Below are 57106 nucleotides of genomic sequence, written 5' to 3' on the forward strand. Positions count from 1 at the left end.
CGGCATCACCGAGCACGTCATCGCACCCGTGCTGGCGCAGCTCGACCTCGACACCACCGACTTCCGCCTGCTGGTGAACCCGACGGGCACGTTCGTCGTGGGCGGTCCGCAGGGCGACGCCGGGCTGACCGGCCGCAAGATCATCGTCGACACCTACGGGGGGATCGCCCGTCACGGCGGCGGGGCGTTCTCCGGCAAGGACCCGTCGAAGGTGGACCGGTCCGCCGCCTACGCGATGCGGTGGGTGGCCAAGAACGTCGTCGCCGCCGGGCTCGCGCGCCGGTGCGAGGTCCAGGTTGCCTACGCCATCGGCAAGGCCAACCCCGTGGGCCTGTACGTCGAGACGTTCGGCACCGAGACGGTGCCCCTGGAGCGGCTCACCAGCGCGATCCGCGACGTCTTCGACCTGCGCCCGGCCGCGATCGTGCGCGACCTCGACCTGCTGCGGCCGATCTACCGCAAGACCGCCGCCTACGGGCACTTCGGCCGCGAGCTGCCGGAGTTCACCTGGGAGCGCACCGACCGCGTCGCGGACCTCCAGTCCGCGGTGGGCTGACGCCTGCCGCAGCCGTTCCCGGTCCTGCGTGGGCAGCGGATGCTCTGATGGGCGCGTGGGCGTGAGCGCGGGCGGTGAGCAGCTGATGCTCGAGGGCCTGCCGCAGCCGAAGCGGCCTGCGCGCCCTGCGGTCGGCGGTGCCCCGCTCGCCGAGCACCTGCCGATCGCCCGGGTGTGCGTCGACCTGGTCCCGCACCACCTCGACCGCGTGTTCGAGTACGCGGTGCCGGCGGCGCTCGCCGACACCGCGGTGCCGGGCACCCGCGTCAAGGTGCGGTTCGGCGGCCAGGACGTCAACGGCTACGTGCTGGAGCGGGTCGAGGAGGCCGAGCACGACGGCGCACTCCAGCCCGTGCGCAAGGTCGTGTCCGCCGAGCCCGTGCTCACGCCCCAGGTCGCCCGCCTGGCGCGCGCGGTCGCGGACCGCTGGGCCGGCACGCTCAACGACGTGCTGCGGCTCGCCGTCCCCGCACGGCACGCCCGCGTCGAGGCGGAGGTCCCCCCTGCGGCGGACCCGCTGCCCGTTCCGTCGCCGTCGGCCACCGCCTGGGCGGCCTACCGCGGCGGGTCGGCGTTCGTCCAGCACGTCACCGCGGGGGGCGCGCCGCGCGCCGTGTGGTCAGCCCTGCCCGCCGCTGCGGGGGAGCGGTGGCCGGACGCGATCGCGCAGGCGGTCGCTGCCTGCGTGCTGGGCGGTCGGGGTGCCCTCGTCGTGGTCCCTGACGCCCGGGACATCGACCGCGTGCTCGCCGCGCTCGACGACGCCGGCATCCCGCGCTGGGCGCCCGGGTCCACGGGCGGCGCCGTGCGGCTCGCCGCCGACGACGGCCCCGCCCTCCGGTACAGGTCGTTCCTCGCGGCGCTGCGGGGTCAGGCGTCGGTGGTCGTCGGCACGCGGGCGTCGGCGTTCGCCCCGGTGGCAGACCTCGGGCTCGCGGTGGTCTGGGACGACGGGGACCCGCTGCACGCCGAGCCTCGAGCGCCGTACCCGCACGTCCGCGAGGTGCTGGCGCTGCGCTCCGAGCTGGAGCACTGCGCCCTGCTCGTCGCTGCGCACGGGCGCTCCGTCGAGGCGCAGGCCCTCGTCGAGGCGGGCTGGGCGCACGAGGTGGCCGCGGACCGCCCGACGACGCGCGCGCGTGCCGCGCGGGTGCTGGCCCTGACGTCCGTCGAGCTCGCCCGCGAGGGGCCGGCGGCCGCGGCGAGGCTCCCCGCGCCGGCCTGGCGCACGCTGCGGGACCGGCTCGCGCACGGCCCGGTCCTGGTGCAGGTGCCGCGCGCGGGGTACGTGCCCGCGGTCGCGTGCGGGCGCTGCCGCGCGGCGGCGCGCTGTGGCGTCTGCCACGGCCCGCTCGGGCTGACCACCGCCGACGGCGTCCCCACGTGCGGCTGGTGCGGGCGGCTGGCCACCGACTGGCGCTGCACCGAGTGCGGTGCGGGCGCGCTGCGCTCGGTCCGCGTCGGCTCGGAACGCACAGCAGAGGAGCTCGGGCGCGCGTTCCCCGGGGTGCCGATCCGCGTCTCGGGTGCCCGTGCCGCCGGCGGCGTGCTGGCGACCGTCAAGGACGTGCCCGCCGTCGTGGTGGCGACCCCGGGCGCCGAGCCCGTGGCCCCCGGCGGGTACGCCGCTGCGCTGCTGCTGGACGCCGCCGTGAGCACGGCCGGGGCCTCGCTGCGGACCGGCGAGGACGCGCTGCGCCGGTGGCTGACCGCCGCCGCGCTGGTGCGTCCGGCAGGCGAGGGAGGCATCGTCGTCCTGGTCGGCGACGCCGAGGAGCGCGTCACGCAGGCCCTCGTGCGCTGGGACCCTGCCGGGTACGCGTCGCGCGAGCTCGCCGAGCGTGCGGAGCTCGCACTCCCGCCCGCGGTGCGGATCGCCGCGGTCACCGGCCCCCGCGACGCCGTCGACACGCTGCTCGGCCGGCTCGACCTCCCGGACGCCGAGATCCTCGGGCCCGTCCCGGTCGGCGCAGCCGAGCCGGGTGCGCTCGAGCCCGACGTGCGCGCCCTGGTGCGTGTACCGCGTCCCGGCGGTGCGGTTCTCGCGCGGGCACTGGCCGCGTCGCTCGCGGTGCGCAGTGCCCGCCGCGAGGGCGGCACGGTGCGCGTCCAGCTGGACCCGGCAGAGCTCGGATGATCGACACCGTCGTGCTGGACCTCGGCAACGTGCTGGTGCGCTGGGACCCGCGTCGCGCGTTCGCCGGTCGGTTGCCCGCTCGCGACACCGAGGCGTTCCTCGTCGACTTCGACTTCATGGCCTTCAACCACCAGCAGGACGCCGGTCGGTCCTGGGCCGACGCGCGGGTCGCCCTCGCCGCGAGCGCGCCCGAGCACCTGCCCGCGCTGGACCTGTACGTCGAGCACATCGCCGACTCGCTCGTCGGACCCGTGCCGGGGTCCGCGGAGCTCGTGCGCGACCTCCGCGCGAGCGGCGTCCGGCTCCTCGGGCTCACCAACTGGTCGGCCGAGACGTTCCACCTGGCCGAGACCGCGGCGCCCGCGATCGGGCTGCTCGAGGACGTGCTGGTCTCGGGCGAGGTCGCCGTCGCGAAGCCCGACCCACGGATCTTCGCCCTGCTGACGCAGCGGTTCGGCCTGCGTCCGGAGCGCACCGTGTTCGCCGACGACTCGGCCGCGAACGTCGCCGCCGGTTCGGCGGCCGGCTACGACGCCGTCCTGTTCACCACGGCGGACGCCCTCCGGGCCGACCTGGTGGCGCGCGGGGTCGACCTGCCGCGCACCTAGGATCGACGCCATGCGACTGCTCTTCGCCGGAACCCCCGCGGCCGCGGTGCCGTCGCTCGAGGCGCTCCTCGCGTCCCGTCACGAGGTCGTCGCGGTGCTCACCCGTCCCGACGCGCGGTCCGGTCGTGGGCGGTCCTCGACGCAGAGCGAGGTCAAGGCGAGAGCGCTGGAGGCCGGGCTGGAGGTGCTCACGCCGCAGCGCCCCCGGGACGAGGAGTTCCAGGCGCGGCTGGCGGAGCTCGAGGTCGATGCGGCACCCGTGGTCGCCTACGGCGCCCTCATCCCGCCGGCGCTCCTGGACGTCCCCGTCCACGGATGGGTCAACCTGCACTTCTCGGTGCTGCCCGCCTGGCGCGGGGCTGCGCCGGTGCAGCACGCGATCATCGCCGGGGACGAGGTCACCGGCGCCACGACCTTCCGCCTCGAGGCGGGCTTGGACACGGGCCCGGTGTTCGGGTTCCTCACCGAGACGATCCGCCCGCGCGACACGTCCGGCGACCTGCTCGGACGCCTCGCGGTGGCCGGCGCCGGCCTGCTGGTGCAGACGCTCGACGCGCTCGAGGACGGGATCCTCAGTCCTGTCGTCCAGGCGACCGACGGCGTCAGCCACGCCCCGAAGATCGAGGTCGAGGACGCACGCGTGCGCTGGTCGCACCCCGCGCACGCGGTCGACCGCCGGATCCGCGGCTGCACCCCGGCGCCGGGCGCGTGGACCACGCTGCCCGACGGCTCGCGGCTGGGGGTCGCGCCCGTGCTGCCCATGCCGGACGTCACCGACCTGGCCCCGGGGCAGCTGCTCGTGGGGAAGAAGGACGTCCTCGTCGGGACGGGCGGCAGCGCCGTTCGGCTGTCCCAGGTGACCCCGCAGGGCAAGCGAGCGATGGACGCGGCCGACTGGGCCCGCGGCGCGCGCCTGGCGTCGGACACCGTGCTGGGCGGTGCGGCGTGAGCCCCGCGGACGACCGGCGCGACCCGAGCGGTCGTCAGCGGGGTGCGGCACGCGCGCAGGGGCGGACCCAGCGGACCGCGGCCGCACCGTCGCAGCGCCGCCGGGGGAGCGACCCCGCGCGGACCGCGGCCTACGACGTGCTCCGGGCGGTGGACGGCTCCGACTCCTACGCCAACCTCGTCCTGCCGCCGCTCCTGCGGGACCGCCGGATCACCGGGCGCGACGCGGCCTTCGCCACGGAGCTCGCCTACGGCACCCTGCGGCTGCGCGGCCGCTACGACGCGGTCATCGCGCAGGCGGCCTCCCGCGAGGTCGGCACCATCGACGCGCCCGCGCTGGACGTCCTGCGCCTCGGTGTCCACCAGCTGCTCGGCATGCGGGTCCCCGCGCACGCAGCGGTCTCCGAGACCGTCGGTCTCGCCCGCGAACAGCTGGGCACGGGTCCGTCGCAGTTCGTCAACGCCGTCCTGCGGACCGTCGGCCGCTCGACACCGGAGGAGTGGGAGCAGCGGATCGCGGACGCGGCCGGTGCCGACGAGCTGGCGCGGCTGGCGGTCGTGGAGAGTCACCCGCTGTGGGTGGTGCGCGCGCTGCGCGAGGCGCTGGTGGGCAACGGGCGGTCGGCCGACGAGATCGGCGCGCTGCTCGCCGCCGACAACGCGGCCCCGCGGGTGACCATCGTCGCGCGGCCGGGACTGGCCGGCACCGAGGAGGTCGTCGCCGACGCCGGCGAGGGCGTCGGGACGACCGGTGTGCTCGCGCCCACCGCCGTGATCCTCTCGGGCGGCGACCCGGCCGCACTTCCGAGCGTGCGCGACGGTCGCGCGGGGGTGCAGGACGAAGGCAGCCAGCTGGTCGCGCTCGCCCTCACGGAGGCGCCGCTCGACGGCCCCGACGAACGCTGGCTCGACCTGTGTGCCGGACCCGGCGGCAAGGCTGCGCTGCTCGCCGCCGTCGCGGGGGAGCGCGGGGCCCGGATCGTCGCCAACGAGATCCAGCCGCACCGCGCGCGTCTGGTCGAGCAGGCGCTGCGCGCGGTGCCCGCCGACGCGGTCGAGGACGTGCGGACCGGCGACGGCCGGACGGTCGGCACGGACGAGCCCGGCGCGTACGACCGCGTGATGGTCGATGCGCCCTGCACCGGGCTCGGAGCGCTGCGTCGGCGCCCGGAGGCCCGCTGGCGCCGCACGCCCGGGGACCTGGCCGGACTGAGCGCGCTGCAGCGTGACCTCCTCGTCTCGGCGCTGCGCGCGGTGCGCCCCGGCGGGGTCGTCGCGTACGTGACCTGCTCGCCGCACCTCGTCGAGACCCAGCTCGTGGTCAAGGACGCGGTGCGCGCCGCGGGACGCGAGGGCGTCGAGGTGTCGGTGGTCGACGCACCCGCCGTCGTCCGCGGCATCGCGCCCGGTGGCGCGGTGGAGCTCGACGACACGCGGACCGACGTCCAGCTCTGGCCGCACGTGCACGGCACGGACGCGATGCACCTCACCCTCCTCCGCCGCACGCGCTGAGAGGCCCTCTACGCTGGCCGGGTGCCTGCACTGATCAACCCGAGCATCCTGTCCGCCGACTTCGCCAACCTCGAGCGCGACCTCCAGGCGATCGCGACGGCCGACTTCGTGCACGTGGACGTCATGGACAACCACTTCGTGCCCAACCTGACGCTCGGTCTGCCGGTGGTGACCAGGATCGCCGAGGTAGCACCGGTTCCGCTCGACGTGCACCTGATGATCGAGGACGCCGACCGGTGGGCCCCCGAGTACGCCGCTGCGGGAGCCGCCTCGGTGACGTTCCACGCGGAGGCGACGCAGGCGCCCGTGCGGCTGGCCCGCGAGCTGCGGTCCCGCGGGGTCCGTGCGGGGATCGCGCTGCGTCCGGCCTCTCCCGTCGAGCCGCTGCTCGACCTGCTGGCCGAGTTCGACATGCTGCTCGTGATGACGGTCGAGCCGGGGTTCGGCGGGCAGTCGTTCATCGAGGGGATGCTGCCCAAGATCCGGCGCGCCCGCGCCGCGCTGGACGCGTCCGGGGGCGACACGTGGATCCAGGTCGACGGCGGGGTCGCCCGCGACACGATCGGCCGGATCGCGGCCGCCGGGGCGAACGTGTTCGTCGCCGGCTCGGCGGTGTACGGCGCGGCCGACATCGCGGCCGAGATCGCCGCCCTGCGGTCCCTGGCGGACGCGGGCGCCTGACCGGCGGGAATGCCCGGCGGGAATGTGCCGTGTGGCATGATCGTTGGCGCAGTACGAACACATACACGTGCTCCGGGGTCGGTGTAATTCCGAGCCGGCGGTGACAGTCCGCGACCCGCACGGTCCGCAAGGATCGGGCGGTTGACCTGGTGGAACTCCAGGACCGACGGTGAAAGTCCGGATGGGAGGATCACGTGGCGGCGCGCTCGCGCCGTGGTTGCGGGACCCGTCCTGCCGCCCTCACCCCGGAGCCCAGCGCGTCCGGAGGTGAGCATGTCCAGCGTCGAGACCGGTGTGCGCGCACCCTCCGAGGCCGACGCGATGCGCCGCGCCCTCGAGCTCGGGCGACGCGGACCAGCCACGGGCCCGAACCCGCGGGTGGGCGCCGTCCTGCTGGACCCGTCCGGTGACGTGCTCGGCGAGGGCTGGCACCGCGGCGCAGGGACGCCGCACGCGGAGGTCGCCGCGCTGACGGACGCTGCCGAGCGCGGCGCCGACGTCCGGGGCGCGACCGCCGTCGTCACGCTCGAGCCGTGCAACCACACCGGTCGCACCGGCCCGTGCTCCGAGGCGCTCCTCGCCGCGGGAGTGGCCCGGGTCGTCGTGTCCGTCCCCGACCCGAACCCCGTCGCGGCCGGCGGTGCCGAGCGGTTGCGCGCGGCGGGCGTCGACGTCGAGACCGGCCTGCTGGCCGACGAGGGCCGCGAGCTGCTCGGCGCCTGGCTGCCGTCGGTCGAGCGCGGGCGCCCGTTCGTCACGCTGAAGATCGCGACCTCACTCGACGGGCGCGTCGCGGCCGCCGACGGCTCGAGCCGCTGGATCACCTCCGACGTGTCCCGGCACCACGCTCACGACCTGCGCGCCGAGGTCGACGCCATCGTCGTCGGCACGGGCACCGCACTCGTCGACGACCCGTCGCTGACCGCGCGCAACGCGGCGGGCGAGCTGCACGGGCACCAGCCGCTGCGCGTGGTCGTCGGCCACCGTGAGATCCCCGCCGGTGCGCGGTTGCGCGGACCCGGCGGGGAGCTGCTCCAGGTGCGGACGCACGACCCCGCCGACGTCCTGGCCCTGCTCACCGAGCGCGAGGTCCGACACGTGCTCGTCGAGGGCGGGCCCACGCTCGCCGCGGCGTTCCTGCAGGCAGGGCTCGTCGACGAGGTGCACGCCTACATCGCCCCCGTCCTGCTCGGCTCCGGCCCGTCGGCCGTGGCCGACCTGGGCGTCACCAGCATCGGCGACGCCGTCCGCCTCACCACCCGATCCGTCCTTCCGCTCGGCCCCGACGTCTTCGTCGTCGCGACCGTCGACCCGCACAGCCCCACGGAGGAGCACTGATGTTCACCGGAATCGTCGAGGAGATCGGCACGGTCGAAGCGATCGAGCACGGACCCGAGGGGTCGGACGCGCGCCTGCGGGTCCGGGGCCCGCTGGTCGTCTCCGATGCCCACCTGGGCGACTCGATCAGTGTCTCCGGTGTGTGCCTGACGGTCACGGAGCTGCCCGGCGACGGCACGTTCTTCGCGGACGTCATGCCCGAGACCCTGCGCCGCAGCGCGCTGGAGGACGTCGGCGTGTCCAGCCCGGTCAACCTCGAGCGCGCGCTGCCGGTCGGCGGCCGGTACGGCGGGCACGTCGTGCAGGGGCACGTGGACGGCGTCGGCACGATCCTGTCCCGGTCGCCCGGGCCGCGCTGGGACGACGTCGAGATCGGCCTCGCGCCGGAGCTCGCGCGGTACGTCGCGGAGAAGGGGTCGATTGCGGTCTCCGGGATCTCGCTGACGGTCACCCATGTCACGGACGAGTCGTTCGGCGTCTCCCTCATCCCCACCACGCTCGAGGCGACGACCCTCGGCACCCTGGCGCCCGGCGCACGGGTCAACCTGGAGGTCGACGTGCTGGCCAAGTACACCGAACGGCTGCTCTCGACGGCCGGGATCCTGCGATGACCGCCCCCGCCGGAGTGCGCCTCGGCACCGTCGAGCAGGCCCTGGAGGCCCTGCGCGCCGGTCGGCCGGTGCTCGTCGCCGACTCGCCCGACCGGGAGAACGAGGCCGACGTCATCCTGGCCGCCCAGTCGGCGACGCCCGAGTGGATCGCCTGGACCATCCGGCACTCGTCCGGCTACCTCTGCGCCCCCATGCCGGCGTCGAGGGCGGACGCGCTGGACCTGCCGCTGATGGTCCCGCACAGCCAGGACCCCCGACGGACCGCGTACACGGTGACCGTCGACGCGGCCACGGGTGTGACCACGGGCATCTCGGCGTCGGACCGGGCCCGGACGCTCCGGGTGCTGGCCGACCCGGCGTCCGGCCGCGAGGACCTCATCCGTCCCGGTCACGTGCTGCCGCTGCGCGCGGTCCCCGGGGGCGTCCTGCACCGCGCCGGTCACACCGAGGCAGCCGTCGACCTGTGCCGGCTCGCCGGCCTGGAGCCGGTCGGGGCGATCGCCGAGCTGGTGAACGACGACGGGTCGATGACCCGGCTGCCCGTGGCGTCGGCGCTGGCGGAGGCCGAGGGTCTCGTGCTGCTGACCATCGAGGACATCGTCGCCTGGCGCACGCAGCACGGGGACGACGTGACGGCCGAGGTGGCCGTCGCTGCGCCGCCCAAGGAGCGCGTGCACGCCACGCACACCGCCTACCTGCCGACCAAGCACGGCGACTTCCGCATCCACGGCTACCGGGACCTGCGCACGGGCGCCGAGCACGTCGCCCTCGTCCCGACCGCCGGCCTCGCCGACGCGCCCGTCGTCCGCGTGCACTCCGAGTGCCTCACGGGTGACGCGTTCGGGTCGGCCCGCTGCGACTGCGGTCCGCAGCTCGACGCGGCCCTCGAGCTCGCGGCCGAGCAGGGCGGCGCCGTGATCTACCTGCGCGGGCACGAGGGTCGCGGGATCGGCCTGCTGGCCAAGGTCGCGGCCTACGCGCTGCAGGACCAGGGTCGGGACACCGTGGAGGCGAACCTCGACCTCGGGTGGCCGGCCGACCGGCGTGAGTACGGCGCCGCGGCCGCGATCCTCACCGACCTCGGGGTGCAGCGGGTGAGCCTGCTGACCAACAACCCGGCGAAGGTGGCCGGGCTGCGCGCGCACGGGATCGACGTCGCGGAGATCCGCAGCCTCGAGGTGGGGCGCACCCCGCAGAACGAGGCGTACCTGCGCACCAAGGCGACGTCGATGGGGCACCTGCTCCACCTGCCGCCCGGGACGGAGCGAGAGCCCATCGCGGTCTCGCCCGTCCACGCGACGCCGGCCACCCCCGGCGCCGACCACGAGGACCACGCGTTCGAGAGCCTGGAGGACCTGGCATGAGCGGTGCTGGAGCACCCACCCTGACCGTCGACGGGACCGGCCTGAAGGTGGTCGTCGTCGCCGCCAGCTGGCACACCGTCGTCATGGACGGCCTGCTCGCGGGGGCGCAGCGCGCGCTGGCCGCGGCGCACGTCGAGGACGTGACGATCGTCCGCGTGCCGGGCACGTTCGAGCTTCCGGTCGCCGCGCAGGTGGCCGCCGAGAACGGTGCCGACGCGGTGGTCGCGCTCGGCGTCGTGATCCGGGGCGGCACCCCGCACTTCGAGTACGTCTGCCAGGGCGCGACCCTCGGCCTCACGGACGTCGGCATCCGGACCGGCGTGCCCGTCGGGTTCGGCGTGCTCACCTGCGACAACGAGGAGCAGGCGCTCGACCGCGCCGGTCTTGAGGGCTCGCACGAGGACAAGGGCGCCGAGGCCGCGGAGGCCGCCGTCGCGACCGTGGTCGCCCTGCGCGCCCTGCGCGGCACGACGTCTAGAGTGCCCGCGTGAAGACCTTCGACACCCTGTTCGCCGAGCTCTCGGACAAGGCCGCCACCCGCCCCGCCGGCTCCGGCACGGTCGCGGAGCTGGACACCGGCGTGCACGGCATCGGCAAGAAGGTCGTCGAGGAGGCCGCCGAGGTCTGGATGGCCGCGGAGCACGAGTCGGACGAGCGGACGGCCGAGGAGATCTCGCAGCTCCTCTACCACCTGCAGGTGTTGATGATCGCGCGCGGGCTCACGCTCGCCGACGTCTACACCCACCTCTGAGGAGAACGACCGTGCTGAGGATCGCCGTCCCGAACAAGGGCTCCCTGTCGGAGCCCTCCGTCGAGATGCTCAAGGAGGCCGGGTACCGGCAGCGTCGCGACTCCCGCGAGCTGGTGCTGCCCGACCCGGACAACGACGTCGAGTTCTTCTTCCTGCGCCCCCGGGACATCGCCGTCTACGTCGGCGCGGGCACGGTCGACGTCGGCATCACCGGCCGCGACCTCATGCTCGACTCCGAGTCCGAGGCGGTCGAGCACCTGCCGCTCGGGTTCGCGCGCTCGACGTTCCGGTTCGCCGGGACGGCGGGGGAGTGGACCGACGTCGCGCAGGTCGGCGGACGCCGGGTGGCCACGTCCTACCCCGTGCTGGTCCGCTCGTACCTGCGGTCCCTGGGCATCGAGCCCGCGGGCGTGGTGCGGCTGGACGGAGCGGTCGAGTCCGCGATCAAGCTGGGCGTGGCCGACGTGATCGCCGACGTCGTCGAGACGGGGACCACCCTGCGTGCCGCCGGCCTCGAGATCTTCGCCGACCCGATCCTGCGCTCGGAGGCCGTGCTGGTGCGCCGTGCGGACGTCGACGAGCCCGCCGGTCTCGACGTGCTGACCCGACGCATCCAGGGCGTGCTCACCGCCCGGGAGTACGTGCTCATGGACTACGACGTGCCGCTCGCGCTGGTCGACCAGGCCGTCGCGATCACCCCCGGCCTGGAATCGCCGACGGTGTCGCCCCTGCACAACCGCGACTGGGCGGCCGTGCGGGCGATGGTCCGGCGCGACCAGACCAACCGGGTCATGGACTCCCTGTACGACATCGGTGCGCGCGCGATCCTCGTGACGTCGATCCACGCGTGCCGGCTCTGAGCGGTGAGCGGGGCGCAGGCGTGGATGCGCTGACCTCCCCGTTCCGGCCCCGCTTCGCGCGGGTGGTCACTCTCGCCCTGGCGGTGCTCGTGATCGGGTCGACCGTCGCGATCATGCTGGCCATGTCCGTGCTCTCCACGGGAGACCGCATCGGCTTCGCGCTGGTCGGCGGGCTCATCGTGTGGTTCCTCTGGCGGCAGGCCTCGGTCGTGGCGCGGGTGTCCGACGACGGGCTGGTGGTCCGGAACCTCGTGTTCACGCGGCGGCTCGAGTGGGCGGAGATCGTCTCGGTGCGCTTCGGCTCAGGTCGACCGTGGGTCCAGCTGGACCTGTCCGACGGCGACACGCTCGCGGTCATGGGGATCCAGCGCGCGGACGGCGCGTTCGCGGACGCGGAGGCCCGCCGGCTGGCCACGCTCGTGGCCATGCACACGGCGACCGCCCGGGACGACTGAGCAGACCCGGTCAGAGGCCGACGGCGTACACGCCCGCCGCTGCGGCGGCGAGGAACGCGGCGGGGTCCTGGTCGAGCGAGCGCCCCATGGTCGACAGCCGCACGGGCGTGGCCGCGAGCGCCGCGAGCAGAGCCGCGCCCGTCGGCACCTCGACGAGCCGGTGCCGCTCCGCCAGGGCGGCGGCCTGCTCGCGGACCCGTGCGCCGAGGTCCCCGTCGAGCAGCGGCACGACGACGTCCGCCGACGCGAGCGACACCCGGCCGTAGGCGGTCAGCGAGTGGTGCGACACGCCCAGGTGCCGCTCGCGCTGGTCCGCGCCCGACACGCGCAGCGACGCGACCGGTCGCCCGCGCAGCACGGCGGCCGCGTTCACCGCCTCGCCGGCGGCCACCCCGGAGAACCCCCAGCGCGTGCCGGTCCCCAGGTTGCCCGGCCCCTGCGCCACGACGACGACGTCGGCGCCGACGACGTGCCGCGCCGCGAGCAGCCCGGTGTGCACCGTGACCGCTTCCAGGTCGCCCCCGAACGACTGCCCGGTGGTCACGCACGCCTCGATCCAGCCTGCGGACCGCAGCCCGGCCACCGTCCGCGAGAACCACGCGGGCAGGGCACCGCCGTCGGTCATGACGTACGCGACCCGCGGGGCAGGGCGCCCGGCCACGTCCGCGGCGAACCGTGCGCCGGCGACGATGGCGGGCAGGGCGGAGTGCAGGTCGGCGACGACGACCGGGAGGCCGTCGAGGTCGTCGGCGTCACGCAGCACGTCGTGGTGCGGCGACTCCTGGTCGTCCACTCCGAGCACCATGGCCTGCAACGGCGTGTAGCGGGCCTTGACCAGGTGGCCCGGTCCCTCGGGAGGGTCGGTGGGCGTGCGGTCGGGCAGGGCGATCACGAGGGCGTACCCGCCGGTGCCCAGCCCGCGGGCCAGCGCCGAGACGTTGAGCAGCACGCGGTCGCCGATCTCCGGGCTCCCCACCAGCGAGGGGAAGGCCAGCGCGCGGACCGTGTCACCGGCCGTCGCGGTGCCCACCGGGGCCTCCAGCTCGACCGTCACCTCGGCGGCGCCGGGCCACGTGGCCCCGAGCGACACCACGACACCCGCACGCCACGTGATCACCCGCCCACGCTACCGGCCACTACGGTGGTGCCCGATGGCCGCTCAGATCGCCCCCGCCGAGCGCCTGCTCAACCTCGTCATCGCCCTGGTCAACACCGCGGGCCGGATGACGAAGGAGCAGGTGCGCACCAGCGTCGCCGGATATCAGGAGGCCCCGTCGGACGACGCCTTCGAGCGGATGTTCGAGCGGGACAAGGACACCCTGCGCGACCTCGGGATCCCGATCCTCACGGTCACCGACGCCGGCCACGGCGACGACATCGGCTACCGCGTGGACCTGGACGCCTATGCGCTGCCGCCCCTGGACCTCACGGCCGCCGAGCTGGGCGTGCTCGCGATGGCCGCACAGGTGTGGCAGGACCAGGCGGTCCGCGCGGACACCACACGCGCGCTGACCAAGCTGCGCGCCGTCGGGGAGGCGCCGGAGTCCAGCGACCTCGTCGCCGGGCTCGCCCCGCGCGTCCGGGCGGGTGGCGGCGCGTTCGGGCCGCTGGTGGACGCCGTGCAGGCCCGCCAGGCGGTCCGGTTCACCTACCGCGCCGCGACGACCGGCGAGGTCCGCGAGCGCTCCGTCGAGCCGTGGAAGCTGCTCGCGCGGCGCGGCGGGTGGGTGCTCGTGGGCCGTGACCGGGACCGCGGAGCCAGCCGGTCGTTCCGGCTGAGCCGGATCGAGGGGACGGTGCGGACGGTCGGCGAGCCCGGCGCGTTCCAGCCGCCGAGCGCCGAGGAGCTCGCGCACGCCCTGGAGACGTGGGGGAGCGGTCCCGAGCGGATCGCGACCCTGGCGATCCTGCCCGAGCGCGCGAGTGCCCCCCGGGCCCGCGCGGTCCCCGCTCCGGCGGACGGCCCGGACTGGTCTGCGGACCCCGCACTCGCGCACCGTGATCTCGTGCACGTCCCGTTCCGCGCGGAGTGGGAGCTGGCCGAGGAGCTGGTCGGGTACGGCGACGCCGTCGTCGTGCTCGCCCCAGCCGGGCTGCGTAGCTCGGTCCTGCACCTGCTGCGCACGGCGGCCACGCTCGACCAGGGGGTGTCCTCCGATGGCTGAGCGCGCCAGCGACCGGCTCCTGCGGATGCTCGGCATGATCACGTACCTGGACCGCCACGAGGGCGTCCCGGTCGACGCGATCGCCGAGCAGTTCGGCGTGACCGCCCGGCAGGTGATGGACGACATCGACACCCTGTGGGTCACCGGCACGCCCGGCTACTACCCGCACGACCTGATCGACTTCGACGCCGCGTCCTACGAGCAGGGCGTCGTGCGGCTCACGGAGTCGCGCGGGATGACCCGTCCGCTGCGGCTGGGTGCCCGGGAGGCGGTCGCGCTGGTCGCGGCGCTGCGCGCTCTGGACGCCGCCCTCGGCTCGGCGCTGGAGCCCGAGCAGGCGGCGGTGCTGCGGTCCGCCCTGGCCAAGCTCACCGCGGCGACGGGTGACGCGGCCGCCGCCGTGGACGTGCAGCTCTCGGTCGATGCCGCCCCCGACGTCGCAGCAGCGGTCGCGACCGCGCTGCGCCACGGCCGTCGGCTCCACCTGCGGTACGTGAACGCGTCCGACGTCAGCACGGAACGCGACGTCGACCCGATCCGGCTGGTCACCGACGACGAGCGCTCCTACCTGCTGGGGTGGTGCCTGCTCGTCGACGGCGAGCGCCTGTTCCGCATCGATCGCGTGCTGGCCGCCGAGGTGCTCGACACCGACGCGGAGGACCACCAGGTCCGGCCCGGTGCCGAGGTCTTCTCGCCGGGAACGGACGGGGAGCTGGTCACCCTCCACCTGACGAGCCAGGCCCGGTGGGTCGCGGAGACGACCCCCGTGGAGGCCGTGCGCAACCTGGACGACGGGTCGTTCGAGGTGGACCTGCGCGTGGTCCAGCACGCCTGGCTGCGCCACCTCGTGCTCCAGGTGGCGGACGACGTGCTCGAGGTGCGACCGGCGCGCATCGCGCAGGAGGTCGCCGCGTCCGCGCGCGCCGCCCTGCGCGCGTACGGGGAGGTGGGCTGACGTGCTGTGGTTCACGGTCTGGACCGTGCTCGTCCTGGCGACGCTCGGCGGCGCGTTCCTGCTCGGCCGCCGGCTGTGGCGGTCGGCGGTCGCGCTCGGACGCGAGCTGTCCCGCGCGGCCGACGTCGCCGCCCAGCTGGCCGACCGTGTGGACGAGCTGCAGGCTGCCGCGGAGACGCGGGAGACAGGTCCGACGCTGTTCGCCGACCGGGACGTCCTGCGCGCCCGGCTCGCCGAGGTGCGTGCCGGCGCGGCGGACCGGCGGGTGGAGCGCGAGCAACGACGTGCGGCGACGCGACTGCGGTGGCGCGCGTACTGGACGTGAGCCGTCTGCGCCCGATCCCCAGGTGGCACGGGTAGGATCACCCGGTCATCGACATCCGACGGAGGACTCGACGTGTTCCGAAACATCAGCGCCTGGCACGTGCTCGTCGTGCTGCTCGTGGTCGTCTTGCTGTTCGGCGCGAAGCGGCTGCCCGACCTGGCCAAGAGCGTGGGCCAGTCGATGAAGATCTTCAAGAACGAGGTCAAGGACCTGCGGGACGACGACGCCCCGGTCACCACGACGACGACCACGACCGCGACGCCTCCCGTGGCACCGAGCGGCGTGACGCCCGTCGGCGCACCGCCGGCGGTCCCCCCAACGGTCGAGCCCCACTACGTGACCCCGGTCCGGCCCGCCGCGGAGCCCACCGAGGGCAACACCCCGCCGAAGGCCTGAACCTCACATGAGCGCTCGCCGCGGGGCTGAACCCGGCGGCCGGATGCCGCTGCGTGCCCATCTGGTCGAGCTGCGCCGCCGCGTCTTCCTCGCTGCCCTCGGTGTGGTGGTCGGTGCGGTCATCGGCTGGTTCCTCTACGACCCCGTCTTCACCGCCCTCCAGCAGCCGATCGTGCGGGTCGCCGAGGAGCGCGACAGCCTCATCGCGCTCAACTTCTCGGGGATCGCCACGTCGTTCGACATGCGCGTCAAGGTGTCGTTCTTCCTGGGCGTGATCCTGTCCAGCCCGTGGTGGCTGTACCAGTTCTGGGCGTTCGTGACGCCCGGTCTGACGCGCAAGGAGCGGGGCTACGCGTTCGGGTTCGTCGGCGTGGCGGTGCCGCTGTTCCTCGCGGGAGCGTTCATGGCGTGGTGGGTGCTGCCCAACGCGGTGCGCCTGCTCACCGAGTTCACGCCGACCGGCGCCACCAACCTCATCGACGCGCAGACGTACCTCGGCTTCGTCATGCGGATCATGCTCGCGTTCGGGATCGCGTTCCTGCTGCCCGTCGTGATGGTCGCGCTGAACTTCGCGGGGATCGGCACCGCGGCCACGTGGCGCAAGAGCTGGCGGTGGGCGGTGCTCCTCTCGTTCGTGTTCGCCGCGATCGTCACCCCGACTCCCGACGCGATCACGATGCTCGCCGTCGCCATCCCGATGAGCGGCCTGTACTTCGTGGCGCTCGGTGTGTGCGTGCTGCACGACCGCCGCGTCGACCGGCAGCGCGTGGCCGCGGGGCTCCCGCGCCTCGACGGGACGATCGCCGACGAGCCGGGCACCGCGTGATCCACCTCGGCCTCGTCGTCAACCCGACCGCCGGCAGGGGCCGGGGCACGCTGGCGGGCCGTCGGGCGCACGAGATCCTGCGGTCGCGCGGGCACAAGGTCGAGGACCTGTCCGCCTCGACGCTGGCCCAGGCGACGGACCGGGCTCGCGCGGCGGCGGTGCAGGGCCTGGACGCGCTCGTCGTGGTCGGCGGTGACGGGATGGTGCACCTCGGCGTGAACGTCGTGGCGGGCACGGGGCTCCCGCTCGGCATCGTGGCGGCCGGGACGGGCAACGACGTCGCCCGGTCCCTCGCGCTGCCGCGCGGAGACGTCGAGGCCTCGGTGGAGGCGATCGAGCACGGGCTGCTGGACGGCCCGCGCCGGGTCGACGCGGTGCGCGTCGGGTCTCCCGACCACGCGGCGCACGAGTGGTACCTCGGCGTGCTCTCCTGCGGTTTCGACGCGGCGATCAACGCGCGGGCCAACGAGATGACCTGGCCCAAGGGGTCGGCGCGCTACGTGCGGGCGCTGGGGGCCGAGCTCGGCCGGTTCCGGCCCTACGGGTACCGCGTGACGCTCGACGGCTCCGTGTGGGAGTCCGCCGGAACTCTCGTCGCCGTCGCCAACACGTCGTGGTTCGGTGGTGGGTTCAAGATCGCCCCCGACGCCGAGGTCGACGACGGGCTGCTCGACGTCGTGGTCGCCGGCCCGTTCACCCGGACCGGGGTGCTGAAGATCTTCCCGGGCATCCCGCAGGGCAAGCACGTCACCCACCCCTCGGTGGACGTCTACCGGAGCAGGTCCGTGCTCATCGAGCCCCTGACGGATCTGGGGCCGACGCCGCCGGTCGCCTTCGCGGACGGCGAGCGCATCGGTCCGCTGCCCCTGCGGGTGACGGTCGACCCCGGGGCGTTGTCCGTCCTCTGCTGAGTGCGCGCCGCACGGTCGGCGCACCGACGGTGTGCCTAGGGTGTGCACGTGGTGCCCCGATCCCGTAGGTCCGCCCCGTCGTCCTCGTCGTCGGACCAGAGCACGTCCCCGGCCGAACCATCGCCCGCCGAGCGCTACGCGGCGGCCAAGCGACGCGCCGAGGTGGACCGCAGCGAGCTGGGCCAGTTCCGTGAGCTGCTCGGCTTCCCCCTCGACGACTTCCAGGTCGAGGCGTGCCAGGCGCTCGAACGGGGGAGCGGGGTGCTCGTCGCGGCCCCGACCGGTGCCGGCAAGACCGTGGTCGGCGAGTTCGCGGTGCACCTAGCGCTCGCGTCCGGGCGCAAGGCGTTCTACACGACCCCCATCAAGGCGCTCTCCAACCAGAAGTACGCGGACCTGGTCCGCCGCTACGGCGCCGACCGCGTCGGCCTGCTGACCGGGGACACCACGATCAACGGCGAGGCGCCGGTGGTCGTGATGACCACCGAGGTGCTGCGCAACATGCTCTACGCGGGGTCGAGCACCCTGCAGGGGCTCGGCTTCGTGGTGATGGACGAGGTGCACTACCTCGCGGACCGGTTCCGCGGCCCGGTGTGGGAGGAGGTGATCATCCACCTCACCGACGACGTGCAGCTGGTCTCGCTGTCCGCGACCGTGTCCAACGCGGAGGAGTTCGGGGACTGGCTGGCCACCGTGCGCGGGGACACCACGGTGGTGGTGAGCGAGCACCGACCGGTCCCGCTCGGCCAGCACGTGCTGGTACGCGGCGAGCTGCTCGACCTGTACGCCGGGCACGTGGACCCCACGGCGCCAGGTGTCGACCCGCCGATCAACCCCGACCTGACGCACCTGCTGCGCCGGAGCAACCGGGAGGAGCCCGGGCAGCCGCGCCGCGGACCGCGAGACCGCGGTGGCCGGCCCCGACCGGGCGGAGGACGACCCGGCGGCGGTCGCCCGACGCCGCGGTTCGCGGTGGTCGACGCTCTCGACCGGGACGGGCTCCTGCCGGCGATCGTGTTCATCTTCTCTCGCGCCGGGTGCCAGGGCGCCGTGCAGCAGTGCCTGGCCGCGGGCGTCCGGCTCACCAGCCCCGCCGAGGTGTCGGAGATCCGCCGCATCGTGGAGGAGCGCTGCGCCGCGGTCCCGCCGGAGGACCTCGACGTCCTCGGCTACTGGGAGTTCAGCGACGCCCTGCAGCGCGGGGTCGCCGCGCACCACGCCGGGATGCTCCCGCTGTTCAAGGAGACCGTCGAGGACCTCTTCTCGCGCGGCCTGGTCAAGGTCGTGTTCGCCACGGAGACGCTCGCGCTCGGGATCAACATGCCCGCGCGCTCGGTCGTGATGGAGAAGCTGGTCAAGTGGGACGGCTCCAGCCACGTCGACGTCACGCCGGGGGAGTACACGCAGCTGACCGGGCGGGCGGGCCGGCGCGGGATCGACACGGAGGGCCACGCGGTCGTCGTCGCGCACCCCGGGCTCGACCCCGTGCAGCTGGCGGGCCTGGCGTCCAAGCGGCTGTACCCGCTGCGCTCGAGCTTCCGGCCGACCTACAACATGGCCGTCAACCTGGTCGCCCAGGTGGGCCGGGACCGGGCGCGTGAGGTCCTCGAGACGTCCTTCGCGCAGTTCCAGGCCGACAGGGGCGTGGTGGGCCTCGCGCGGCAGGCACAGGGGCACGCAGAGGCCCTGGAGGGGTACGCCAAGGCGATGGAGTGCCACCTCGGCGACTTCGCGGAGTACGCCGCCCTGCGCCGCACGATCGCGGCCCGCGAGAAGGACCTGACCCGGGCGGAGGCCTCAGCGCGGCGCGCCGAGGTGGCACGCACGCTCGAGGGGCTGCGCGTCGGTGACGTCCTGGAGATTCCCGTCGGCCGGCGGTCCGGTCACGCCGTCGTCATCGACCCCGGCGGCGACGCCGGCTTCGACGGTCCGCGGCCCACGGTGCTGACGATCGACCGCCAGGTGCGCAAGCTCACGGTGGCCGACGTCGGCACCGGGGTGCGCACGGTCGGCTTCCTGCGCGTGCCCAAGGGCTTCACGGCGCGCGTCCCGGCGGCCCGTCGGGATCTCGCGGCCGCGCTGCGGTCGTCGGTGGGCACGAGCACCGGGCCCACCCGCAAGGACCGTCCCAAGGGCGGCCAGCGCGCTGCCGCGGACGACGCGGAGATCGCGGCGCTGCGGCGCAGGCTGCGGGCGCACCCGTGCCACGGCTGTCCTGATCGCGAGGAGCACGCGCGCTGGGCCGAGCGGTGGGCGCGGCTGGCGGGGGAGCACGACGCCCTCGTCGCGCGGATCGCAGGGCGCACCGGCTCGATCGCGGCGGTCTTCGACCGCATCTGCGACATCCTGCTGCGCCTCGGCTACCTGGAGAGGTCCACCGACGACTCCGGCCGCGGTGCCCTGGAGGTCACGGACGACGGACGGTGGCTGCGCCGAATCTACGCCGAGAACGACCTCCTGCTCGCCGAGTGCCTGCGGCGGGGCATCTTCGACGAGCTCGACGCCCCCGGCCTGGCTGCCGCGGTGTCGACGCTCGTGTACCGGTCGCGCCGCGACGACCAGGGCGAGCCGCGGATCCCCGGGGGTCCGAACAGCCGGCTCGGCGTGGCGCTCGACGCGTGCGTCCGAGCGTGGTCGGAGCTGGACGACCTGGAGACGGCGCACAAGGTGGAGACCATCCAGCCGCTCGACGCCGGGCTCGTCGAGGCCGTGCACCGCTGGGCTGCCGGCCGCAGCCTGGACGCGGTGCTCAAGGGCAGCGAGCTGTCCGCGGGCGACTTCGTGCGGTGGTGCAAGCAGGTCATCGACGTGCTCGACCAGGTGTCCCAGGCGGCGCCGCACCAGCGGCTGCGGGACACCGCACGCAAGGCGGTCGACGCCCTCCGGCACGGGGTGGTGGCGTACTCGTCGGTCTGACGTGACGCCCTTGTCGGACTCCGGGGACGGGTTCGCCCCGCTTTGCGGCCTCTGCCTGCGCTGACCTGCCCTATCGTGTGCCCCTGTGAGCTCGACCCTCTACCGACACGGCGTGGTGCACACCGCGGCCGACCCTTTCGCCGAGGCGATCCTGATCGACGACGGCACCGTCGCCTGGCTCGGTGCCGACGACACCGCCGACGGCCTGGTGTCGCGCGCCGACGAGGTGGTCGACCTCGACGGTGCGCTCGTCGCCCCCGGGTTCGTCGACGCGCACGTCCACGTGCTCGAGACCGGGCTCGCGCTGGAGAGCATCGACCTGTCTCCCTCGGGCGGAGTGCACTCGTTGGCCGACGCCCTGGACGCGGTCCACCGAGCCGCTCAGGGCCGTGCCGGGACCGACCCGGTGCTCGGCTTCGGCTGGGACGAGCTGCGCTGGCCCGAAGGGCGCCCGCCGACGCGGGACGAGCTCGACGCCGCCGGCGGCGGAGCGCCCGTCTACCTCGCGCGGGTCGACGTGCACTCGGCCGTCGTCTCGACCGCGCTGTCCCGCAGCGCGGGGCTCGACATGCTCCCCGGCTGGAGCTTCGACGGCCGGGTCGAGCGGGACGCCCACCACGCGGCCCGCGACGCCGCGCGCGTGGTCACCCCCGAGCGCCGCACCGCCCTGTACCGCCGCGCCCTGGCGCACGCCGCCGCCCAGGGGGTCGTGTCCGTGCACGAGCACTCGGCGCCCTCCATCGACACGCGCGCCGGGCTCGTGGAGCTCCTGGAGCTGACGGCCGACGCGCACGACGGGCTGCCGCACCTGGTGGCCTACCGCGGCGAGCCGTGCGTGACCGTCGACGACGCCCGCGAGATCCTCGCGGCGATCCCGGGCCTCACGGGGATCGGCGGGGACCTCAACGTCGACGGCTCGCTCGGCTCCCACACCGCCGCCGTGCGCACGCCGTACGCGGACGCCCCGGAGACCTCCGGTGTGCTGTACCTGAGCGCGGAGCAGATCTGCAACCACCTGACAGCCGTGACACGTGCGGGGGTGCAGGGCGGCTTCCACGTCATCGGCGACCGCGCCATGGACGAGCTCCTGCTCGGCCTGCGCACGGCCGTCGACGTCGAGGGCCCGGACGCGATCGCGCGCATGGGACACCGGCTCGAGCACGCGGAGATGGTGGACGCGCCGACGCTCGCGGCCCTGGTCCTGCTCGGTGTGCGCCTGAGCATGCAGCCGGCGTTCGACGCCGCGTGGGGAGGACCGGACGGCATGTACGCCACGCGGCTCGGCGCGGGCCGCGCGGCGGCGCTCAACCCGCTCGCGGACCTGGCCACGGCCGGCGTCCCCCTGGCGTTCGGCTCCGACTCACCCGTGACACCCGTGGACCCGTGGGCGGGGGTCCGGGCCGCCGTGCAGCATCACGCGGCCGACCAGCGGATCTCCGCGCGTGCAGCCTTCCGGGCGTCGACCCGCGGCGGCTGGCGGGTCGCAGGGCTCGACCACACGGGCGCCGGGGAGCTGCGCGTGGGCTCGCCCGCGCACTTCGCGGTCTGGCGTGCCGAGCACCTCACCGTGCAGTCCGCCGAGGGCCGGTTCTCCTCCTGGAGCGCCGACGCGCGGGCGGGGATCCCGCTGCTGCCGGATCTCGCGCCGGACGCGCCGGCGCCGGTCTGCCTGCGGACGGTCCGGGACGGGATCGTCCTGCACGACGCGCTCTGACGTCCGACCGGGTGAATTCTGCGGCGCCGACAGCCGACCGGATCCGCCCGCTTCGACCCGATCCGCCGACACGCGGAGCGACACGCCGAGCCGAACAGTACAGACGGGACCGATGGTGCGCGGGTGACCTGCGCGTACGGCTCCCACCTGCACCGACGCCACCTTGACACCTCCGTGGATCTCGGTAGGTTCCTCAGGAGATCCACCGCGGAGACATGCCCACGACGACGTCGGGCCTGGGGGCCGCGGTAGGGGGTAGGGCTCCGACCGGGCCCGCGTGTTCAGTAGACAACGGTCCGTGCGCCTGCACGCAGACCGGTACGAAGGACGCGCGGGCCGGTCGGTCGGACCTCGGCCGGAGCCCTGACACCCGCCACTTTCTCCGGCCTCAGTCCGCTGACGTACCCTCCAGGGGTGCCCGCCCGTGAACCCGCCCGCTGGTGGACTCTCGTCCTCGCCGTCGCAGGTGGCGTCCTCACCCGGCTCGCGTTCCCGGCACCCGGATGGTGGGGCACGGCGTTCCTCGGTGTGGCCCTGCTGTACCTGGCCCTGCGCCGGGACAGCGCCCGCTGGAACGCCCTCGTCGGGCTCCTGTGGGGCCTTGCGTTCGTCGCGCCCCTGATCACCTGGGCCGACGAGGCGGTCGGCCAGGTGCCCTGGTTGGCCCTCAGCACGCTCGAGGCGTCCTACTTCGCGCTGTTCGGCGCAGCGTGGGCCTGGGCGCGGCGGGGCAACTCGGTGTGGCGCAGCGTCGGGCTGCAGGTGCTGGTCTTCACGATCCTGTTCGTCGCGACCGAGGAGCTCGCCGCCGCGTGGCCGTTCGGCGGGTTCCCGTGGGGCCGGCTGGCGTTCTCGCAGGCCGACTCGCCGCTCGCCGCCCTGGCGTCGCTGGGGGGCACGCCGCTGCTCACCGGGGCGGTGGTGGCCGTCGGCGTGCTGCTCGCCCGTATCCTGCTCGCTGCCCGCCGGCTGGAGATCGGGCGGCTGGTGATCGCGACGGCCGTCGTGGCCGCGTTCGTCGTCGTCGGCCTGCTGATCCCGCTCGACACCCAGGCGCAGACCGGCAGCCTGCGCGTCGGCGCGGTCCAGGGCAACGTCCCGGGCGTGGGGCTCGACGCGTTCGGCCAGCGCCAGGCGGTGCTGGACAACCACGTGGCCGGCACCATGGCCCTGCTCGACCAGGTGGAGCCCGGGGAGCTGGACCTCGTCCTCTGGCCGGAGAACGGCACGGACATCGACCCGCAGGTCGACCAGACGGCGGCGTCGCTCATCGACAGCGCGGCGCAGGCGGTGGGTGCACCGATGCTCGTCGGCACTGTCGAGTACCCGCCCAGCGGCGGTCGGTACAACACCGCCGTCCTGTGGGAGCCCGGCGTCGGCGTCACGGCCACCTACACCAAGCAGCACCCGGCGCCCTTCGCCGAGTACATCCCGATGCGTTCGCTGGTCCGGCCGTTCTCGTCGGCCGTCGACCTGGTGACGCGGGACATGCTGCCGGGGGACGAGCCCGGCTACATCCCGCTCGACTCCGAGCGCCTGGGCCGGACCGTCGGCATCGGGGACGTCATCTGCTTCGAGGTGGCGTACGACGGCATCGTGCGCGGGGCGGTGCAGGCCGGGGGAGAGGTGCTCGTCGTGCAGACGAACAACGCCTCCTTCGGGGTGTCCGACGAGTCGACGCAGCAGCTGGCGATGTCCCGCATCCGGGCCATCGAGCACGGGCGCGCGACGGTGCAGATCTCCACCGTGGGCGTCAGCGCGGTCATCGACCCCAACGGGGTGGTCAGCCAGCAGACCGGCCTCTTCACCGCGGAGCAGATGGTGGCTACCCTTCCTCTGCGCGACACGCTGACCCCCGCGACGAGGCTGGGCTCGTGGCCCGCATGGATCATCGACGCCCTCGCGGTGTGCGTGGTGCTCGCCGGTGCAGCCGGCGCACACCGGGTGCGTCGCTCCGACCGGATCGAGACAGCCGCATGACCGAGACCCCGCAGCGGGTGCTCGTCGTCGTCCCGACGTACGACGAGCGCGAGAACCTGCCGGGAGCGCTGGACCGCCTGCGCACCCACGTCCCGGACGCCGACGTCCTCGTGGTCGACGACGGCTCGCCCGACGGCACCGGCGAGCTCGCGGAGAAGATCGCGGAGACCGAGACGGCATCTGACGGCTCGCGTCGCATCCACGTCCTGCACCGGGCCGGCAAGCTGGGCCTGGGTACCGCGTACGTGGCCGGGTTCGGGTGGGCGCTCGAGCGGGGCTACGACGTCGTGGTCGAGATGGACGCCGACGGCTCGCACCGCGCCGAGGACCTGCCGCTCCTGCTTGCCGCGATCGGCGAGGCGGACCTCGTGCTCGGCTCCCGGTGGGTGCCCGGCGGGAGCGTGGTGAACTGGCCGATGAGCCGGCTCCTGCTGTCGCGCGGCGCGAACACCTACACCCGCATCGCGCTCGGCATCCCGCTGCACGACGCCACCGGTGGATTCCGCGCCTACCGCGCGTCGCTCCTGGACCAGCTGACCCTGCAGGACGTCGCGTCGCAGGGGTACTGCTTCCAGGTCGACATGGCGTGGCGCGCGGTCCGCTCCGGTGCCCGGGTGGTCGAGGTGCCCATCACGTTCGTCGAGCGCGAGCTCGGCCAGTCGAAGATGAGCCGCGCGATCGTCGTCGAGGCGCTGGTCAACGTGACCCGGTGGGGGATAGCAGAACGCTCCCGCCGTGTGGCGGGAGCGTTCCGTCGATCTCGAGGCTGAGTGCCTCAGGCGCTGCGGCGCAGCTTGCCCGAGCGGAGCAGGTCCAGGCGCTCGTCGAGCAGCTCCTGGAGCTCACCGACCGTCCGGCGCTCGAGCAGCATGTCCCAGTGGGTGCGCGGCGGCTTGCCGGCCTTCACCTCGGGCCGCGACGCGTCACGGAGCAATGCTTCCTCGCCGCAACGGCACTCCCACACCACCGGGACGTCGGCCTCGACCGAGAACGGCAGGATGATGGTGTGCCCGTTGGGGCAGTCGTAGTGAGCCTGGAGGCGGGGGGCGAACTCGACGCCGTCTTCCGTCTCCATGCTGTGGGACCCGATGCGCATGCCGCGCAGGGACCGGTTTGCCATCTGGGGAACCTCCGTGCCGTTGTACGGCCGTCGAGAGTGAGAACTTCCACCGGTGTCAACGGCGGGCGCCCCTCCAGTGTTCCAGGAGGACGTGAAGGTCTCGTGAACGCGGGTGGTGTGCGGGGGAGAGGCTTAGGGTTGCCCGAGTGAGCAATTCTTCGAGCCCGTCGCCCGTGACTACCCCTCAAGCCTCCCGCACCGACGCGGATATGTCCTTCCGACAGCTGGGTGACAGTGGTCTCACCGTCTCGGTGGCCGGTCTCGGTTGCAACACGTTCGGCGCGACGCTGGATCCGCAGGAGGTCCCGGCCCTGGTGGCGGCCGCGCTCGACGCGGGGATCACGTTCTTCGACACGGCGGACGTCTACGGCGGGGTGCCGGGCCAGAGCGAGGAGCTGCTCGGGGACGCGCTCGTCGGACACCGGGACGACGTCGTCATCGCGACGAAGTTCGGCATGGACGCGCGAGGTCTGAACGGCCCGGACTGGGGCGTGCGCGGCTCGCGCCGGTACGTGCGCCGGGCGGTGGAGGGATCGCTGACGCGGCTGCGGACCGACCACGTCGACCTGTTCCAGCTGCACGCCCCCGATCCCGTGACGCCCATCGAGGAGACCCTGGCTGCGCTGCACGAGCTCGTGGTCGAGGGCAAGGTCCGGTACATCGGCTCCTCGAACTTCGCGGCCTGGCAGGTGGTCGACGCCGACTGGAGCGCCCGGACGACTGGTGCGACGCCGTTCGTCTCGGCGCAGAACCGCTACAACCTGCTCGACCGGTCCGCCGAGGCGGAGCTGGTGCCTGCGGCCGAGCAGGCGGGTGTCGGCCTCATCCCGTACGTCCCGCTGGCATCGGGTCTGCTCACGGGCAAGTACCGGCGAGGGCAGTCCGCTCCCGACGGGTCGCGGCTGACGCGGATGCCCGAGCGGCTGGCCCGGGCCGACTTCGACCGGATCGAGGCGCTCGAGGCGCTGGCTCAGCGCTGGGGGATCGACCTACCGACCCTCGCGCTGGGTGGCCTCGCCGCGCAGCCCGCAGTCGCGACGGTCATCGCCGGCGCCCGCACGCCGGACCAGCTGCGCGCCAACGTGGCGTCGATCGCCTGGGAGCCGACCCTCGACCAGCTGGCCGCGATCGACGAGGCCGCGCCCGGACCCTCGGCCTGAGCGGAGTCACCACTCGAGCACCCGCGCCCGGCTCTGGCCGATCGCGACGACCGACCACAGGCGGACTCCCGCGTCGTCGGCAGCCTCCCGCACGGCCGGCACCCAGGACGCCTCGAACGCTCCGCGGTCCCCACCGGCCGCGCGGACGAGCCCCACGACGACCGACCCGCCCGGTGCGTCGGACGCGAGCACCGAGGCGAGCACCGCGACCAGCCGGCGCGCGACCGCCGGGTCGGCGCGCAGCGGCACGTCGGTGATCGGCAGGACGACGGGGATCGTGCGGTCCTGCGCGTCGAGCACGACGAACCAGAGCGCCGGCGGCCCGGACCGCTCGGGTCCCACGAGGTCGAGCAGCACAGCGAGCGCATCGCCGCCCGACCGCAGGGGCGCACCGGGTGGGTCGGGCAGGTCGTGGTCGGGACCGTCGACGTCGAGCACCCACGGCACGTCGGCCCGCGCGTCGTCGGGGTCGTCGTCCCAGTCCTCGTCGAACCAGCCGTGGTCCTCGCGCTCCGTCATGCGGACGAGCCTGGGACCGCCGCGGGCGCACGGAGGAGGGGCCGGACCGGTCGGTGGAGGAGCCCGCGGTGAGCCGGGGCTGGGGGCGGCTCAGGCGAGGTGCGCGGTCACGGCCTCGACGACGAGGGCGTGGTCCTCGGCCTGGGGGAGCCCGGAGACGGTCACCACGCCGACGATGCCGACGTCGTGGACGCGGATCGGGAAGGCCCCGCCGTGGGCCGCGAACTGCTGCAGCGGGAGGTCGTGCTGCGCGGAGAAGGTGGTGCCCTTGGCCGCGGCGCGCAGACCCACCAGGTAGGACGACGCCCCGAAGCGCTCGACCACGCGGACCTTGCGCTCGATCCAGCTGTCGTTGTCGGGCGTGGTGCCCGGTCGCGCCGCGTGGAACAGCTGCTGGGTGCCCCGGCGGATGTCGACCGTGACGGCCAGGTCACGCTCCTGCGCGAGCTCGACGATCAGGCAGCCCAGGCGCCACGCGTCGTCGTTGGTGAACGTGCGGAACACGAGGTCGTGCTCCTGCTGCTCGACGTGGGCGACGGTGCCGGCGATGTCGTCAGTGCTCATGACGTCATCGTGGCACGGGCGCCCCGGACGCCAGGGGAGCGACCCCGAAGTTGCCGTCGAACACGTGTTCGGGGTCGTACAGCGCCTTGAGCCGCGCGATCCGCGCGAGCGTCTCCGGCGGGAACGCCTCGGAGACGCGAGCGGGGGACTGGTTCGTCTCGAAGCTGAGGTAGACACCGCGCAGGTGCGGGGCGAGGCGTTCCCACCAGGCGTCGATCTGGGTGCGGCGGCTTCCGCGGGCGGACGCGAGCAACGAGAAGTTCTGCGTCCGGTGCGCGTACGCGGTCGCGGCCGGGTCGAGGTCGTTGACCGCGCCGCCGACGGCACGCAGCTGCAGCATGTCGGCGTCGCCGGCGGCCAGCAGGTCGCTGAGCAGCACGGCGAGCGCGGGTGTCACGTGCTCAACCAGGCCACCGCGCGCAGCGGAGTCGGCGCCGCCCGTGTGCTGACCGTGCTGCGCGGCCACGGTCGCGGCGTAGGGCACGAGCTGCGCCTGCTGCTGCAGGACGGGCGCCAGGTCGAGGAACTGCTCGAGCGCCCCGATCGCCGCACCGGTGTCGTCGTTCGCCCACACGATGATCGCGTAGCCGACGGCGGGGTTCTGCTCCCGGGCGGGCACGAGGGTGAGGAAGCTGGTGAGCTCGCGCGGCGACGACTCCACGAGCTCCGCCCACGACTCGACGAACGCCGCGGTGTCCGTGGCGTCGTACACGATCGTGGCGTAGACGACGTTGCCCACCTCCGCGGCCTCGATCTCGACCGCGGTGAGGATGCCGAAGTTCGCCCCGGCGCCGCGCACGGCCCAGAGCAGGTCCGGCTCGTGCTCGGCGTCGGTCCGGACCAGCCGACCGTCGGCGAGGACCAGCTCGGCGGCGACCACGTGGTCGAGCGTGAGGCCGTAGGAGCGCGAGAGGAAGCCCTGCCCGCCGGCCGTGACCAGCCCGCCGACTCCGACGTCGCCGTAGTCGCCGGAGCTGATGGCGAGCCCGACCGGTGAGAGCACCGAGGCGACGTCACCCCACCGGGCTCCGGCGCCGAGCCGCACGACGCGCGTCGCGCGGTCGAGCACCTCGACGGTGTCCAGCGCGCCGAGGTCGATGACGATCCCGCCGTCGTTCGTCGACCGACCGCTGATCCCGTGCCCGCCGCTGCGGACGGCGAACGGGACGCCCTGCGCACGCGCGTACCGGAGCGCCTCGCCGACCTGCTCGGCGGTGTGCGGCCGCAGGACGAGCCCGGGGGAGCCGGAGTAGACGTAGGACGACCGCACGCGCGCGTACTCGCGGTCACCGGGCTCCACGGCGGTCGCGACGAGCGAGGCGGGCAGCCCGTCGTAGTCGATCCCGGAGCGCCGCTTGGCCAACGCGATCACGGGCCGGACGGAGCCTGTGGCGGTGCCGGCGGCAGCACGTTCGGACGCGACGGCGTCCCGCAGGGCCGGCGCGATCTCTCCGCCGAACACCGCGATCGTGGTCTCGTCGTCGGTACCCAGGATGAAGGTGGCGATCCCGTCCTCCAGGACCAGGGTGAGCAGGTCGTCGACCCACCGGTCGGGAGTGCCTTGCAGGAACCCGCTGCCCTGGAACGACCCGCCTCCGAGGTTGAGCAGGCGCCGGATCTCGCGGGGGTCACGGCCGGCCGCGGCCGCGGCGTCGTCGATGCGCGCGTTTCCGGCCGCAAGGTCGCCCGGCTTCAGGTATCCGAGGCTCGGCAGCCACCCGTCGGCCTTGCGCCCGACGAGGCCGAGCATCCTCGGCTTGTACGCGCCGAGCCAGATCGGGACGTCGTGGACGGGCGCCGGGCCGCGCTTGGCGCCGTCGACGTGGTGGTGAGTCCCGTGCACCCGCAGCGGAGCGCGCTCGTCGGTGTCCCAGATGCCCCGGATGATGTCGATCGCCTCGTCCAGCGCGTCCACGGCCTGCCCGGGCGTCAACCGCGGCGCACCCATGGCGACTATCGCGTCCCAGAACGCTCCTGACCCGAGCCCGAGCGCGAACCGGCCGCCCGACAGCAGGTCGAGGCTCGCCGCGGCGCGCGCCAGGACGGCCGGTGGCCGCAGCGGCAGGTTCAGCACGTTCCCGGCCACCTGGACCCGCTGCGTCGACGCAGCGACCCAGGACAGCAGAGTCCAGGTGTCGAGGAACGCCGGCTGGTACGGGTGGTCCTGGAACGTCACCAGGTCGAGCCCGGAACGCTCGGACAGCTGCGCCAGCGCGACGGTCAGCTGCGGGTCCTTGGCTGCCGGGGTCAGGAAGCTGCCGAAGACGAGATCGTGGCCGTAGTCGGGCATCGAAGCATCTCCCTAGTGATTGATGCTTCAACTATAGATCAGTCGTCGCCACGTGCGGATGTCCAACGCCGATAATGCACATTATGACATTATGGCTGGGAGGGGTCACGGAGGGTCAGCACGTACCGCTCCTCCGTCTGCGACGGATCGCGCGGCAGCACCTGACGCTCCCCGGTGCGCGTGTACCCGGAACGCACGAACAGGTCGCCGGCGGCGTGGTTGCTGTCCAGCAGCCACAGCGACACCGTCCGGGCGTCCTCGACGACGGCCGCCCGACGGACGGTGTCGAGCAGCGTCCACCCGACGCCGTGGCGTCGTGACTCCGCGGCCACCCACAGGGCGACGACGTGCCGGTCGTCGACCGGCGACCCCGGCTCCTGCATCATCGTGACCATCCCGCGGCCCACGCCGTCGTCGTCGACGGCGACCCAGGTGGCCGACGTGCGCAGGCGCATGCGCCAGTGCGACTCGGCGAACCGTTCCTCCCGAGCCAGCGAGGCGCCGAAGACGTCCGGGTTCTCCCGCAGGGCGCGCAACCGCACACCCTGGACGAGACGCCAGTCGTTCTCCCCCACCTGTCGGATATCCACGTCCACAGGATGCCTCATCTGGGGCGGAGCACCGGTCAGGGCAGCTCGCGCGCCGTCGTCTGGTCGGCCGGGGTACCGCCGTGGCCGGCGGGGTCGGGCACCGAGCGTGCGGCGTCGGCGATCTCCTCCTCCGGGCGGGGCGGCACGGACTCGTCGTACTCGAGCTCGGGCACCTCGTGCCCTGCGGACTCCGTCATGGCGGTCTCCTTCCGACGCGTTCACGCTACGGGCGGACGGCGGGCAGCGAAAGCCGGACGCCGTCAGAGGTCGATGCCCTCGCCGGAGTCGAGCGAGAGCGGCTCCCCCGCGTCGCCGAGCCGGCCCAGCAATCCGATCGCCATGCCCTGCCCGATCGCGCTCAGCAAGCCGTCGTGGACGACGACGAGGCGCGCTGGCCGCACGTGCCGGACGTAGTCGACGACCTCTCCCAGCTTGAGCCACGGAGCCCCGAGCGGTGCGCACAGGACGTCCACGTGCGCGCCGGCCGGGTCGATGTAGGCGTCACCCGGATGGAGCACGCCGGCGACCAGGTAGCCCACGTTGTGCACTCGCGGCACGTCCGGGTGGACCAGTGCGTGCCACTCCCCCAGCGCCGCCACGTCGAACCCGCCGGCGGAGAAGGCATCGCCTCCGCGCACGGCGTGCACGCGCTCTGCGGGCGCCCCGGCGCTGACGAGGACGTCGACCACGGACTGCGGCGCCCACGCCTCAATGCCCCCCTGCACCGCCTCGACCACGGGCTCGGTGGCCACGTGATCGGGGTGCTCGTGCGTGATGAGGACGGCCGAGACACCGTCGAGTGCACCCGGCAGGTCGGAGAAGACGCCGGGGTCGATGACGAGGTGGTCGGCGCCCCTGTCGAGACGGATGCAGGCGTGTCCCCAACGGCTCAGGCGGGTGCTCATCCGTTCAGTGTGTCCTGACCTGGGATGATGCGCGCGGCGTTTCGCCGGACGCCGGTGCCCCGGCTACGGTTGCGCACGTGCTGGTGCTCGGGGTGTGCAGTCTCAAGGGTGGCGTGGGCAAGACGTCGATCACCCTCGGTCTGGCGTCGGCTGCCCTGGAGCGCGGGCTGCGCACGCTGGTCATCGACCTGGACCCGCAGGGCGACAGCACCATGGCGCTCGGAGCACGTCCGCAGGCCGGCGACGTCGCGTCCGTCCTCGACGAGCCGGGCGAGGCGACGATGGCCAAGGCCACCGTGCTGTCGTCGTGGGCCGACGAAGGCCTCGACGTCCTCGCCGGGTCCGAGCGGTCCGCGGCGCACGACCGTCTCGACGGCGACGACCTGGACCGGCTCCGCTACGCGCTGTCCTGGGTGCGCGACTACGACCTCGTCCTGATCGACTGCCCGCCGTCGCTCGGGGGCCTCACCCGCACGGGACTGTCCGCGTGCGACCGCGCCCTCGTGGTGACCGAGCCGGGCCTCTTCGCCGTGATGGCGGTCGGCCGCGCCATGCGGACCATCGACGAGCTGCGTCGCGGACCCGCGCCAGCGCTGCAGCCGCTCGGCATCGTCGTCAACCGGGTCCGTGCCCGCTCGATCGAGCAGGCGTTCCGGCTGGAGGAGCTGCAGACGCTCTACGGCCCGCTGGTGCTCACTCCCCCGGTCCCCGAGCGCGCGGCGCTCCAGCAGGCCCAGGGTGCCGCCCAGCCGGTGCACGCGTGGCCGGGCGCCGCGGCCGCCGAGCTGGCCCGCACGTTCGACGCCCTGCTGGACCGCGCACTTCGCGCACCGCGCCACTGACATGACACGAGCGGCCACCCCGAAGGGCAGCCGCTCGTCGAGTCGGTCCGTGTCAGCCGGCGGTGCGGGCCTGCCGGCGCAGTGCGAGCTCGTCGTGGGCCGACGGCGTCGCGATGAGCTCCTCGTCCTCGTCCGCACGCTCGGTGGGCAGCGCCGCGAGGGTGCCCTCGACCTCACGCCAGACGCGGCCGACCGCGATGCCGAACACGCCCTGGCCGCCCTGCACGAGGTCGATGACCTCGTCGGCGGAGGTGCACTCGTACACGCTCGCGCCGTCGGACATCAGGGTGATCTGGGCGAGGTCGTCGACCCCCCGCTCGCGCAGGTGGCTCACGGCGGTGCGGATCTGCTGCAGCGAGACGCCCGTGTCCAGCAGGCGCTTGACCACCTTGAGCACGAGGATGTCGCGGAAGCTGTAGAGCCGCTGCGTGCCCGAACCGGTGGCCGGCCGGATGGACGGCTCCACCAGGCCGGTGCGGGCCCAGTAGTCGAGCTGGCGGTACGTGATGCCCGCGGCGCGGCACGCGGTCGGGCCGCGGTAGCCGGTCGCGGTGTCGAGGTCAGGGAGGTCGTCGTCGAACAGCATGCCCTGAGCGCGCTGCGGCACTGCCCCGCTGACGCTCTCGGCGCTCTCGTTGCTGGTCACGAATCCTCCACTCGTCGCACGCCGGTCGGCGGACATCTCCCCCGGCTGCTTGCCAGACTAGGCCCGCGGCGGTACGGACGCCATGACGCCCGCCGGGCGTGTCGCGACGGGCGAGTCTCACCTTCGACCTGAACGCGAAGGTTTGGGACTAATGACCCTCCGCGCCGCCCTCCTCCTCGGGTTCCGCGCCCGTGCTGAAGTCCTCGGGCGTGACGAGGTCGAGGAACCGCCGGAAGCGCTCGAGATCCTGCTCGGACGTGGTGGTCCGTACCTCGACGCCGGCGATCGCCACGACCTCGGCGGAGCACAGGACCGGGCAGCCGAACCGGAGCGCCATCGCGATCGCGTCGGACGCCCGGGAGTCGACCCGAGGCCCGGTCCGGAGCACCAGCTCGGCGTGGAACACGCCCTCCTCGAGGCGGGTGATCTCCACCCGCGTCAGGCCCGAGCCCACCGCGATGAGCACGTCCCGGAGCAGGTCGTGCGTCATCGGTCGGGGCGGCACGATGCCCGCCTGCGCGGAGGCGATGGCGCTCGCCTCCGTAGGCCCGATGAGGATGGGCACCAGGAGCTCGGAGTCGGGGTCGAGGAGCAGCACGACGATCTCGTCGTCGGCCATGTGCTGGCGCACCCCGACGACCTCGACCGGTACGAGCTCGGCGTCCTCTCCCATGCAGCCCACGCTACGACGCCGACGCCGATCCGGCGCCCCCCAGGGACAGCCGTTATGGCCGCGATCCGGCTACGGCGCGAGGTCGGCGACCGCCGCGCGCACGAGCGCGGTGTGCATCTGCGTGCAGAGCTCGCCCACCTCGGCCGCCAGCGTGCCCGCCCGGGCCCGCGACGACGCGCTCCGCTGGCCGCGCCACGGCGCCACCACCTGCTCGACGAGGTCCGCCTGACGGTCGGCCGAGGTCCGGAACTGCCGCAGGTGACGCGGGTCGATCCCGTGCTCGGCCAGCGCGGCGGCCGAGACCACGATCTCGCGGGCCCACAGGTCGAACGACCCCGTCCCGTGCGTGCGCAGGACCCCCGCGGCGACGAGATCCTCGACGAACGCCACCTCGACACCGGACTCGCGTGCGAGCGTCTCGAGCGTCCACCGCGTCCCGGTGCCCTCGCTGACGCCGTCCCGCGTGGCGAGCCGGGCGCGCGGAGCCGGCTCGTCCTCCTCCCCCGCGTCCAGGGCGGCGAGGCGGTCGCCGATGACCTTCAGGGGCATGTACCGGTCGCGCTGCTGGCGCAGGACGAACCGGAGGCGCTCGATGTCCGCCGGCGAGTACTGCCGGTAGCCGGCCGCCGTGCGCACCGGCTCGACGAGCCCCTGCTCCTCGAGGAAGCGGAGCTTGGACGTGGTGACGGCGGGGAACTCGATGCGCAGCGCGGCCAGGACGTCGGAGATCCGCATGGAGGCGCGGCGGGAGATGCCGCGCGGCCACGGCTCGTGCGTGACCTCGGCCGCGGTGCTCGTGTCGACCTGCACGCGCTGTGCTCGGGCGCTCGTCACGTGGTGCTCCCCGTGGGGCCGAGCGGCAGGGACCGGCCGGTCACGCGCCGGCCGTGTCGCGGTGCGGGCTGGGGTGGAACGTCATGCGGTACTTGCCGATCTGGACCTCGTCGCCCGCCCGGAGCGCCGACTGGTCGATGCGGGTCCGGTTCACGTACGTCCCGTTCAGCGACCCGATGTCCCGCACGACGAATGTCTGGCCCTCCCGGACGAACTCCGCGTGCTTGCGGGAGACGGTGACGTCGTCGAGGAAGATGTCCGCCGCCGTCGAGCGGCCTGCGACCGTCCGATCCGCGTCGAGCAGGAACCGCGCACCGGCGCTCGGTCCCCGCTGCATGACGAGCAGGGCAGAGGTGGGCGGGAGGGCGTGCACCGCGGCGACCTCGTCCGGGGTCAGCCCGACGGGTGCCGACGCCTCGATCTCGACGGGCTCGATCGCCCCGAAGCTCATCGTGGTGTCGGGTCCGCCCGCGAAGCGTCCGACCTGCGGGTCCTCGCCGCTCATGCCACCTCCCGGGCCCGTCTCTCACCTCGACGCCCGGGGTTCCTCGGGGTCAGCCACACCCTATGCGGACCGGGCGGGTCGGCGCAGCACGTCGGCACCAGGTGACAGCCTGCTGCGCGCTGCGCGGTCGGTACAGAACAGGATCAATCGCCCTGCGGCGGCACCGGCGTCGCGTACACCGGATCCGGCACGACCCGGATGGCGTCCACCTGCACGAGCTCCTCGCTCTCGACAACCCCTCTGCCCCCGTTATTGCGCACCTGCGCCATCGCACCACCCGGGATCTGCAGCGCCGGGGCGATGATGTCGGGGTCACCGATCGCGATCCAGCGGTACGGCGCCGTGAGCTCGACGCCGTCGAGGACCACCGCGCCACCCGTCCCCGTGAACGCGCTGCTCGCCGTCACCCGCTGGTCGTTGAGCTGCACCGCCTCCGCGCCCGCGTTCCGCAGCTCCTCGAGCATGTTCAGCATCGTGATCGGCTTGATGAAGCCGTCCGGCTCCGTGAGCGTGACCACCACACCCGGCCCCTCCGCGGGCAGGCGACCGGTGAGGATCCCCTGCGTCTCGGCGCTGCGGCGCAGCGCATCGAGAGCGGCCTGCCGGCGGTCGGAGCCCGAGAGCAGGTCGTCCCGCTCGCGCGCGAGGTCGGCGGACTCCCGGGCGAGGGCGTCGCCTCGGTTCGTGGTCTCGTCGAGGATCCGGACGAGGTCGCCCTGCCGCATCCCGCCGAGGTCCGCCTCACCGGACTGGCGCACCTGCGCCACCAGCGCGAAGCCGAGCACGGCGCACAGGACGCCCGCGACCAGCTGAGCGCGGGTGGAGCGGGGCTTGAGCGCACGACCGAGGACCGCCCATCCGCTCGGCTCCTTCGGCACCGGGACAGCCGTCGCGTCGTCGACCGACGGTTCCCGAGCGGGCGTCGAGCCGGACGGCAGTGCGTCCGGCCCGTCGGCAGGCTCGGGGTCACTGTCGTCGGGGACGATCGGCGGCAGCGAGTTCGGCTGCGCGGGCTCGTCGTCCTCGGGCACGACGGGAGGCAGCGAGTTCGGCTGCGCGGAGTCCTCGTCCTCGGGCACGACGGGCTGCGCGGGCTCGTCGTCCTCGGGCACGACGGGAGGCAGCGAGTTGGCCTGCACGGGTTCCTCGTCCTCGGGCACGACGGGGGGCAGCGAGTTGGCCGACACTGGCTCGTCGTCCTCCGGCACGACGGGAGGCAGCGAGTTGGCCGCCGCGGGGTCCTCGTCCTCCGGCACGACGGGAGGCAGCGAGTTCTCCACGTCGTCGGGCGGCATCGGACCGTCGGCGTCCCGGTCGTCCCTCGTCGGAGTCACGCTCATGCCTTGAACAGGTGCCGACGGATCGCGGCGGCGTTGGAGAAGATCCGGATGCCCAGCACGACGACGACGGCGGTCGACAGCTGAGTGCCCACGCCGAGCTGGTCGCCGAGGAACACGATCAGCGCCGCGACGACCACGTTCGACAGGAAGGAGATGAGGAACACCCGGTCGTCGAAGATCCCGTCGAGCATGGCGCGCAAGCCACCGAACAGGGCGTCGAGGGCGGCGACCACGGCGATCGGGAGGTAGGGCTGGAGCTCGACGGGCACGGTCGGCTGCAGGAGCAGACCCCCGACGACGCCGATGACCAGACCGATGACTGCGATCACGTGCCGTCCCTCCGTGTCAGACCTGCAGACCCTGCCACAAGGCTCCGTCCAGATGCATCCCCGCCCGCACGCGCCCCCGGCTCGGGCGCGGAGGACGCGTCCGGAACCTCGGCCTCGTTGAGGGTGACCAGGCCGGTCCCCGGGAGCTCGAGCTTGCTCTGCGACGTCATCTGGACGCCGATCCCGTACGTCGTCCGGAGGGTCGCCAGGTGCTGGCCCGCGCTGGCCCGCGCGAGCTCCGTCTGCATGCTCACCGCGTCGCCCACGGCCTCCACCGTGTACGGGCTGCTCAGGGCGACCAGGTCGACGAGCACCGCGTCCCCCGCGCTGCGGATCGCGGTCATCGCGGTGAGGCGCTGCCCGTTCACCGCGACGGCCTCGGCCCCGGCCGCCCACAGGCCGTTCACCACGACCTGGAGGTCGACGTCCTGCACGCGCAGCTCCGGGTCCTCCTCGTCGCGGTTGTCGGACTGTGCGTCCGTGAGGACGAGCCGCAGACCCGGCCCCGTCACCGCCGTCACGCCGGACTGCACGGAGTCCGCCTCGATCTCGTCGCGCACCGACTGGCCCTCGTCCCCGAGGAGCTCCTCCTGGAGCCTGGCGATCTCGTCGGTCATCGCGGTGATGTCCGACTGCTGTTCGTCGGCCTCCGCGCGGCGCTCCTCGATCTGCGCCTCCAGGAGCTCGCGCGCGGCCAGCACCGCCCCGGCAGGCTGCCGCAGGGCGATCGTCGCGGCCGTCGCGCCCAGGCCCAGCCCGACGGCCAGAGCGACCAGACCGGCGGTCGACCGCCACGTGCGCCTGGGGCCGGTGCCGGCGGCACGGCGAGCAGTGGCCTCCGCATACCCCGGGTCGAGCGGGCGTCGGTAGAACTCGTTGAGCAGCGTCATCGACGCGTCCGGGCTGCGCGGCGGCTCGCTGGAACCGTGCCGCGCGCTCATGAGCGTCCCGCGTCGTCGCGCAGGAGCTGGCGCGCCTGGGCGAGGTAGACGACCGCCGAGAACCAGTAGAGCGCGACGCCCCAGAGGGCGAAGGCCCACCCGGCGACCCCGGCGACGGTGCCGACCCACGAGTCCCACTGTGCGAGGAGGAGCAGCGGGAACGCGTAGAGCAGGGCGAACGTGCCGGCCTTGCCCGCCAGGTGCACCTGCAACGGTGCGTACCCCGCACGGGCGAGGACGATGAGCATCACCGCGAGCACCACGTCGCGCAGGACCAGCACCCCGAGCAGCCACCACGGCACCACGTCGCGCCAGGCGAGCGCGACGAGCGTCACGATGATGAAGAGGCGGTCCGCAGCGGGGTCCAGCAGCTGACCGAGCCGGGACACCTGCCCGAGCCGCCGGGCGAGCACCCCGTCGAGCCAGTCGCTGGCTCCGGAGACCGCGAGGACCGCGACCGCCCACCCGTCCTCGCCGTGGGCGATGAGCAGCGCGAACACGGGGACGAGGAGCAGACGCACGAGACTGATGGCGTTCGGCACGGTCAGCACGCGCGTGGAGACGACGTCGTTGCTCGCCACTGCCTCCCCCGTCACTGTCCCGTCCTGGCGGCGTCGATACTATGCGGCCCGGGGCCCCGCTCCCGACGGCGGCGCGCCCTCGGCTGCGGCGCAGGTCAGCGGGTGCAAGAGTTCAGGGATGGTGCACCGCAACGACCCGGACGTCATCAAGCGCCTCCTGACGTCTCCCGGGAGCTGGGCGGTCGTCGGCCTGTCGACGAACACGTCCCGCGCGGCGTACGGCGTCGCCCGGTACCTGCAGTCCCACGGCCACGAGATCGTGCCCGTGCACCCGCGCGCGGAGACCGTCCATGGGGCAGCGGGCGTGCGCACGCTCGCCGACGTGGACGGGCCCGTCGACGTCGTCGACGTGTTCGTGAACAGCACGCTGGCCGGCGCCGTCGTGGACCAGGCGATCGCCGTCGGCGCCCGTGCGGTCTGGCTGCAGCTCGGGGTCGTCGACGAGGACGCCGCGGAGCGAGCCCGCGCGGCCGGTCTCGACGTCGTCATGGACACCTGCCCCGCGATCGAGGGTCCGCGGCTCGGCCTGTAGGCGTGTGCGCGAGGTCACCCGCGGCCTGCCTGCCGCTGGAGGCCTCCGCCCGGTAGACTCCGTCACGAATCTGGAGTTCGTCGCGTCCCCCTTCGAGGCGTCGTCACCACCGCTCAGCCGGTCGTGACCCGCCTCGCGTCGTGTGGTCTAGGCATCGCGTGAGCGGTTGCCACTGGGTGGTCCGGGGCTGCGACCCGCTGTTCGCCGTCCCGGTGCACGGTTCAGGGCTCCGCCCCGCGATGATCGGTTCCCCACTTCATGAGCTCTGCCCTGCCCTCTGCCCTGCCCGAGGACGCCACCTTCGCCGACCTCGGGCTGCCGCCGGCCCTCGAGGCCGCGATCGCCGACCTCGGTTTCACCGTCCCCTCCGCCATCCAGTCGCAGGCCGTGCCCGCGCTGCTGAGCGGCCGCGACATCGTCGGCGTCGCCCAGACCGGCACCGGCAAGACCGCCGCGTTCGGTCTGCCGCTGCTCGCCGCGATCGACTACGACATCCCCGCCGTCCAGGCCATCGTGCTGACCCCGACGCGTGAGCTCGCGATGCAGGTGGCCGACGCCATCCAGTCGTTCGCCACCCACCTGCCCGGCCTGAACGTGCTCGCGGTCTACGGCGGCTCGCCGTTCCTGCCGCAGCAGCGGGCGCTCGCCCGCGGCGCCCAGGTGGTCGTCGGCACCCCCGGTCGCGTGCTCGACCACCTCGAGCGCCGCACGCTGAAGCTGGACCAGGTGCGCTTCCTCGTGCTGGACGAGGCCGACGAGATGCTCCGCATGGGCTTCGCCGAGGACGTCGACAAGGTCCTGTCCGCTGCGCCGCGCGAGCGTCAGGTCGCCCTGTTCTCCGCGACGATGCCGCCGCAGATCCGTCGCGTCGCCGAGCAGCACCTGAACCGACCGGTCGAGATCACGGTCTCGCGCCAGGCGTCGACCGTGACCAGCGTGCGCCAGACCTACGCCGTCGTCCCGCACCGCCACAAGACCGGCGCGCTCGCCCGGGTGCTCGCCGTCTCCGAGGCCGACGCGGCCATCGTCTTCGTGCGCACCCGCGGTGCCGCCGAGGAGGTCGGCAGCGCGCTGATCGAGCGGGGCATCTCGGCCGCGTACATCTCCGGTGACGTCGCCCAGACGGAGCGCGAGAAGATCGTCGACCGCCTGCGGACCGGCGCGCTCGACGTGCTCGTCGCCACGGACGTCGCCGCCCGCGGCCTCGACGTGGACCGCATCGGCCTCGTCGTCAACTTCGACGTGCCGCGCGAGCCCGAGATCTACGTGCACCGCATCGGCCGCACGGGCCGCGCCGGCCGCGAGGGCGAGGCGCTGTCGTTCGTCACGCCCGCCGAGCAGTCGCGTCTGCGCCAGATCGAGCGCACGACGCGCCAGTCGCTCCTGCAGGTGGACATCCCCTCGCCCGCCGAGGTCTCCGCGCACCGCGTGCAGGCCCTCCTCGCCCGCACCGGCGCCCGGGCCGAGCTCGACCGCCTGGACCTCTACCGCGAGGCCATCGCCGTGCACCTGGCGCAGAACCCGGACGTCGACCCGTACGAGCTGCTCGCGACGCTGACGGCCCTCGCGGTCGGCGACGAGGGCCCCGTGGCCGTGCAGGGCGACGACCTGGACGACGCGCTCTCGCGTGCGCACCTCACCGGTGGCGGTCGCGAGCGCGACGGCGAGCGCAGCTACGACCGTCCGGAGCGCGGCGAGCGTCGCCGCGCGGACACGCACATCGCCGGGGGCTCGCCGCGCTGGCGTGTCGCCGTCGGTCACCGGGACGGTCTGCAGCCGGGCGCCCTGGTGGGCGCGCTCACCGGTGAGGGCGGCCTGACCGGCAAGGACGTCGGCAAGATCGACATCTTCGGCAGCTTCGCGCTGGTCGACATCCCGGCGGGTCTGTCGGCCGACGTCATCGACCGGCTGGCGCGCACCCGGGTCGCCGGGCGCCCGCTGCGCATCCGTCTCGACTCGGGCCCGCGCCCGGGCCACGGTGCCTCGCGCCCGACGCACGGCCCGGCACGCGGCCGCAGCTGATCGCACGGCCCAGCCCCCGTCTCCCTCCAGGGGAGGCGGGGGCTTCGTGCTATCGGAGCACCGACCCCGGGCGGCCCTGTCGAGAGGCCCCCCGAAGGAGGGTGATGTCCGCCTCGCGGAGCACCTCCCCCACGTCACGGAAGCCTCGGATGCTCCCCAGCACCCCGATGGCGACCCTCGAGCCCAGCTCCTGACGCAGCTGGTCGAGCAGCAGCGACAGGCGGCTCGGGACCCCGCCCGGCCCGACGTCGTCGAGCAGCACGACGAAGTCGTCCTCGGAGATCCGCGCGGGCGTGTCCCCCTCCCGGAGCGGACGGCGCAGCCGGCGGACGAGCTCGCGGTGCAGGTCGAGCCGCGCGTCCCCGTCCGCGTCCAGGTGCCCCTGCGTGGGGATCGCCGGACCGTCGAGCACCCGTACGAGGGCGAGGGCGCAGTCGTACCCGGGCGACCGCCTGGTCCGGAGCACCGCGGCGCCGAGCCGGTCCAGGAACAGCAGCCGGTTGACCAGCCCGGTCTCCGGGTCACGGAGCGCGTCGCGCTGCAGGGCGATCTCCTGCTCCTTGCGCTCCGTGACGTCCACGAGGGCTCCCACCAGCCGCGCAGGGCACCCGGCGTCGTCGAGCACCGTGACGGCCCGGCAGAGCATCCAGCGGTAGTCGCCGGACGACGTACGGACGCGGTGCTCGAGCTCGAGCGGTGAGCCGGCGCCGGCCAGCTGCGAGGCGATCGACGCCGACAGCTCGTCGCGGTCGGCGGGGTGCACACGCTCGAGCCACTCCCCCGGCGAGTCGCCGATGACGTCGTCGTCGTACCCGAGGGTCTGCTTCCAGCGGGGCGAGTAGTAGACCGTCCCCGCGGACACGTCCCAGTCCCAGGTGCCGTCGTGCGCGGCCATCGACGCCAGGGCGTAGCGCTCCTCGCTCGCGCGCACCGTGTCCGCCAGGGACCGCTCACGGGCAGCGGCCTGTTCCAGCGCACGACGCTGCTCGCGCAGGTTGGCCAGGAGGCGCTCCTGGTCGAGCGCGACCGCGAGCAGGGCCGCCCAGTGGTTGAACCGGTCGCGGGCGCTGGTGGCCCGCGACTCGACGGTGCCGTCGATGGCCAGCAGCCCCCAGTCGCTGCCGCCGAACGTCACCGGGACGACGAAGGTGAGCTCGTTCGAGCCGACGGTCCCGGCCCTGGTCAGGGCGGCCGGGGGGAACTGGCTGGCGGTCGTCCGGACGCCGACGAGGCGCGACAGGGTGCCCGACGTGTCGTGCACGCCGACGATCTCCATCTCCCGGTCGCCCGGCCCCCGGTCGGCGCCGAGCCAGAGCCCGAGGCAGGCATGACCTCGGACCCCGCGCGGCAGCCAGCCGAGGGCGCGCGGGCTGGCTCCGTCACCGCGCAGGAGGTCCATGTCGACCTCGTACTGGTCCACGATGGTGCGCTCGAGCTGCCCGCTGCGCGCCAGCATCGCCCGCGTGCAGCCCCGCGTCAGAGCGAGGAGCACCTCCGTGACCGCGCGCCGGACCGCGACCTCGTGGTCCGGGTGCGAGAGCGCTTCCACGACGTCTGCCTCCACACCGCGGAGGCAGGTCACCAGCTGCTCGAGCGCCTCGGGGTGCGGCTGCATCGCCGCCGTCACGTCGGCGAGCCGGGTCAGCGTCGCCGTCCCGGGCGTGGCCCCGCGCTCGGCAGCGGTCTCGATCGGCTCGACGACGGCGTGCCACCAGGTCTCGCGGGGCGCGACGCCGGTCCGACGTGCACCGCCGACACCGGCGGGCCCCACGAAGGCCGTACCGGCGAGCGCCCGGAGCACCTGGTACCCGCTGCGGCTGCCGGTCACGGCGCCGGCGGCCGGGGCGGACTGCGCGGACTCGGTGCAGCCGCAGGACTCCCGCAGCACCAGGGTCGACGGAGCCCGGTACTCCCCGCCGGGGACCTCCTCGCCGCGCATGCGGGAGAGCAAGAGGGATACCGCGGTCTCACCCACGCGGTCGTAGTGCGCGTCGACGGTGGACAACCGAGGTGTCACGCGCGCGCCGGAGTCGGCGTGGTCGAACCCGATCACCGCCTGGTCACGCGGGAGCACGAGCCCGGCAGCACGCAGGGCCCGCTGGAAGCCGATCGCGTTCCGGTCGGTGGCCGCGATCACGGCCGTCGTGGGTGTGCCGGCGGCGAGCATCCGGGCGGCCGCGTCGGCACCACCCTGCTCGTGGTTGTCCGACGACTCGAAGATCCAGGCGTCGGGCGGCTCGATGCCGTGCTCGGCGAGCGTCGCGCGGTAGGCCGCGAAGCGCTCGCGCATGTCCCGCTGCGTGAGGCAGCCGATGAAGCCGATCGCCGTGTGGCCGTGCCCGAGCAGGTGCTCGACCGCCGCGCGCACACCGCCGAGGTTGTCCGGGAGCACCACCGCGTCGTCGGCCGACTGGGGCTCCTCGCTGACCAGGACCACCGGCAGGCCCCACTGCTGCACCGACGCGAGCCGGTCGCTGCGCAGCGCCTTGCCCACCACGACGAGCCCGTCCACCGCGCCGAGTGCGACGGGTGCGTCGAGGATCGACTCGTCCGGGTACCGCTCCCGGTCCAGCCCCGCCGGATACGTCTGCACGGCCACGACGCGGTGCCCGGCCGCTCGTGCCGCGCGGGCCACCCCCGCGATCAACGCTCCGAAGTAGAACCCGCCGACCACCGGCGAGAGCACGCCGATCGTCCGTCGTGCCGTCGGTGAGACCGGTCCGCGTCGCACTGTTCCCATGACCCCACATCCCTCGCCCACGTCGTCGGAGCCGAGATGATGCATTTCACCCGCATCGGGCGACACACTAGGTGATCGTGGTCACACCTGCATATGACTCCGGAGTACCCGGCTCTTCCGCGTCGCCGTCGACGCCGTCGCCCGGGCCGTCCTCCCCCAGCCCTTCGACCGCCCCCGCACGACGCCCGACGATCACCGACGTGGCGCGCGCCGCGGGGGTCTCGATCGCCGTCGTGTCGTACGCCCTCAACGGCCGGCCGGGTGTCTCCGCCGCCACCCGGGAGCGCGTGCTGCGCGTGGCCGACGAGTTCGGCTGGCGGCCGAGCGCGGCCGCGCGGTCGATGCGGACGGGGCCGCGCGCCATCGGTCTCGTCTTCGACCGCGGGGCTGCCGGACCCGTCGCCCAGGCGACCGGGGTGCTCGAGTTCGTGATCTCGCTCCAGGAGGTCCTGGCCGCCCGCAACCTCGCCCTCGTGCTCCAGCTCGTCGACGGACCGGAGGCTGCCGTCGCCCTGTACGGCGAGTGGTGGGCGGAGCGTCGCTTCGACGTCATGGTCGTCACCGACGTGCTCCTCGAGGATCCCCGGCTCGACGCCCTGCGGCGGCTGCGGGCACCGGCTGTGGTCGTCGGTGCAGGTCAGAGCGATGTCGACCTCGCGGCGGTGACCCTGGACGACGCCGAGGCCTTCGGGCGCGTCGGCCGTTACCTGCTCGAGCTGGGGCACCGCCACGTGGCCCTGGTGAGCGGTCCGAAGGAGCTGGTGCGGACGCGCGAGCGGCTCGGTGCGCTCACCGGCGTGCTCGACGCGGCCTCCGGCGTGCTGGTCCACGAGGCCACGGGCGGCACGGCGGAGGAGGCTGCGGTGGCGACCCGGCGGCTGCTGACGGGGGGTCGGGCGCCGACCGCGATCGTCTACGACTCCGACCAGATGGCGGTCGCTGCTCTCGACGTGGCACGCCGCACGGGCCTCGCGGTGCCCTGGGACCTCTCGATCGTCGCGGGGTCGGACTCGGCCCTGTGCCGGCTCGCCACGCCCTCGATCACGACCCTCCCGTCGGCCCAGCGCGACCTCGGTACCGCCACCGGCGAGGCGGTCCTCGCGGTCCTGGACGGGGACCTCCGTGCCCGCCGCGCGCTCCAGATCGGAGGCCTCGCGGTGCGGGGCAGCACGGGTCCGCGGTCGAGATGAGAACGCTCTCATGCGAGTCACAGTTTGGTAACGCGGGCTACCTAAACGATTTGCCCCGTGCCGCCCAGAAAGTCCCCGTGGTGATCTAGCGACCAGTCGCCGTGGACTTCCCCGGACGACTTGCGCCCGGACGGGATGGCCGACCGGGCACTTCGATCGACACCCGGAGGACTACGTGTCCACACACGGCAAGAGAGCGGTGAGGCAGCGCCTGCGCGCGGCCACGACCGCCGCGGCAGCGACGGCGCTGCTCGCAGCACCCCTGTGCATCACGACGAGCGCCAGCGCCGCGGAGGCGCACGTCGACAACCCCTACGCCGGCGCGACGCAGTACGTGAACCCCACGTATGCGGCAGCGGCTGAGAGCGCTGCCACACGTGCCGGCGACGCCTCGCTGGCCGCAAAGATGCGGACCGTGGCGAAGCAGCCGACCGCCGTCTGGATGGACCGCATCAGCGCCATCACCGGCAACGCCGACGGCAACGGCCTGAAGTTCCACCTGGACAACGCCGTCGCCCAGAAGGGCTCCGGACCGATCGTCTTCAACCTGGTCATCTACGACCTGCCCGGACGCGACTGCTACGCCCTGGCGTCCAACGGTGAGCTCCCCGCCACCGACGCGGGCCTGGCGCGGTACAAGGCGGAGTACATCGACCCGATCGCCGCGCTGCTCAGCGACCCGAAGTACGCGGACATCCGGATCTCGGCCACCATCGAGCCCGACTCGCTGCCCAACCTGGTGACCAACATCTCGGAGGCCACCTGCCAGCAGGCGGCGCCGTACTACAAGGCCGGCGTGAAGTACGCGCTCGACAAGCTGCACGCCATCCCGAACGTCTACAACTACATCGACATCGGCCACTCCGGCTGGCTCGGCTGGGACAGCAACGCCGGTCCCGCGGCGACGCTGTTCGCCGACGTGGCGAAGTCCACCACCGCCGGGTTCGCCTCGATCGACGGGTTCGTCAGCGACGTCGCGAACACCACGCCGCTCAACGAGCCGTTCCTGCCGGACTCCACGATCTCGGTGGGCGGCACGCCGATCCGCTCGAGCTCCTTCTACGAGTGGAACTTCGACTTCGACGAGATCGACTTCACGGCGCACATGCACCGGCTGCTCGTGGCGGCCGGCTTCCCGTCGTCGCTCGGCATGCTCGTCGACACCTCCCGCAACGGCTGGGGTGGCGCGGCGCGTCCGACCGCCGTGTCCACCAGCACCAACCACAACACCTACGTGAACGAGTCCAAGGTCGACAAGCGCGTCCACCGCGGCGCGTGGTGCAACCCGCTCGGTGCGGGCATCGGCGAGCTGCCGCAGGCCACGCCGTCCGGCTACGCCAGCTCCCACCTCGACGCCTTCGTCTGGATCAAGCCCCCGGGTGAGTCCGACGGTGCGTCCTCCGACATCCCGAACGACCAGGGCAAGCGGTTCGACCGCATGTGCGACCCGACGTTCGTGTCGCCCAAGCTGTCCAACCAGCTGACCGGCGCCACGCCGAACGCGCCGCTCGCCGGCCAGTGGTTCGAGGACCAGTTCAAGACCCTCGTCGCCAACGCCTACCCCGTCCTCGCGGGGGGCACGACTCCCCCGGTCGACACGACGGCGCCCTCGGTGCCGGCGGGCCTGACGGCCGGCACGCCGACCTCGACGAGCGTCCCGCTGTCCTGGACCGCATCGACCGACAACGTGGCCGTGACCGGCTACAACGTCTACCAGGGCACCACGCTGGTGGGCACCTCCACCTCGACGAGCTACACCGTGACCGGCCTGTCCGCCGCCACCGCGTACTCGTTCACCGTCCGCGCCAAGGACGCCGCCGGCAACCTGTCGGCTGCCTCCACCGCGGTCTCCGCCACGACGGCGACCGGCACGGTCACGGACACGACGGCACCCTCGGTGCCGACGGGCCTGACGGCCGGCACGACGACCTCGACGTCGGTCCCGCTCTCGTGGAACGCGTCGACGGACAACACCGGCGGCACGGGCGTCGCCGGCTACGAGGTCTACCGCGGCTCCACGCTCGTGGCGACGACCACCTCGACGAGMTACACCGTGACCGGCCTGAGCGCCGCCACCGCGTACTCGTTCAGCGTCCGTGCCAAGGACCTGGCGGGCAACGTCTCGGCGGCGTCCACGGCGGTCTCGGCGACCACCCAGTCCGGCACCATCACGGACACGACGGCACCCTCGGTGCCGACGGGCCTGACCGCCGGCACGACGACCTCGACGTCCGTCCCGCTGTCCTGGACCGCGTCGACCGACAACGTGGCAGTCACCGGTTATGACGTCTACCGCGGCTCCACGCTCGTGGCGACGACCACCTCGACGAGCTACACCGTGACCGGCCTGAGCGCCGCCACCGCGTACTCGTTCACCGTCCGCGCCAAGGACGCCGCCGGCAACGTCTCGGCATCGTCCGCGGCCGTCTCGGCGACCACCCAGTCGGGCTCGTCGAACAGCAGCTGCTCGGTCAAGTACACCGCCAGCAGCTGGAACACGGGCTTCACCGCCTCCGTCAAGGTGACCAACACCGGCACGACGGCGCTGAGCAGCTGGACCCTCGGGTTCTCCTTCGCCAACGGCCAGACCGTCACGCAGGGCTGGAGCGCCGACTGGTCGCAGTCCGGCCCGGCGGTCTCCGCGAAGAACGCGGCGTGGAACGGCACCCTCGGTGCCGGCCAGAGCACCGACATCGGGTTCAACGGCTCCCACACGGGCACGAACAACGCGCCCACCGCCTTCACGCTCAACGGTGCGACCTGCGCCATCGCGTGACCTAGCGGCATGACGAGCGGGGGTCCTCCAGCCAGGAGGGCCCCCGCTCGACCGTTCCGACCGACCACCTGAGGAGAACCGTGTCGTCCACCCATCGCCTGCGCGCGCTCGCCACGAGCGTCGCCGCCACCGCCGCCCTGACGGCGCCGCTCGTGCTCGGCGCCGTCCCCGCCCACGCCGCAGCCGGCGACGACTGGCTGCACGTGACGGGCAACAAGATCGTCGACGAGGCCGGCAAGGAGGTGTGGCTGACGGGCACCAACTGGTTCGGGTTCAACGCGAGCGAGCGCGTCTTCCACGGCCTCTGGTCGGGCAACATCGACACGATCACCAAGAGCATGGCCGACCGGGGCATCAACACCGTGCGCGTGCCCATCTCCACCCAGCTGCTGCTCGAGTGGAAGGCCGGCACCTTCCTGCAGCCGAACGTCAACACGTACGCCAACCCTGAGCTGCTGGGCAAGAACAGCCTGCAGATCTTCGACTACTGGCTGACCCTCTGCGAGAAGTACGGGATCAAGGTCTTCCTCGACGTGCACAGCGCGGAGGCGGACAACGCCGGCCACGTGTACCCGGTGTGGTGGAAGGGGTCGATCACCACCGAGGACGTCTACGCCGGCTGGGAGTGGGTGGCCGAGCGGTACAAGAACAACGACACGATCATCGGCGCGGACGTGAAGAACGAGCCGCACGGCACGCAGGGTGCCACCGAGCGCGCCAAGTGGGACGGGTCGACCGACAAGGACAACTTCAAGCACTTCGCGCAGACCGCGGGCCGCAGGATCCTCGCGATCAACCCGCACTGGCTGATCTTCGTCGAGGGCATCGAGGTCTACCCGAAGCCGGGCGTGCCGTGGACCTCGACGGGCCTGACGGACTACTACGGCACCTGGTGGGGCGGGAACCTGCGCGGGGTGAAGGACTTCCCGATCGACCTCGGAGCCAACCAGGACCAGCTGGTCTACTCCCCGCACGACTACGGACCGCTGGTGTTCGACCAGCCGTGGTTCCAGGGCACGTGGGACCGGACCACGCTCGAGCGTGACGTGTGGGACCCGAACTGGCTGTACCTGCACAAGCAGAACACCGCGCCGCTGCTCATCGGTGAGTGGGGCGGCTTCATGGACGGCGGCCGCAACGAGAAGTGGATGAAGGCGCTGCGCGACCTCATCGTCGAGCGACGGCTCAGCCACACGTTCTGGGTGCTCAACCCGAACTCGGGCGACACCGGCGGCCTGCTCAACCACGACTGGACAACGTGGGACGAGCCCAAGTACGCGCTCCTGAAGCCCTCGCTGTGGCAGGACGGGGGCAAGTTCGTCAGCCTCGACCACACGGTCAGGCTCGGCGGGGCGGCCAGCACCACGGGCAAGTCCCTCTCCGAGGTCGGCGGGCAGCCGGGCGACGTCACCGCTCCGAGCGTGCCGACGAACCTTGCCGCGGGGACGCCCTCGACCACGAGCGCGCCGCTGACCTGGTCCGCGTCCACGGACTCCGGGTCGGGGGTCGCGGGGTACGAGGTCTACCGCGGGACCACGCTCGTGGGGACGACGACGTCGACCGGCTTCACGGTGACCGGGCTGACGGCGGACACGTCGTACTCGTTCACGGTGCGGGCCAAGGACGCCGCCGGGAACGTGTCCGCGGCCTCGACTCCGGTGACGGCGCGGACCGCGGTCGGGGGCACGTCCGACACCGTGGCACCGACGGCGCCGACCGGTCTGGAGGCCGGCACGGGGACGACGACCACGATCCCGCTGCGATGGACGGCGTCCACGGACAACGTGGCGGTGACCGGCTACGACGTCTACCGGGCGGGCACGCTCGTCGGCAGCAGCACGACCCCGAGCTGGACCGCGACGGGCCTGGCCGCGGGGACGTCCTACGTGTTCACGGTCGTGGCGAAGGACGCTGCCGGCAACCGGTCCGCACCCTCCGCCGCGCTGACCGCGTACACCGCCCCGGACGTGGTCACGGGCTCGTGCGCCGTGACCTACGCGGCGAACAGCTGGAGCTCCGGGTTCACCGGGTCGATCCGGATCACGAACACCGGGACGTCCGCGCTGGCCGGGTGGACGCTCGGGTTCTCGTTCGCGAACGGGCAGACCGTGACGCAGGGCTGGAGCGCGACGTTCACCCAGACCGGGTCGGCGGTCACCGCGACGGGTCTGGCCTGGAACTCGACGCTCGCGCCCGGGGCGAGCACCGAGATCGGGTTCAACGGCTCGCACGCCGGCACCAACACCGCGCCGACCGCGTTCACGGTCAACGGCGCGGCCTGCACCGTGCGATGACGCCGTGGGGCGCGGGGGTGCGTCGTCCCGCGCCTCAGGAGACGGCGTCCTTGAGCGCGGTGACCAGCTCGTCCACGTCCGCCTCGGTGGTGTCGAACGAGCACATCAGCCGGACCTCGCCGGTCTCGACGATCCAGTCGTAGAACCGCCACCGGCGGCGCAGCACGTCCGCGACCCCGGCGGGGAAGATCACGAAGATGCCGTTCGCCTGCGTGGGCCGTGTCACCTGCACCCCCGGCAGGTGCTCGATCCCCGCGCGCAGCCGGGCCGCCATGGCGTTCGCGTGCCGCGCCGAGCGCAGCCACAGGTCGCCCTCGAACAGGGCGACGAGCTGCGCGGACGCGAACCGCATCTTGGACGCGAGCTGCATGTCCATCTTGCGTAGGTAGGTCAGGCCGCCGTCCGCCGCGGGGTCCAGCACGACCACGGCCTCACCGAACAGGAGGCCGTTCTTCGTACCCCCGAGCGACAGGATGTCGACGCCCGCGTCGGTGGTGAACGCGCGCAGCGGCACGTCGAGCGATGCCGCCGCGTTGGAGATCCGCGCCCCGTCGAGGTGGAGCCGCATCCCGTGCTCGTGCGCCTGGTCCGCCAGCGCGCGCACCTCGTCGGGCGTGTACACGGTGCCCAGCTCGGTCGCCTGGGTGATCGAGACGACGCCGGGCTGCGCCCGGTGCTCGTCGCCGAAGCCCCACGCCTGCGTCGCCACCAGCTCCGGCGTCAGCTTGCCGTCGGGGGTGGGCACGGTGAGCAGCTTGATGCCGCCCATCCGCTCGGGCGCCCCGTTCTCGTCGGTGTGGATGTGGGCGGTCTCCGCGCACACCACGGCACCCCAGCGCGGGAGCACGGACTGCAGCGAGAGCACGTTCGCACCCGTGCCGTTGAACACGGGGAACGCCGTCGCCTGGTCGCCGAAGTGGTGGGCGACGACCTCCTGGAGCCGGGAGGTGTACACGTCCTCGCCGTACGCGGTCTGGTGGCCCCCGTTGGCCTCCGCGATCGCGGCGAGCACCTCGGGGTGCACCCCCGCGTAGTTGTCGGAGGCGAAGTCACGGCGGTCGGCGTCATGCAGTCGGGTCACGGGGTCCATCTTCCCCGACGTCAGGCCCGCTCCTGCGCAGGACGGGCCCGTGCGGGATGATCCGTCCAGACCCCAAGGAGGACCACGGTGCACGAGCACGACGCAGCCCCGGACGACGGCCGTCGCGAGACCGACAACGAGCGAGCCGACCGCAACTGGGACGAGCTCATGCAGGAGCTCCGGGTCACGCAGACCGGCACGCAGATCCTCACGGGCTTCCTGCTCACGATCCCGTTCCAGCAGCGGTTCGCGGACCTGGACGCCTACCAGGAGGACCTGTACCTGGTCCTCGTCCTCCTCGCCGTGCTGGCGACGACGCTGATCACCGCGCCGGCGAGCCTGCACCGTGTCCTGTTCCGGCAGCGGCTCAAGCCGGAGCTCGTCTCGGCGGGGAACCGCCTCGCGCGGGCGGGGCTGGTGGTCCTGGCCTTCGTCATGGCCGGCAGCGCGATGCTCGTGTTCGACGTCGTGCTCACCAGAACCGCGGGCTGGACCGTGGGGATCGTCTCGATCCTCGTGATCACCGCGGTGTGGTGGGCGTTCCCGAAGCTGCTCGCCCGGGGCGCCCGCGACTGACGGCGCTCAGGCCGTGGCGGACTCCCGGCAGCTCGCGCACGTGCCGACCAGCTCGATCGTGTGGTCGACGTCGTCGAACCCGTGCGCCGCGCCCACCTGGGCCGCCCACGCCTCCGCCTGACCCGCCTCGATCTCGACCGTCCGCCCGCACGAGCGGCACACGAGGTGGTGGTGGTGGCTGCGCTGCTCGCACCGGCGGTAGACGGACTCGCCGTCCTCGGTGCGCAGGACGTCGACGTCGCCGTGCTCGGACAGGCTCTGCACCGCGCGGTACACGGTGGCCAGGCCGACGCTCGAGCCCCGGGCGCGGAGCATCTCGTGCAGCTGCTGGGCGCTGCGGAACTCGTCGACGTCCTCGAGGAGGTCGAGGATCTCGGCGCGCTGACGCGTCTGCCGCGGCACGACCACCATCAGAGCGACCCCCTCTTGCTGAGACTGGTTCCCACTATAACGCGACCGAGCCCCCGATCCCGGAGGATCGAGGGCCCGGTCGAGGCGCTGAGGTCAGCCCTGGACGGCGCGCTTGAGGGCGCTGCCGGCCGTGAGCTTCACGCGGTAGCCCGCGGGGATCTCGAGCTTCTCACCCGTCTGGGGGTTGATGCCCGTGCGGGCGCCGCGCTCGGCGCGGGCGACGGCCAGGAAGCCGGGGATCGTGACGGCCTCGCCGGCGCTGAGGTTCTCGACGAGAACCTCCTGGAAGGCCTTGAGGGCCTTGTCCGCGTCGGTGTTGGACAGGCCGGTCTTGGCCGCGACGGCCTGGACGAGCTCGGTGCGGTTCACGCTCACTGGATGTGCTCCTCTGTGTTCACTCGGACATGCAGGCCCACTTCCGGGCCATCCCCCGGGCGCGCGGCAGAACCGCGGCAACCGGGGACGATCGGCTGACACTAACCCGGGAGAGGCATGTTTCCGTGCATCGGGCGTGTCGCGTCACCTGTGCGTTCGCGCCAGGAGCCCCTCCACCGGCAGCGTCGTGATCACCCGGGCGGGGTCCAGGTCGTGCTCCGCGGCGCGCGCGCAGCCCGCCATGAGCCAGTCCAGCTGGCCGGGTGCATGGGCGTCCGTGTCGATGGAGAAGTCGCAGCCGGCGTCGATCGCGATCGCGAGCAGGTCGTGCGGAGGATCCAGCCGGTCGGGCCGGCAGTTGATCTCGACCGCGACCCCGTGCTCCGCGCAGGCGTCGAACACCGCGCGGGCGTCGAACTCGCTCTGCGGGCGGCTCTTGCCCTTGATCTGACGGCCCGTGCAGTGCCCCAGGACGTCGGTGCGCGGGTTGCTCACCGCGGCGATCATCCGGCGCGTCATCGGCGCCGACTCCATCCGGAGCTTGGAGTGCACCGACGCCACGACGACGTCGAGCTGGTCCAGCAGGTCGGGGTCCTGGTCCAGCGCGCCGTCGTCGAGGATGTCGACCTCGATCCCGGTGAGGACGCGGAACGGGCTGACCGCACGGTTCAGCGCAGCGACCTGGTCCAGCTGGGCGCGGAGCCGGGACGCCGACAGGCCGTTGGCCACCGTCAGGCGCGGCGAGTGGTCCGTGATCGCGAGGTACTCGTGCCCGAGCTCGAGGGCGGCCAGGACCATCTCCTGGATCGGCGTCGCCCCGTCCGACGCCTCCGTGTGGGAGTGCAGGTCGCCGCGCAGCGCCTCACGCAGGGCCAGCGCACCGGGGTCGGCGGCGGCCGCTCGGGCCTCCGCGTACTCCGCCTCGAGCGTGTCGAGGTACTCGACCCGCTTGCCGCGCAGCACGTGCGCCACGACGTCGGCCGTGCGCGCGCCGACCGAGGGCAGGTCCGCCAGGGAGCCCGAAGCGGCGAGCGCCGTGAGGCGGTCGGCCGGCTGCCGCTCGACACTGACCGCCGCCTTGCGGAACGCCTCGCTGCGGTACGGGCTCGCCTGGGCACGCTCCAGCAGGAACGCGATCCGTCTCAGCGCGGCGACGGCATCGGCTTGCCGGTCCGCCGCGCTCACGACGCCTTGGCCTTGGCCTTCTTCGCCTTGGCCTTCGGCTTCTCCTCGTCGTCCTTGGCGGGCTCCTCGGCGCGTGCACCGCGGGCCTTCTCGACGCTGCGCTGCAGTGCCGCCAGCAGGTCGACGACGTCCCCTCCGCCGTCGGCGCCGGCCTCCTCGCCCGCAGGAACGGGCACCGCGCGCGTGCTCCCCGACGACACCTTGGCCTCGATGAGCTGCTCGAGCGCGCCCGCGTAGCGGTCCTCGTACTGCGACGGGTCGAAGTCCGCCGCGAGCGACTCGACCAGGGACGCCGCCATCGCCAGCTCCTGCGGACGCACGGACACGTCGTCCTCGAGGATCGGGAAGTCGGCCGCGCGCACCTCGTCGGGCCACAGGAGCGTCTGCATGACGATCACGTTGTCGCGCACCCGCAGGATCGCCATGGACTCGCGCTGCCGCAGCGCCACCTTGACCACCGCGACGCGGTCGGCCTGCTCGAGCGCGCCCCGCAGCAGCGCGTAGGGCTTGGCGGCCGTCTTCTCCGGCTCCAGGTAGTACGTCTTCTGCAGCAGGATCGGGTCCACCTGGTCCACCGGCACGAACTCGAGCACCTCGATCTCGCGCTCCGTGGACAGCGGCAGCGACTTGAAGTCCTCGTCGGTCAGGACGACCAGCTCGCCGTCGTCCGTCTCGTAGCCCTTGGCGATGTCCGACATCTCCACCGGCTCGTTGTCGATGCTGCAGAACTTGCGGTAGCGGATCCGCCCGCCGTCCTCCTTGTGCACCTGGTGCAGCGTGACCTCGTGCTCCCCCGTCGCCGAGTACAGCCGCACCGGGACGTTGACCAGCCCGAACGCGACGGCACCCTTCCAGATCGCTCGCATGGCCGTGTCCTCCGTCGATGGCAGCAGGGCATGTGGATGTTGACCGCGCCTCGCGCGACCTCCTATGGGCAGGATGGACCCGTGGAGCCCATGCTCGCCACCCCTGCGACCGGTCCGGCGGAGCTTCCGCGCGGGCCGGAGTGGGCGTTCGAGGTGAAGTGGGACGGCGTGCGGGCGCTCGCGGACACGACCTCCGGCCGGCTGCGGCTCTGGAGCCGCAACGAGCGCGAGATCACCGTGGCGTACCCGGAGCTGGCGGGTCTCGGTGAGGTCCCGGACGCGATCCTCGACGGCGAGATCGTCCTGATGGCCGACGGGATCCCCTCCTTCACCGCCCTCGCGGAGCGGATGCACGTCCGCGAGCCTCGCCGGGCGCAGGCGCTCGCCACCCAGCGTCCGGTGACGTTCCTGCTGTTCGACGCGCTGCGGCTGGGCGGCGTGGATCTCACGGGTCGGACCTACGACGAGCGCCGCGAGGCCCTGAGCGGCCTCGAGCTCCCCGAGCACGTGCAGCTCTCCCCCGTCTACCCCGACGGCGCCGAGCTCTGGGAGGTCACGAAGGGCCTCGGCCTGGAGGGCGTCGTCGCCAAGCGCCGGTCGTCGTTCTACGTGCCCGGCCGGCGCTCGCGCGACTGGGTCAAGGCGCCGCACCGCCGCACCCGCGCCGCGCTCGTGGGCGGCTGGCGCGAGGAGACGAACGGGTCGGGCCGGATGGGTGCGGTGCTCTTCGGCGCGCGCGACGCCGACGGCGCCCTGCGCTACCTCGGCCGGGCGGGCAGCGGGCTGACGGGCAGGCGTGCGACGGACCTGCAGAAGCTCCTGGTGCCCCGCGCAGACTCGCCCTTCGACGACGAGGTCCCCCCGATCGACGCGCGCGGTACCCGGTGGTGCGAGCCGACGGTCGTCGTCGACACGCTCTACCTCGCCAGGAACCCCACCGGTCGGCTGCGGCAGCCGGTCGTGCGGGCCGTGCGCACCGACACCGACGCCGACCCGTGGGAGCAGCCATGACACCCGAACGGCAGATGGTCGACGTCGAGGGCCGCCAGGTCCGCGTCAGCCACCTGGAGAAGGTCATGTACCCGTCCACGGGGACGACCAAGGCCGAGGTCATGAACTACCTGGTCCAGGTGGCGCCGGCGATCCTCCCCCAGCTGAAGGACCGCCCCGTGACCCGGATCCGGTGGCCCGGCGGTGTCGGCGGCGAGAAGTTCTTCGAGAAGAACACCCCGCGAGGTGCCCCGGACTGGATCCGTCGGCAGACCCTGCGCGCGGCGCCCGGTGCCGAGGACGAGGGTGCGGAGCTGGAGCTGCCGTTCCTCGACGACCTGGCCGGGCTCGTGTGGGCAGCCAACCAGGGCGCGCTCGAGCTGCACACGCCGCAGTGGCGCGTGGGTCCGCGCGGGAAGATCCACAAGCCCGACCGGCTGGTGGTGGACCTCGACCCGGGCGCGCCCGCGGGGCTGGCCGAGTGCGCGACCGTTGCCCACCTCGTGGCGGACCGGCTCCGGCAGGACGGGCTCGGCACCACGGTGCCCGTGACCTCCGGCAGCAAGGGCATGCAGCTGTACGCACCCCTGCCGGGCACGCAGACCGTGCTCGAGGTCCGGCAGTACGCGCGGGACATCGCCTACGAGATAGCCGCCGCGCACCCGGAGCTGGTGGTCGCGGTGATGAAGAAGGACATCCGCGGCGGCAAGGTGCTCATCGACTGGTCCCAGAACCATCCCGCGAAGACGACGATCACCCCGTACTCGCTGCGCGGACGGGAGGTTCCCCACGTCGCCGCACCGCGGTGGTGGGACGAGATCGGGCCGGGACTCCAGCAGCTGACGCCGGACGAGGTCGCACGGCGCCTGGCCGACCGCGGTGACCCCTTCGCCTGACCGGTTCGGATGGCGGCACCCGCCCACCTTTGACACGGTGGACGCAGTCGGGCAGAAACCCCGCATCATCGACCGAAGGAACGCCCCATGGTCCTGCCGAAGTACACCGTCCCGTCCCTCACCCTGCAGGAGGGGGCCGACGTCGCCGCCGTGCTGCAGCAGCGGCTGGACGCCCTGAACGACCTGGCGCTCACGCTCAAGCACATCCACTGGAACGTCGTCGGGCCCCACTTCATCGCGGTGCACGAGATGCTCGACCCGCAGGTCGACGCCGTGCGCCTCATGGTCGACGCCATCGCCGAGCGGATCGCGACGCTGGGCGTCGCACCGGTGGGCACCCCCGGCGAGCTGGTGAAGAACCGCACCTGGGAGGACTACTCGATCGGACGTGACAGTGCGATCGCCCACCTCGGCGCCCTGGACGTGGTCTACATCGGAGTCATCGAGGACCACCGCAAGGCGGCCGACGAGGTCGAGGAGATCGACGCCGTCACGAACGACCTCCTGATCGGGCACCTGCACGAGCTCGAGCTGTTCCACTGGTTCGTGCGTGCCCACCTCGAGTCCGCAGGCGGGGTCCTGACGACCGGCAACGCGCAGACCGAGAAGACCGCCGCGCGGAAGGCGTCCGCGAAGGACACCGCGTGAGCGCAACCCCCAGCGCCCGGCCCGTCGTCGAACCCGACGGCGGGCCGGTGCTTCGTACCGCCCGACCGGGCGGCCCCTCCGGCGCCTCCACCAACCCCGCGTCGTCCGTGCCGCGCACGCACCTCGCCGCCCGGATCGAGAACGGGTTCGACCGGGCCGTGGCGCACCAGCTGCGCGGCCGGGGATGGACCGTGCGGATCGAGCCGTACGCCGGCTACGGCGGCACCGGATGGGTGCGCATCCTCGCCCGCACCCTGCTGGCCGCCCCGCACGTCCGCGACGAGGACCTCCCGGGTGCCGGTGGGAGCGCGCAGGCCGGCTCGCGCTCGGCCACCGCGCTGCGCGGGTGGCGCAGCTTCGCGACCGCCCAGGTCTCGGGCGCCGAGCTCGAGGTGCAGGTCGGCGACCGGACCCACCGCGTGGTGACCGACCGCGGCGGGTACGTCGACACCGTCCTCGAGTCCGACCTGGCCCCCGGCTGGCACGACGTGCGACTCACGACCGCCGACGGCGCCACGGCGACCGCGCCGGTCCACGTGATCGGACCGGACGTGCGACTCGGCATCGTCAGCGACATCGACGACACCGTGATGGTGACCCGCCTCCCCCGCCCCTTCGTCGCCGCGTGGAACGTGTTCATGCGGCACGAGAACGCCCGTGAGGCCGTCCCGGGCAT

General features: G+C 73.4%; 57 protein-coding genes and 1 riboswitch (2 of these 58 only partly in view). Of the genes, 35 read left to right on the forward strand and 22 right to left on the reverse strand.

Annotated elements, in window-relative coordinates:
• The 13 genes from metK to AC1DXT_RS14550 form a co-directional block, all read left to right on the forward strand.
• Positions 1-556, forward strand: partial view of a methionine adenosyltransferase gene (gene metK / locus AC1DXT_RS14490; protein ID WP_477062006.1) — the 3' end only. Its footprint begins 647 nt before the window's first position; 556 of the gene's 1203 nt are visible here — the last part of the coding sequence; the start codon falls outside the window, past its left edge; the stop codon is at positions 554-556.
• Positions 557-641: 85 nt separating this feature from the next.
• Positions 642-2693 (forward strand): primosomal protein N', encoded by a 2052-nt coding sequence (locus AC1DXT_RS14495; RefSeq protein ID WP_477062289.1) that lies wholly within the window; start codon positions 642-644, stop codon positions 2691-2693.
• Positions 2690-3301, forward strand: coding sequence for an HAD-IA family hydrolase (locus tag AC1DXT_RS14500; protein ID WP_477062007.1), 612 nt, complete (start codon positions 2690-2692; stop codon positions 3299-3301). Before AC1DXT_RS14495 ends, AC1DXT_RS14500 begins: the two co-directional genes overlap by 4 nt.
• A gap of 10 nt (positions 3302-3311) precedes the next feature.
• Positions 3312-4250 (forward strand): methionyl-tRNA formyltransferase, encoded by a 939-nt coding sequence (gene fmt, locus AC1DXT_RS14505; RefSeq protein ID WP_477062008.1) that lies wholly within the window; start codon positions 3312-3314, stop codon positions 4248-4250.
• Positions 4247-5761, forward strand: a complete 1515-nt coding sequence (locus tag AC1DXT_RS14510; protein WP_477062009.1) for an RsmB/NOP family class I SAM-dependent RNA methyltransferase — start codon at positions 4247-4249, stop codon at positions 5759-5761. Before fmt ends, AC1DXT_RS14510 begins: the two co-directional genes overlap by 4 nt.
• Before the next feature lie 21 nt (positions 5762-5782).
• The gene (gene rpe / locus AC1DXT_RS14515) at positions 5783-6442 is read left to right on the forward strand and encodes a ribulose-phosphate 3-epimerase (protein ID WP_477062010.1); all 660 of its coding nucleotides are present in this window, start codon (positions 5783-5785) and stop codon (positions 6440-6442) included.
• 64 nt (positions 6443-6506) lie between these two features.
• Positions 6507-6639, forward strand: a riboswitch (FMN riboswitch).
• Between the two features lie 76 nt (positions 6640-6715).
• On the forward strand, positions 6716-7780 hold the full coding sequence (gene ribD / locus AC1DXT_RS14520) for a bifunctional diaminohydroxyphosphoribosylaminopyrimidine deaminase/5-amino-6-(5-phosphoribosylamino)uracil reductase RibD (protein WP_477062011.1): 1065 nt from the start codon (positions 6716-6718) through the stop codon (positions 7778-7780).
• Entirely contained in the window at positions 7780-8391 is a 612-nt protein-coding gene (locus AC1DXT_RS14525; RefSeq protein ID WP_477062012.1) for a riboflavin synthase, read from the forward strand. The genes ribD and AC1DXT_RS14525 overlap by 1 nt, the downstream gene beginning before the upstream one ends.
• Positions 8388-9755, forward strand: coding sequence for a GTP cyclohydrolase II (gene ribA / locus AC1DXT_RS14530; protein WP_477062013.1), 1368 nt, complete (start codon positions 8388-8390; stop codon positions 9753-9755). The genes AC1DXT_RS14525 and ribA overlap by 4 nt, the downstream gene beginning before the upstream one ends.
• A complete protein-coding gene (gene ribH / locus AC1DXT_RS14535; RefSeq protein WP_477062014.1) occupies positions 9752-10246 on the forward strand; it encodes a 6,7-dimethyl-8-ribityllumazine synthase in 495 nt (164 codons plus the stop codon). Before ribA ends, ribH begins: the two co-directional genes overlap by 4 nt.
• Positions 10243-10506 (forward strand): phosphoribosyl-ATP diphosphatase, encoded by a 264-nt coding sequence (locus AC1DXT_RS14540; RefSeq protein WP_477062015.1) that lies wholly within the window; start codon positions 10243-10245, stop codon positions 10504-10506. Before ribH ends, AC1DXT_RS14540 begins: the two co-directional genes overlap by 4 nt.
• A gap of 11 nt (positions 10507-10517) precedes the next feature.
• Entirely contained in the window at positions 10518-11366 is an 849-nt protein-coding gene (gene hisG, locus AC1DXT_RS14545; RefSeq protein ID WP_477062016.1) for an ATP phosphoribosyltransferase, read from the forward strand.
• 20 nt (positions 11367-11386) lie between these two features.
• Positions 11387-11821 carry a PH domain-containing protein gene (locus AC1DXT_RS14550; protein WP_477062017.1) on the forward strand — a complete coding sequence of 145 codons (435 nt, stop codon included), beginning with the start codon at positions 11387-11389 and terminating at the stop codon, positions 11819-11821.
• 10 nt (positions 11822-11831) lie between these two features.
• Here the strand turns inward: AC1DXT_RS14550 and AC1DXT_RS14555 are convergent, their stop codons facing one another.
• The gene (locus tag AC1DXT_RS14555; RefSeq protein ID WP_477062018.1) at positions 11832-12938 is read right to left on the reverse strand and encodes a DUF3866 family protein; all 1107 of its coding nucleotides are present in this window, start codon (positions 12936-12938) and stop codon (positions 11832-11834) included.
• A 34-nt stretch (positions 12939-12972) separates the two neighbouring features.
• Here AC1DXT_RS14555 and AC1DXT_RS14560 point away from each other — a divergent pair, with 34 nt between their 5' ends.
• From AC1DXT_RS14560 to AC1DXT_RS14605, 10 genes are all read left to right on the forward strand, one after another.
• A complete protein-coding gene (locus AC1DXT_RS14560; RefSeq protein WP_477062019.1) occupies positions 12973-13986 on the forward strand; it encodes a helix-turn-helix transcriptional regulator in 1014 nt (337 codons plus the stop codon).
• Positions 13979-14941, forward strand: a complete 963-nt coding sequence (locus AC1DXT_RS14565) for a helix-turn-helix transcriptional regulator (protein WP_477062020.1) — start codon at positions 13979-13981, stop codon at positions 14939-14941. Before AC1DXT_RS14560 ends, AC1DXT_RS14565 begins: the two co-directional genes overlap by 8 nt.
• A gap of 1 nt (position 14942) precedes the next feature.
• On the forward strand, positions 14943-15266 hold the full coding sequence (locus AC1DXT_RS14570; protein WP_477062021.1) for a hypothetical protein: 324 nt from the start codon (positions 14943-14945) through the stop codon (positions 15264-15266).
• Between the two features lie 72 nt (positions 15267-15338).
• Complete coding sequence (tatA, locus tag AC1DXT_RS14575; protein ID WP_477062022.1) at positions 15339-15662, forward strand: Sec-independent protein translocase subunit TatA; 324 nt, start codon at positions 15339-15341, stop codon at positions 15660-15662.
• A gap of 43 nt (positions 15663-15705) precedes the next feature.
• Positions 15706-16488: a twin-arginine translocase subunit TatC gene (gene tatC / locus AC1DXT_RS14580; RefSeq protein WP_477062290.1), complete on the forward strand. Its 783-nt coding sequence runs from the start codon at positions 15706-15708 to the stop codon at positions 16486-16488.
• Positions 16485-17399, forward strand: a complete 915-nt coding sequence (locus AC1DXT_RS14585) for a diacylglycerol/lipid kinase family protein (protein ID WP_477062023.1) — start codon at positions 16485-16487, stop codon at positions 17397-17399. The genes tatC and AC1DXT_RS14585 overlap by 4 nt, the downstream gene beginning before the upstream one ends.
• A gap of 48 nt (positions 17400-17447) precedes the next feature.
• Positions 17448-20315: a DEAD/DEAH box helicase gene (locus AC1DXT_RS14590; protein ID WP_477062024.1), complete on the forward strand. Its 2868-nt coding sequence runs from the start codon at positions 17448-17450 to the stop codon at positions 20313-20315.
• Between the two features lie 85 nt (positions 20316-20400).
• Positions 20401-22029 carry an amidohydrolase gene (locus AC1DXT_RS14595; protein WP_477062025.1) on the forward strand — a complete coding sequence of 543 codons (1629 nt, stop codon included), beginning with the start codon at positions 20401-20403 and terminating at the stop codon, positions 22027-22029.
• 414 nt (positions 22030-22443) lie between these two features.
• Positions 22444-24009: an apolipoprotein N-acyltransferase gene (gene lnt, locus AC1DXT_RS14600; protein WP_477062026.1), complete on the forward strand. Its 1566-nt coding sequence runs from the start codon at positions 22444-22446 to the stop codon at positions 24007-24009.
• Complete coding sequence (locus AC1DXT_RS14605; RefSeq protein ID WP_477062027.1) at positions 24006-24779, forward strand: polyprenol monophosphomannose synthase; 774 nt, start codon at positions 24006-24008, stop codon at positions 24777-24779. The genes lnt and AC1DXT_RS14605 overlap by 4 nt, the downstream gene beginning before the upstream one ends.
• 5 nt (positions 24780-24784) lie before the next feature.
• On the opposite strand, the gene AC1DXT_RS14610 is transcribed toward AC1DXT_RS14605, so the two are convergent.
• A complete protein-coding gene (locus tag AC1DXT_RS14610; RefSeq protein WP_028046368.1) occupies positions 24785-25129 on the reverse strand; it encodes an RNA polymerase-binding protein RbpA in 345 nt (114 codons plus the stop codon).
• A gap of 209 nt (positions 25130-25338) precedes the next feature.
• Here AC1DXT_RS14610 and AC1DXT_RS14615 point away from each other — a divergent pair, with 209 nt between their 5' ends.
• Positions 25339-26289 (forward strand): aldo/keto reductase, encoded by a 951-nt coding sequence (locus tag AC1DXT_RS14615; protein ID WP_477062028.1) that lies wholly within the window; start codon positions 25339-25341, stop codon positions 26287-26289.
• Positions 26290-26295: 6 nt separating this feature from the next.
• Here AC1DXT_RS14615 and AC1DXT_RS14620 read toward each other — a convergent pair whose 3' ends face one another.
• From AC1DXT_RS14620 to AC1DXT_RS14645, 6 genes are all read right to left on the reverse strand, one after another.
• Positions 26296-26808 (reverse strand): hypothetical protein, encoded by a 513-nt coding sequence (locus AC1DXT_RS14620; RefSeq protein WP_477062029.1) that lies wholly within the window; start codon positions 26806-26808, stop codon positions 26296-26298.
• A 90-nt stretch (positions 26809-26898) separates the two neighbouring features.
• Entirely contained in the window at positions 26899-27372 is a 474-nt protein-coding gene (locus AC1DXT_RS14625) for a heme-degrading domain-containing protein (protein ID WP_477062030.1), read from the reverse strand.
• A 4-nt stretch (positions 27373-27376) separates the two neighbouring features.
• On the reverse strand, positions 27377-29662 hold the full coding sequence (locus AC1DXT_RS14630) for an LLM class flavin-dependent oxidoreductase (RefSeq protein ID WP_477062031.1): 2286 nt from the start codon (positions 29660-29662) through the stop codon (positions 27377-27379).
• Between the two features lie 89 nt (positions 29663-29751).
• Complete coding sequence (locus tag AC1DXT_RS14635; protein ID WP_477062032.1) at positions 29752-30252, reverse strand: N-acetyltransferase family protein; 501 nt, start codon at positions 30250-30252, stop codon at positions 29752-29754.
• A gap of 35 nt (positions 30253-30287) precedes the next feature.
• Positions 30288-30449, reverse strand: a complete 162-nt coding sequence (locus tag AC1DXT_RS14640) for a hypothetical protein (RefSeq protein ID WP_477062033.1) — start codon at positions 30447-30449, stop codon at positions 30288-30290.
• Positions 30450-30512: 63 nt separating this feature from the next.
• The gene (locus AC1DXT_RS14645; RefSeq protein WP_477062034.1) at positions 30513-31157 is read right to left on the reverse strand and encodes an MBL fold metallo-hydrolase; all 645 of its coding nucleotides are present in this window, start codon (positions 31155-31157) and stop codon (positions 30513-30515) included.
• 77 nt (positions 31158-31234) lie between these two features.
• Here AC1DXT_RS14645 and AC1DXT_RS14650 point away from each other — a divergent pair, with 77 nt between their 5' ends.
• A complete protein-coding gene (locus AC1DXT_RS14650; RefSeq protein ID WP_421741469.1) occupies positions 31235-31999 on the forward strand; it encodes a ParA family protein in 765 nt (254 codons plus the stop codon).
• Between the two features lie 52 nt (positions 32000-32051).
• Here AC1DXT_RS14650 and AC1DXT_RS14655 read toward each other — a convergent pair whose 3' ends face one another.
• The 8 genes from AC1DXT_RS14655 to clsA form a co-directional block, all read right to left on the reverse strand.
• Positions 32052-32645 carry a MerR family transcriptional regulator gene (locus AC1DXT_RS14655; protein WP_056094809.1) on the reverse strand — a complete coding sequence of 198 codons (594 nt, stop codon included), beginning with the start codon at positions 32643-32645 and terminating at the stop codon, positions 32052-32054.
• 148 nt (positions 32646-32793) lie between these two features.
• The gene (locus AC1DXT_RS14660) at positions 32794-33318 is read right to left on the reverse strand and encodes a bifunctional nuclease family protein (RefSeq protein ID WP_477062035.1); all 525 of its coding nucleotides are present in this window, start codon (positions 33316-33318) and stop codon (positions 32794-32796) included.
• A gap of 69 nt (positions 33319-33387) precedes the next feature.
• Positions 33388-34152: a transcriptional regulator FtsR gene (ftsR, locus tag AC1DXT_RS14665; protein WP_477062036.1), complete on the reverse strand. Its 765-nt coding sequence runs from the start codon at positions 34150-34152 to the stop codon at positions 33388-33390.
• Positions 34153-34192: 40 nt separating this feature from the next.
• On the reverse strand, positions 34193-34657 hold the full coding sequence (locus tag AC1DXT_RS14670; protein ID WP_477062037.1) for an FHA domain-containing protein: 465 nt from the start codon (positions 34655-34657) through the stop codon (positions 34193-34195).
• A 143-nt stretch (positions 34658-34800) separates the two neighbouring features.
• Positions 34801-35991, reverse strand: coding sequence for a DUF881 domain-containing protein (locus tag AC1DXT_RS14675; protein ID WP_477062038.1), 1191 nt, complete (start codon positions 35989-35991; stop codon positions 34801-34803).
• Positions 35992-35993: 2 nt separating this feature from the next.
• Positions 35994-36326: a small basic family protein gene (locus AC1DXT_RS14680; protein ID WP_056094794.1), complete on the reverse strand. Its 333-nt coding sequence runs from the start codon at positions 36324-36326 to the stop codon at positions 35994-35996.
• A complete protein-coding gene (locus tag AC1DXT_RS14685; protein WP_477062039.1) occupies positions 36323-37267 on the reverse strand; it encodes a DUF881 domain-containing protein in 945 nt (314 codons plus the stop codon). The genes AC1DXT_RS14680 and AC1DXT_RS14685 overlap by 4 nt, the downstream gene beginning before the upstream one ends.
• On the reverse strand, positions 37264-37848 hold the full coding sequence (gene clsA, locus AC1DXT_RS14690; RefSeq protein WP_477062291.1) for a cardiolipin synthase ClsA: 585 nt from the start codon (positions 37846-37848) through the stop codon (positions 37264-37266). Before clsA ends, AC1DXT_RS14685 begins: the two co-directional genes overlap by 4 nt.
• A 118-nt stretch (positions 37849-37966) precedes the next feature.
• Between clsA and AC1DXT_RS14695 the strand changes: the two genes are divergently transcribed.
• Entirely contained in the window at positions 37967-38380 is a 414-nt protein-coding gene (locus AC1DXT_RS14695) for a CoA-binding protein (RefSeq protein WP_477062040.1), read from the forward strand.
• 258 nt (positions 38381-38638) lie between these two features.
• On the forward strand, positions 38639-40402 hold the full coding sequence (locus AC1DXT_RS14700) for a DEAD/DEAH box helicase (protein ID WP_477062041.1): 1764 nt from the start codon (positions 38639-38641) through the stop codon (positions 40400-40402).
• 49 nt (positions 40403-40451) lie between these two features.
• Here the strand turns inward: AC1DXT_RS14700 and AC1DXT_RS14705 are convergent, their stop codons facing one another.
• Complete coding sequence (locus tag AC1DXT_RS14705) at positions 40452-43088, reverse strand: substrate-binding domain-containing protein (protein ID WP_477062042.1); 2637 nt, start codon at positions 43086-43088, stop codon at positions 40452-40454.
• A 254-nt stretch (positions 43089-43342) separates the two neighbouring features.
• On the opposite strand from AC1DXT_RS14705, the gene AC1DXT_RS14710 reads away from it, so the two are divergent.
• From AC1DXT_RS14710 to AC1DXT_RS14720, 3 genes are all read left to right on the forward strand, one after another.
• Positions 43343-44332 carry a LacI family DNA-binding transcriptional regulator gene (locus tag AC1DXT_RS14710; protein ID WP_477062043.1) on the forward strand — a complete coding sequence of 330 codons (990 nt, stop codon included), beginning with the start codon at positions 43343-43345 and terminating at the stop codon, positions 44330-44332.
• Between the two features lie 175 nt (positions 44333-44507).
• Positions 44508-47108: a glycoside hydrolase family 6 protein gene (locus AC1DXT_RS14715; protein ID WP_477062044.1), complete on the forward strand. Its 2601-nt coding sequence runs from the start codon at positions 44508-44510 to the stop codon at positions 47106-47108.
• An 80-nt stretch (positions 47109-47188) separates the two neighbouring features.
• Positions 47189-49402, forward strand: a complete 2214-nt coding sequence (locus AC1DXT_RS14720) for a cellulase family glycosylhydrolase (protein ID WP_477062045.1) — start codon at positions 47189-47191, stop codon at positions 49400-49402.
• 34 nt (positions 49403-49436) lie between these two features.
• Here the strand turns inward: AC1DXT_RS14720 and AC1DXT_RS14725 are convergent, their stop codons facing one another.
• The gene (locus AC1DXT_RS14725) at positions 49437-50483 is read right to left on the reverse strand and encodes a threonine aldolase family protein (RefSeq protein ID WP_477062046.1); all 1047 of its coding nucleotides are present in this window, start codon (positions 50481-50483) and stop codon (positions 49437-49439) included.
• Positions 50484-50570: 87 nt separating this feature from the next.
• On the opposite strand from AC1DXT_RS14725, the gene AC1DXT_RS14730 reads away from it, so the two are divergent.
• Positions 50571-51059, forward strand: a complete 489-nt coding sequence (locus tag AC1DXT_RS14730; RefSeq protein ID WP_477062047.1) for a DUF6328 family protein — start codon at positions 50571-50573, stop codon at positions 51057-51059.
• Positions 51060-51065: 6 nt separating this feature from the next.
• On the opposite strand, the gene AC1DXT_RS14735 is transcribed toward AC1DXT_RS14730, so the two are convergent.
• From AC1DXT_RS14735 to ku, 4 genes are all read right to left on the reverse strand, one after another.
• The gene (locus tag AC1DXT_RS14735) at positions 51066-51470 is read right to left on the reverse strand and encodes a Fur family transcriptional regulator (protein ID WP_477062048.1); all 405 of its coding nucleotides are present in this window, start codon (positions 51468-51470) and stop codon (positions 51066-51068) included.
• 93 nt (positions 51471-51563) lie between these two features.
• Positions 51564-51845, reverse strand: a complete 282-nt coding sequence (locus AC1DXT_RS14740) for an HU family DNA-binding protein (protein ID WP_056094765.1) — start codon at positions 51843-51845, stop codon at positions 51564-51566.
• 144 nt (positions 51846-51989) lie between these two features.
• Positions 51990-53030, reverse strand: a complete 1041-nt coding sequence (locus AC1DXT_RS14745) for a PHP domain-containing protein (RefSeq protein ID WP_477062049.1) — start codon at positions 53028-53030, stop codon at positions 51990-51992.
• On the reverse strand, positions 53027-53896 hold the full coding sequence (ku, locus tag AC1DXT_RS14750; RefSeq protein ID WP_477062050.1) for a non-homologous end joining protein Ku: 870 nt from the start codon (positions 53894-53896) through the stop codon (positions 53027-53029). The genes AC1DXT_RS14745 and ku overlap by 4 nt, the downstream gene beginning before the upstream one ends.
• 90 nt (positions 53897-53986) lie before the next feature.
• On the opposite strand from ku, the gene AC1DXT_RS14755 reads away from it, so the two are divergent.
• From AC1DXT_RS14755 to AC1DXT_RS14770, 4 genes are all read left to right on the forward strand, one after another.
• Entirely contained in the window at positions 53987-54907 is a 921-nt protein-coding gene (locus AC1DXT_RS14755; RefSeq protein WP_477062292.1) for an ATP-dependent DNA ligase, read from the forward strand.
• A complete protein-coding gene (gene ligD, locus AC1DXT_RS14760) occupies positions 54904-55782 on the forward strand; it encodes a non-homologous end-joining DNA ligase (protein WP_477062051.1) in 879 nt (292 codons plus the stop codon). Before AC1DXT_RS14755 ends, ligD begins: the two co-directional genes overlap by 4 nt.
• A gap of 87 nt (positions 55783-55869) precedes the next feature.
• On the forward strand, positions 55870-56430 hold the full coding sequence (locus tag AC1DXT_RS14765; RefSeq protein ID WP_477062052.1) for a Dps family protein: 561 nt from the start codon (positions 55870-55872) through the stop codon (positions 56428-56430).
• A protein-coding gene (locus AC1DXT_RS14770; RefSeq protein ID WP_477062053.1) for an App1 family protein crosses the window boundary here: on the forward strand, positions 56427-57106 show its 5' portion. It continues 508 nt past the right edge of the window; 680 of the gene's 1188 nt are visible here — the first part of the coding sequence; the start codon lies at positions 56427-56429; the stop codon falls past the right edge of the window. Before AC1DXT_RS14765 ends, AC1DXT_RS14770 begins: the two co-directional genes overlap by 4 nt.

It is taken from the genome of Cellulomonas sp. P1_G12_2 (assembly GCF_056405535.1).

Coding starts and splice junctions, on each gene's coding strand:
- AC1DXT_RS14640 (WP_477062033.1), bottom strand. CDS start 30,449: ATGACGGAGTCCGCAGGGCACGAGGTGCCCGAGCTCGAGTACGACGAG.
- AC1DXT_RS14615 (WP_477062028.1), top strand. CDS start 25,339: ATGTCCTTCCGACAGCTGGGTGACAGTGGTCTCACCGTCTCGGTGGCC.
- AC1DXT_RS14660 (WP_477062035.1), bottom strand. CDS start 33,318: ATGGGAGAGGACGCCGAGCTCGTACCGGTCGAGGTCGTCGGGGTGCGC.
- AC1DXT_RS14685 (WP_477062039.1), bottom strand. CDS start 37,267: ATGAGCGCGCGGCACGGTTCCAGCGAGCCGCCGCGCAGCCCGGACGCG.
- AC1DXT_RS14610 (WP_028046368.1), bottom strand. CDS start 25,129: ATGGCAAACCGGTCCCTGCGCGGCATGCGCATCGGGTCCCACAGCATG.
- ligD (WP_477062051.1), top strand. CDS start 54,904: ATGACACCCGAACGGCAGATGGTCGACGTCGAGGGCCGCCAGGTCCGC.
- ribD (WP_477062011.1), top strand. CDS start 6,716: ATGTCCAGCGTCGAGACCGGTGTGCGCGCACCCTCCGAGGCCGACGCG.
- AC1DXT_RS14620 (WP_477062029.1), bottom strand. CDS start 26,808: ATGACGGAGCGCGAGGACCACGGCTGGTTCGACGAGGACTGGGACGAC.
- AC1DXT_RS14525 (WP_477062012.1), top strand. CDS start 7,780: ATGTTCACCGGAATCGTCGAGGAGATCGGCACGGTCGAAGCGATCGAG.
- AC1DXT_RS14625 (WP_477062030.1), bottom strand. CDS start 27,372: ATGAGCACTGACGACATCGCCGGCACCGTCGCCCACGTCGAGCAGCAG.
- AC1DXT_RS14735 (WP_477062048.1), bottom strand. CDS start 51,470: ATGGTGGTCGTGCCGCGGCAGACGCGTCAGCGCGCCGAGATCCTCGAC.
- AC1DXT_RS14755 (WP_477062292.1), top strand. CDS start 53,987: ATGCTCGCCACCCCTGCGACCGGTCCGGCGGAGCTTCCGCGCGGGCCG.
- AC1DXT_RS14495 (WP_477062289.1), top strand. CDS start 642: ATGCTCGAGGGCCTGCCGCAGCCGAAGCGGCCTGCGCGCCCTGCGGTC.
- AC1DXT_RS14605 (WP_477062027.1), top strand. CDS start 24,006: ATGACCGAGACCCCGCAGCGGGTGCTCGTCGTCGTCCCGACGTACGAC.
- AC1DXT_RS14765 (WP_477062052.1), top strand. CDS start 55,870: ATGGTCCTGCCGAAGTACACCGTCCCGTCCCTCACCCTGCAGGAGGGG.
- AC1DXT_RS14630 (WP_477062031.1), bottom strand. CDS start 29,662: ATGCCCGACTACGGCCACGATCTCGTCTTCGGCAGCTTCCTGACCCCG.
- ku (WP_477062050.1), bottom strand. CDS start 53,896: ATGCGAGCGATCTGGAAGGGTGCCGTCGCGTTCGGGCTGGTCAACGTC.
- AC1DXT_RS14645 (WP_477062034.1), bottom strand. CDS start 31,157: ATGAGCACCCGCCTGAGCCGTTGGGGACACGCCTGCATCCGTCTCGAC.
- AC1DXT_RS14670 (WP_477062037.1), bottom strand. CDS start 34,657: ATGAGCGGCGAGGACCCGCAGGTCGGACGCTTCGCGGGCGGACCCGAC.
- AC1DXT_RS14500 (WP_477062007.1), top strand. CDS start 2,690: ATGATCGACACCGTCGTGCTGGACCTCGGCAACGTGCTGGTGCGCTGG.
- ribH (WP_477062014.1), top strand. CDS start 9,752: ATGAGCGGTGCTGGAGCACCCACCCTGACCGTCGACGGGACCGGCCTG.
- AC1DXT_RS14695 (WP_477062040.1), top strand. CDS start 37,967: ATGGTGCACCGCAACGACCCGGACGTCATCAAGCGCCTCCTGACGTCT.
- ribA (WP_477062013.1), top strand. CDS start 8,388: ATGACCGCCCCCGCCGGAGTGCGCCTCGGCACCGTCGAGCAGGCCCTG.
- AC1DXT_RS14565 (WP_477062020.1), top strand. CDS start 13,979: ATGGCTGAGCGCGCCAGCGACCGGCTCCTGCGGATGCTCGGCATGATC.
- AC1DXT_RS14700 (WP_477062041.1), top strand. CDS start 38,639: ATGAGCTCTGCCCTGCCCTCTGCCCTGCCCGAGGACGCCACCTTCGCC.
- tatC (WP_477062290.1), top strand. CDS start 15,706: ATGCCGCTGCGTGCCCATCTGGTCGAGCTGCGCCGCCGCGTCTTCCTC.
- AC1DXT_RS14560 (WP_477062019.1), top strand. CDS start 12,973: ATGGCCGCTCAGATCGCCCCCGCCGAGCGCCTGCTCAACCTCGTCATC.
- fmt (WP_477062008.1), top strand. CDS start 3,312: ATGCGACTGCTCTTCGCCGGAACCCCCGCGGCCGCGGTGCCGTCGCTC.